Raw genomic sequence first — 53,262 nt, forward strand, 5'->3', positions numbered from 1 at the left:
AAGGACAAGGTTTTCGAGCAAAGCCTGAAGCGGCTCTACGGCATCACGCTCGACGACTACACCCGCATGGCAGCGGAGCAGGGGAACCTGTGCGCGCTCTGCGGGGAGGAGCCGGATACCGAGCGCCGGATGCATGTGGACCACGATCACGTCACGGGCAAGATCCGTGCCTTGCTGTGCCACCACTGCAACCTGCTGCTCGGCAACGCGAAGGACTCCACCGATCGCCTCCGGCTGGCTATCGCCTACCTGGAGCGGCACCAGCTCGACAACCACCCCGCCTACACTCTCGCCGCCGGACTCGCCGAGCGGCTCCAGCCCCAGGAGGGCCAGTGACCAGCACCGCCGTAGACCGCGCCGTCTCCATCCTTCGTAACGCTGGCCTGACTCCCCTGGCTGACGAAGAGGCGCGAGGGTTCAGGGCTAGCGGTTTCACCATCGAGCCCGGCCCGGAGGAAGACTCGGTCCGCGTCACCGGCATCGCCAAGTTCACGGGCCAGGACAAGTACGACCACTGGAACGAGGCTCGGATCGTGGCGCAGAAGGCGGTGGACGTTCTTGAGCGTCAAGGTGCTGGTTGGGGCGAGCTGGACGGTCGCGAGCCGAACTGGGTAGTCGACGTCTTCCTGCCTAGCGAGTAGGCAGTCGTTATGTGCTACGAGGAGGGCGCATGAAGGTCATCATCGACGGCACGTGGGAGCTCGATCTGACGGCGCCGCCCCGTGTCGGAGAGCTCATTGCCGGCGGGGAGAGGGTGGAGCGCGTCGCGGAAGTTGTCTGGCTCATGCCGGATGAGGTCGACGGCGAGGTCCGCGTCCACGTCCGGCTGGAGTCGAAGGGCGAGCAATGAGCTACCGCGCTCACTGGAGTCAGCGTTGGAGAGTCCCGCTAGGGTCCGCTACCCACGGTCGGGGCGGATCTACACGCTCGACCCCTGCGGCCATGCACTGAAGCGCTAGGAGGCGCCTGACCGCCTGCCCGTTGTCGGCGCCCCGTGTCACACTGATTCAGCGGACGCTCGTAGGCCACTGGGAAACCGTGGCGCCCGGCTTGTACCGGCCTCACTCCGGGCGACGCCTCAGCCCCCACCTTCGGGTGGGGGCTCTTCGCATTCCGCGCCTGGCCATCATCGGCCGCTGCCACACTGAAGCCCCCACCGTCGGAGGAGGAACCGTGCCGCTGCTCGACCGCCCCACCCTGTCCACGCTTGACGCTCGGGCTCTGCTCGTCGAGACGCAAGCGGACCCACTGCTGTACGCGGCAATGTCGTTGATGCTGCTTGCTGGGGCTCGCCCCCTGGAGGTCACCGAGGCTTCGGTCGCTGACTACCAGCCTGGCACGGAGCCCCGCCTGACACTTGGTAGGCGCCGGATCTGCATCGCACCTGCGGCCGGGCGGGCCGTCGATGCCTACCTGGCCACCCAGGATTACGAGCCGGCCGAGCCCCTACTGTTGGGCTTGCAGAAGGTCGGGGTGTTGCCACGCCTGCTGCGGCGCGCCGCAGAGCGGGTCAACGTAGAGGCGCGTGCGCACTCGCTGCGCAGGGCCGCCATCGGTGCGGCACTGGAAGACGGTGCGCCGCCAAGTCACATCGAGGCCTACTTCGGCATCAACAGGGCGCTGGATCCGAAGGCACTGACTGTCCCGCCCGAGGGTTACGACGCGGCGATGGCCCGCACTCTTGAGGCCGCATTTGCCGCCTGACCGCACTGACGCCCGCTCCCGCATCCGGCGGGGGCGGGCGTCCTACTTTCCGGAACTTCCCTTACCGTGCGCCTGTCGCAGCTGGAGCGGCACAGCTATCGGCGCCACACGTTGACCTTCTCCGTCGAGAGCATCGGCGCCCCGTCCGGTCCTTTGACGTGGGCGGGGATCCACGTCTTGCGGCGCAGCCCGCGGTCCGGACCGTGAGCCTGATCCCGCCAGTGGCCTGACACAACCCACCGATGCCGGTATCGCCGCCCCGAAATGTCCGTCCCCTCGGCCGCACTGCCGTTCGGCGCGTACTGCCGCCGGAGCGAGGTCACGGTGACCGCTGTATTGCCAAGGCCAGACCTTGTGAGGCTGCGCGCCTCCGAAGAGGCCGGCCGCACGGCCGCCTGCTCGACGAGCACGGGCTGCTGCATCAGCAGCCACGCGGCAGCGAGCGCGGCCACGATGGTGGTCGGCAGCTTCGTCTCGAGGCTCGCAAACGGCACTGGCTCAGCGGTCACCGAGAGACCGCCCCCGGAAATCGGAAGCAACGGCGGCACCTGCTCCTCCACCAGGACCAGCCCCTTCAACGGAGCCAGTTCGGCGTCGAGCCGCTTCCGGGACATGAGCAGCCAGACCAGCAGCTCACCGTCATACGGACCCCATACGCAGCCTTCCACCGGGATCTCGACACCGTGTGCGTCCATGGACCCGATACCGTCGGCCCACCACAGCAGGCCGCAGGGGGAAGGTCGATCTGCGGTAGCCCAGCGCGCGGCAGCCAGCTGGGCGCCGGCCGACACGGCTAGGGCTGCCATTTCGGGGGCCACCCAGTACATGTCGGCGGCCCGCAGGTGCGATGCGAGCGCGTCGAGCCCCACCTGGACTTCGCGGGGGGTTTGGGACCGTAGCGAGGCAGCCGGGTCCTCAAGGTGATCCAGTAACTGGCGGCGCATCCTGGGGAGGTGTGAGGGGCGGATGGTCACGCGCTCGCCCTGTCGGTACGCGCTCCCTGGCCGGGTCGATTCTTCGCCGCCTCCTCGACCTCGCGGGCCAGGTAGCGGTGCTGCAACCGGTTGGACTCCGGGTGCGGGCGGGTCTGTGCGGCCTCGACACCCCAGCGGGCCAGCGTCTTGCGAGCGGTGGCCGCTGCCGACTTGCCGCTGTAACCGAGCCGGGCCGCGACCTCGTTGATGTCGATGAGCTCGTGCTGCTCCAGGATTCCGTAGATGTCGACGGAGTCCACGATGGCCTTCAGGTCGAGGGACCCATCCGCGTCGGTGGGGTAGCCCTCGAAGTGGCAGTCCTCGTCGTAGTACGGGCCGATGAATTCCAGGCCGTTGACGTAGACGCCGGGCGGCAGTTCCTCCTGGATGGCGGTGAGGTAGGCGCTCTCGACCGCGTCGAGGTCGTAGTCGTCGTGGCAGTCACCGGCGGCCAGGCTGACTGTGGCGGCGGCGGAGACCTCGCGGCCCTCGACGTTGTACCAGCTGCCGTAGTTGGTCGTTGTCGTCATGACTGTTGCTCCTCGGGTCAGCTGGCGCGCTGGACGGTAGCGATGTAGGCGTTTCCGACCGGGTCCCAGGCGCTGTCGGTCTCCCAGTCGGCGGCGGCCATCAGAGCCTCGGCCTCGGCGATGGCTTCTTCGATGTCGCCCTCCTTGGCGTCGACGGTGGTGACCGCGTGGAACGCCGTGGGCTTGCTGCCGTCCGTGGACCAGGCTCCGGGCCTCTCGGGGTCTCCGATGAGCTGGTCCTCGAGGATCGTGATGTCGACGCAGGCGCTTTCCAGGGCTGTCGGATCGTTGACGATCCAGGCGGTGAAGTGCTGCATGAGGCTCCTTCGGTAGGTTCAGAGGGCGGCGATGGCGGTGCGGATGCCGGCGATGGCTGCGTCGAACACCTCGTCAGGGCTGGCTTCGCGAGACCGGCCGAAGCCGAAGCGGCAGTGGAACTTACCGTCGGCGAGGTCGAACCAGAGCTTGTCGATACTGTTCGCGAGCTTGACGCCCTGGCTGTTCGAGACGAGCTCGCCCTGCCAGTAAGCGCCGGAGATGTTGCCTGACTTGTAGTGGTGCAGTTCGAGGCCGGCGATCTCGGCGGCGTTGTTGAAGTAGATGCGGTCCATGTCGTTCTTCTGCCAGCGGCTGCCGCCGATCGCGGTGAGGGTCTCGACGGTGTAGGCGATGACCTTGCGGGCCTTGCGTGCGCCAATGGCGATGCGGCGGGCGAGGGAGGTGGCGTCGATGATCCAGCGCCCGGCCTGCTTCGTGGCTGCGACGGCTCCAATCCGGCACCAGGTGCGGATGGTGGCGACGGTGACGCGGGCCTTAGCGGCGGCCGTGGTGGTGTTCATCGGGTCTCCCTCCCTGCGATGAATCCACCTTGACATACGTATGTCGAAGTTGGCTAGCGATGTAACTCGAAAGAGCTACAAGCACGTTGACTCAGTCCAGGACGCCGAGCGCGGTGTCCGGCCGGCACTGGACGCAGGCCTCAACACCTTCGGCGAGGGCCCGGCGGGCGGTGTCCTGGTCGGCCGGCTTGCAGCGGGTCCGCGTGTCCCAGCAGCCACCAACGTGGACACGGACTGGCGGTCGACCCGCGCCGATGCCGTGCTCGATCAGCCAGTCCGGCGGCGGAGGAGGCGGCTGGCGGTGGGCCTCGGCCTCCTGGAGCCGCTCCTCCGTGGCGATCCAGTCGCGGGTCCGGGCCAGGTCCTGCAACTGCACCCGCTCGAGGAAGCGGAGCTGAGCGAGGCGGGAGGCGGCATTGTCGGACACAAGTTCGATTCTACGCCCCGACCCCACCCCCTTTGTCAGTGCCCGCCGCTAGCATGGACACATCACATTCGAGCGATTGCCTGCTGGGCGCAGACGCTGCTCGTACCGCCCCACCGGCCCTTCGGGGACAGCGACCGGCGGGGCGGGCCCACGTCTAGGGCTTCGGCTGCGGCTCGGAGTAGCGCGCAGCCTTCTTCACTGCGGCCTCGACGGCGTTCCGGGGCTCGCCGATCTCCTTCGCGTAGGCCGTCACCGCGGACTGCACCTCGCCGGCCCGGTCGCGCCACTCGGCCCAAGCCACATCGGTCGGGTTCTCGCGGACCTGGGCGTGCGCCTGGTCCGAGGCGCGCTGGAGGTCGATCAGTTCGACAGGGGGTTCGATAGCCACCGGTCGATCCTAGGCGGGGAGCCCCCTCTCGACGGCAGCGCCACCCCGCCATCGGAGTCGGCCAGGCTAGCGGCCCCCCGTTCCCCCTGACCGGCCCGCCATCCAGCGCCCGTACCAGGCCATCAGCTGATACGTCGACCGCATCCCCAGCCGGGTACGCGCCTCTTTCAGGTCCGCGGTCACCTGGCGCGGGCTAATGCCGATCCGGTGAGCGATGACCTCCTGGTCGTAGCCGGCGGCCATGTCGCCCAGGATCTTCAGCTGCCGCTCCGACAGTGCCTCCGTGTCCCACGCGAGGGACTCTTTCCACGTGTAGGACGACTCCCACAGGTACGTGTACACCTGGCGAGCCCAGGCCACGACGGCGCGGTCGGTGATGTGGCAGCCTGCGGCCGGGGGTGGCGTCGACTTCCTGTAGTCGTCGATGAAGAGGTCGCTCCCGTCCACGATTAACGTGCGAATGAAGGGGCGGCGGTGGATGCGGACTCCACCTCCCTCGGCGATGAACTCCTCGACGTACTCGCGGGTGGCCGGGTCGTTGAGTGCGGCCGGCCCGTACAGCAGCCGCACTGTCACTCCTCGGCGGAGGAGTGCAAGGCTGCGCTCCAGCCCGGTCTGGAGGGACTTCGGATCCCGCTTCGCTCGGGGGATGGGCTGCGCCGACAGGCATTCGACAGTGGCCCGGGAGGAGGCTTCCCCGATGCGGGTGTCCATCTGGGTCATTGTCTGCAGCAGCTCACTCGAGGGCTCCCCGCGCCTCGGCTCCGGCTCGTAGGCGGTCCGCAGCGCCTCCAGCTGGGGTAGGAGTCGCAACTGCTCAGCCAGCGTAGCCAGCTCCTTGTATCGCGCTTCGAGCAGCTTCTGCTGGACATCGCGAGGGTCGAGGGCAACGGGGCGGCCGTCCGCGTAGGGACTCTGGACGACGAGGCCGAGGCGCAGCAGCCGCTCGGGGGCCTCCAGGGCTTCCCCGGCTGCGACGGCCTTGTAGTCGTCGATGTCGCTGGAGGTGAGCGGCAGGATGGGTCTGTCCGCGTCGTCGTCGGCCGGCATGGCCCCCCTTTTCCAAAAAACGCAGTGCGGATACTGACATCCCATCGAGTCTGGACGCAGGCACATGCACATGGCAATGTTTCGAACCGGAACGGGCGAGCGGTCGCCTGTTCGAATCGGGAGGGGTTGAAGATGATCGCCAAGCGCCTAGCCCTGGCCGCAGCAGCACTGGTCGCCGCTGCTCTGTTTGCCGTACCCGCCGCAGCCGACGAAGTCCCCGCTCCGCCGGCCTCCGAGGCCGTCGTCACCGACATCGGCTGGGGCGTCGCGCCTGCCGAGCCGACCCCGACCCCGACGCCCACCCCCACATCGACGTCGAACGACATCGGCTGGGGATAGATCGCCTGATCTCATCCCGCTCGTCGTGCGGCGGTGCGGCGAGCGGGATGCCCATGCAACACAACGTGTGCATATATGCGCGCTACGTCTATCGCTCCGGCATATGACGCGGCAAGATGGAGACCCCGCCCGCTGGCCGAAAACGGGCGGCTGAAGAGTGGCGCTACGGCAGGAAGTCCTTGGCTGGCACGCGAAGAGCGTGCGCGATCATCAGCAACGCGCTGATGCGCGTGTCGTGAGTCCCGGCCTCGAGTCGCTGCAAAGTGGAGCGGTCGACGCCGGAGATCTCCACCAAGCGCTCCTGCGTCCAGCCTGCGTTCAGCCGGGCGCAGCGCACGCGGTCAGCGACAACCCTGCGGGCGTCGAGCACCCACTGGGGCAGTTCTTTCGGCACCCCAAAACGCTCGACCGTTCATGATCGTTTGTCAGCATCAAATGTGAAGCATTTTGTGATCTTGCTCTATCGGCCGACCGAAAGGCGGCGGATGTGAGGTGCAGGCTCGGCCGGCTGGGTCCCATCCCTGGCTGGGCCGAGGGTCACCCGGCTGCACTGGCACCCCAAGTACCGGCCGCCGGGTGACCCGCGGATGTCCGTCTAGGCGTGACGGGCATCCGCTCCGACGAGTGAATAGCACCGGTGCGCACCGGCGCGAGTTGCTCGTCGGCCGAATATGCCGAAGCCGGGCGCACCCGTACCCCCTCCAGGTACCCCGCCCGGCTTCGGTCTGCCTCTGCGCAGGAGGTGGGAGGAGTGGGAGACGACTGGGAGATGAGCACGGGGAGAACCGTCGAAGCGGATCGAGATTCATCTAGATGTATCCACTTCGCCTCCAGGTCAACCCGGGCTCATGTCTGGGTCTGGATGCGGATAGCGATTCGAAAATGGCGCCCCAGGATCACGTCCTGGGGCGCCATTTTCTGGGCCCACTTAGCGTTGAACCTGCAGGTCAGGAGCCCGACTCACCCGCGTGCGGGCTGAGCACGCCCATCCCGATGAGCGCGAACAGCGCGATGCCGAGCAGGATCCGGTAGATGACGAAGGGCATGAAGCTCTTGGTGGAGATGAACTTCATGAACCATGCGATGACCGCGTAGCCGACGAAGAAGGCGATCACCGTGGCGAAGACCGTCGGCCCCCAGGAGATGTGCCCGGGGTTCTCCACCACGTCCTTGATCTCGAACGCGCCGGAGGCCAGCACGGCCGGGATGGCCAGGAGGAAGGAGTACCGGGCCGCCGCCTCACGGGTGAAGCCGAGCAGCAGACCGCCGGAGATCGTGGCACCGGACCGGGAGACGCCCGGGATCAGCGCCATCGCCTGGCACAGCCCGAAGATCAGCCCGTCCTTGACCCCCAGTTCCCGGAGCGTCTTGCGCTGCTTGACCACGCGGTGCCGTCCGCCCTCCTCGTCGCGGGAGGCCAGCCAGTCGGCGAAGCCGAGGACGAGGCCCATCACGATCAGCGTGGTCGCGGTCAGCCGCAGGTCGCGGGCCGGGCCGGTGATCTGGTCCTTGAACAGGACGCCCAGGACACCGATCGGGATCGAGCCGACGATGACCAGCCAGCCCATCTTGGCGTCCTGTTCGGAACGCAGCGCCTTGGTGTACAGGGAGCGGAACCAGGTGGAGATGATCCGCGCGATGTCCTTGCGGAAGTAGATCAGCACGGCGGCCTCGGTGCCGATCTGGGTGATGGCCGTGAAGGCGGCACCCGGATCGTGCCAGCCGGCGAAAGCCGCGGTCAGCCGCAGGTGCGCGCTGGAGGAGATCGGGAGGAACTCCGTAAGCCCCTGGACGAGACCGAGGATTAGGGATTCGAACCAGCTCATGTCGGGGTGCGCTCGTCCTTGTGATCGTCGGGCAGTTCGGGTCCGATGCTAGGGCCCGTGGGGAGCCGCCGTGACCACTGGGGGGTGTGCGGGCGCGGGCCGGGACGCACCAGCGGGTGCCAGCCGGTGCCGCTTGCGCCAGGCGACCGCCGCCGCGACCGCTCCGGACAGGGCGATGAACCCGAACGAAACCAGGAACGCGGGCGATCCGGGGGAGGAGGCGCTGGCTCCGGCGATCACGTACGCGGCGGTGTTGGGGACCGTCCCGAGCGCCGTCGCGAGCAGGAAGGGGAGCCAGCCGCAACGGGAGACGGCCGCGAGGTAATTGGCCGCGGCGAAGGGCACCCCGGGAAAGATCCGGACCGCCAGCACGGAGCGGAAGCCGTGCCGGCTCAGCTGGCCGTCGGCCGCCTCCAGCCAGCGCCCGCGCAGGTACGGACGCAACGCCTCCTGCCCCATGATCCGGCCCAGGCCGAAGGCGAGCCCCGCGCCGACCACGGTGCCGCCGACGGCCGCCACCAGCCCGAACTGGGACCCGAAGACCGCCCCCGCGGCGAGGTTCAGCAGCGGCCGGGGCACGAAGGCGGCCGTGCACGCGCCGTACGCGCCCGCGAACAGCAGCACCCCCGTCCCCACCGGGAGCCCCGGCGGCCAGCCCTGCGACAGCAGCCGCTGCGGCTCGTAGAGCAGTACGCAGGCCCCGGCCGCGACCAGCAGCACGGCGAGCAGCGACAGCCGGGCCACCGGCGCGAGGAGGAGGGACACCCGGGGAGAGTAACCGACCCCCGTGACGCGGCGCCGTAATCCAGGCCTCATCCCGGCCCGCCGCGGCATCCCCGCGTGCGGCCCACGCCCGCGCCCCGCCCGTCGTCGCCACCGTAATTCGTTCGACGCGGCCCCGGCGGTCCGGCAGGATCCGGTGCATGTCCCGGTACGCCTTCCCCGCAGCGCCGTCCGCAGTCGCGGACGCGCCGAAGGCTGCCGTCCTCCTCTTCTCCGCGTCGGAGGCACTCACCGCCTCCGCGGCCTTCGAGGCATTCGCCTCCGCCGCGTTCGACGGCGCACGAAGCTGACCCTTCCCGGATCGTCCGGCGGACCCCGCAGGGGGAGGGTCGGCTGAATCCAGGGGTCCCGACCAGCTTCGAGCCACGGGAAAGAGATCATGGCCAAGACGGCCTTCACCCGCACCAAGCCGCACCTCAACATCGGCACCATGGGCCACGTCGACCACGGCAAGACCACCCTCACCGCCGCCATCACCAAGGTCCTCGCCGAGCGCGGCGGCGCCTCCTTCGTGCCGTTCGACCGCATCGACCGGGCCCCCGAGGAGGCCCGCCGCGGCATCACCATCAACCTCACGCACGTCGAGTACGAGACCGACACCCGGCACTACGCCCACGTCGACATGCCCGGCCACGCCGACTACGTCAAGAACATGGTCACGGGCGCGGCCCAGCTCGACGGGGCGATCCTCGTCGTCTCCGCCCTCGACGGGGTCATGCCCCAGACCGCCGAGCACGTCCTGCTCGCCCGCCAGGTCGGCGTGGACCACATCGTGGTGGCCCTCAACAAGGCCGACGCCGGTGACCCCGAGCTCACCGACCTGGTCGAGCTGGAGGTCCGCGACCTGCTCTCCGCGCACGGCTACGGCGGGGACACCGCGCCGGTCGTACGGGTCTCCGGGCTCCGCGCGCTGGAGGGCGACCCGCGATGGACCGGGGCGATCGAGGCGCTGCTGGACGCGGTCGACACGTACGTGCCGATGCCGGTGCGGTACACGGACGCGCCGTTCCTGCTGCCGGTCGAGAACGTCCTGACCATCACCGGCCGGGGCACCGTCGTGACCGGCGCCGTCGAGCGCGGCACGGTCCGGCCCGGCGACCGGGTCACCGTCCTCGGGGGCGACGGCGAGCCCGTCGAGACCGTGGTCACCGGGCTGGAGACCTTCGGCAAGCCGATGGAGTCCGCCGAGGCGGGGGACAACGTCGCGCTGCTGCTGCGCGGGGTGCCCCGCGACGGGGTGCGCCGCGGGCACGTGGTCGCGGCGCCCGGGAGCCTGGTGCCGAGCCGGCGCTTCACCGCGCGGGTGTACGTGCTCTCCGCCCGGGAGGGCGGGCGTACGACACCCGTCGCGACCGGCTACCGGCCGCAGTTCTACGTCCGCACCGCCGACGTGGTCGGCGACGTGGACCTGGGCGCGGCCGCCGTGGCCCGTCCCGGGGAGACGGTCGCGATGACCGTCGAGCTGGGCCGGGACGTGCCCCTGGAGGCGGGGCTCGGCTTCGCCATCCGCGAGGGCGGCCGCACGGTCGGTGCGGGTACGGTCACGGCCGTGCTCGGCTGACCCCGGGCCCCGCCGTGGTGGCGGCGGTCCGGCTGCGTCAGACTGCCGTCACCACCGGCGTGCGGGAACGAGGGAACAGGGGGCCGACATGGGCGGCGGAACGGCACTGGTGCTCGGCGGCGGGGGTCTGACCGGCGTCGGCTGGGAGTCCGGGATCCTGTACGGGCTCGCCCGGGCGGGCGTGGACCTCACCACCGCCGACCTGGTCGTCGGCACCTCGGCCGGGTCCGTGGTGGGCGCCCAGCTCACCGCGGGCCTCACCGCCCGGGAACTGTACGAGCGCCAGCTCGGCCACCCCGGCGGGGAACGCCCGGCCCGGCTGGGCGCCGGGGTCCTCGCCCGCTACGCCCTCGCGATGGCGCGCTCCCGGGACTCCGCCGCCTACCGGCGCCGGGTCGGCGCCTTCGCGCTGGCCGCCGACACCGGCGCGGAGGCGGAGCGGCGCGAGGTGCTGGCGGCCCGGCTCGCCTCGCACGAGTGGCCCGAGCGCCGGCTCGTCGTCACCGCCGTCGACGCGCTCAGCGGGGCCCCGGCCGACTTCGACCGGGAGAGCGGGGCCGGGCTCGTCGACGCCGTCGCCGCGAGCTGCGCCGTACCGGGCGTGTGGCCGCCGGTGACGGTCGGCGGGCGCCGCTTCATCGACGGCGGGGTCCGCTCGGCGACCAACGCCGACCTCGCGGCCGGGTACGCGCGGGTGGTGATCCTCGCCCCGATCTCGCTCGGTTCCTCCCTGGTCCCCTCACCCGCCTCCCAGGCGGCCCGGCTGCGGGCGGCCGGCGCCCGGGTGCTGCTCATCACCCCGTCCCCGCAGGCCCGCAAGGCCTTCGGGCGCAACGTCCTGGACCCCGCGCGGCGGGACCCGGCCGCCCGCGCCGGGCTCGCGCAGGCCGCCGCGCACACCGCCGACGCGGCGGCCGTCTGGTCGGCCTGACAATGGTGGGGTGAGCGACGAACAGGTCCCGGTGATCCGGGAAGTGGGCCAGGGCACCGCCAAGCTGATGCCGGACGTGGACCGGGAGCGGGCCTGGCTGCTCACCGTCGACGGGGCGCCCCAGTCCTACGTCGACCTCGACGAGCCCGAGCACCTGGAGTTCGAGTACGTACGCCGCCTCGCGCACGTGCTGGACTGCGCGGCGGAGCCGGGGGCCGCGCTGGACCTCCTGCACCTGGGCGGCGGCGCGCTCACCCTCCCGCGCTACGCCGCGGCCACCCGCCCGGGGTCCCGGCAGGGCGTCGTCGAGTTCGACGCGGCCCTGGTGGAGCTGGTGGAGCGGCACCTGCCGCTGGCCGCCGGTGCACGGGTGACGGTGCACGCCGCCGACGCGCGGGCCTGGCTGGAGGCCGCCCCGGAGGCGAGCGCCGACGTCCTGGTGGCCGACGTGTTCGGGGGCACACGGGTGCCGGCCCAGCTGACCTCGGTGGAGTACGCGAAGCGGGCGGCGCGGGTGCTGAGGTCCGGCGGGCTGTACGCGGCGAACCTGGCCGACGGGGCACCGTTCGGCTTCCTGAAGGCGCAGCTGGCCAACTTCGCCGCCGCCTTCGCGGAGCTGGCGCTGATCGCCGAGCCCGGGGTGCTGCGGGGGCGGCGCTTCGGCAACGCGGTGCTGCTGGCCTCTGACGCCCCGCTGCCGCTGGCCGCGCTGGCCCGGCGGTGCGCCGCCGACGCCTTCCCCGCCCGGGTGGAGTCGGGCGAGGGGCTGGCCCGGTTCATGCGCGGGGCGCGTCCGGTGGCCGACGCGGACGCGGTGTCCTCGCCGGCTCCCCCGGCGGGGGCGTTCAGCCTCGGGTGAGCCCGGCGGGGGTGGCGGCCTCCGCCGGGGCGGGGGCGGGGACCTTCGCGGCCGGGGGCCTGCGGGTGGTCCGGCGGACGTCCGGGACGAGCAGGACCAGGGCGGTGGCGGCGACCACCAGCCCCGCGCAGCCCCACAGCGCCGGGGCGCGGCCGAAGGCGGCCTCGGCCGGGCCGGCCAGCGCGGTGGCGACGGGGAGCATGGAGACGGAGCCGAACCAGTCGTAGGCGGAGACCCGGGAGAACTTCTCCTCGGGTATCTCCTGGTGCATCGTGGTCATCCAGTTGACGCCGAACACCTCGATGGCGGCGCCGCTGACGAACATCACCGCGCACAGCCCCCACACCGGCAGCGGCACCGCCAGCGCCGCCGAGGGCAGCGCGAGCGGGAACACGCACAGGGTGCCGACCAGCAGCAGGCGGCGCGGCTTCCACACCATCATCAGGACCGCTCCCGCGATGGTGCCGGCGCCGAAGAAGGCCAGGGCCACGCCCCAGGGCGCGGGTCCGCCCAGATGGTCGCGGGCGACGAGGGGCCCGTACACCGCCTCCGCGGCCCCGACGACGGCGACGACGACGGAGAACTGGAGCACGATGCTCCACAGCCAGGGCCGCGTCCGGAACTCCACCCAGCCCTCGCGCAGGTCGGCCAGCAGGCCGCCGCCGGGGGCCCGCTCGGAGGCCTGGCCGACGTCGAGGAAGGCGCGCAGGGCGCCCGCGACCGCGAAGGCCGCCGCGTCGACGGCCAGCACCCAGCCGGGGCCGATCGCGGCGATCAGCGCGCCGCCGAGGGCCGCTCCGCCGATGCCGGCGCCGTTCATCGCCATGCGGAAGAGCGCGAAGGCCCGGTTGGAGTGCTCGCCGGAGACGCTGGACAGGAGCATGCCCTCGGCGGCCGGGTTGAAGAAGGCCGTACCCGTGCCGCACAGGGCGGTGAGCAGCATCATCTGCCACAGCCGGGGGTCACCGGCGAGGACGAGCACGGCGAAGGCGGCCTGCGAGACGCAGTTGAGGGCGTTGGCCGCGACCATCACGTGGTGGCGCGGCAGCCGGTCGGCGAGGGCTCCGCCGACGAGGAGGAAGAGGACGAGGGGCAGCGTACGGGCGGCGGCGACGAGGCCGACGTCCGCGCCGCTCCCGCCGGCTTCGAGCACCGCGAAGGAGGCGGCGATGAGCGCCCCGTGGCTGCCCAGGTTGGTGACGACCGCGGCGCCCGTCAGGAGGCTGTAGTTGCGTCCGGCCCAGGCGGGCCGGCGGCGGGGGGTGCGGAGTGCGGGGCGCGGGTTCACCCCGGGACTATCCCCCGTCCCGGGCCGGGAATCCAAACGAAATAACGGTGAACGGATCATCGGCCCGGGGATCGTGCGGGAGCGGCGGGTCCGCGGGGGATCAGCCCTCGCTGAGCCGGACCGAGCTCAGGATCTTCTCGTAGGTCGCCTGGTCGACCTCGCCGGGGACCCCGGCGGCGCTGTAGAGGACCCAGCTGGCGAAGTCACCCTTGGCGTTCTTGAAGCTGAAGGCGATGCTCTTGCCGTCCGAGGAGCACTTGTTCTCCTTGGGGACGTTGCTCACGGTCGCCGTCGCCACGTGCCCCTTGAGGCCGGAGGAGGTGGTGTACTCCTTGGTCTCGGAGATCTTGACGTTCTCCTTCGGCAGCTTCTGCGAGTACCCGGCGAACACCCAGGTGCCGGCCTCGTTGCGGGCGGCGTCGGAGGTGTCCTTGGCGCCCTGGCCGCCCTTGGTGCCGGTACCCGCCAGGGAGGTGGTCTCCTCGCGTCCGTCCTTGTTGGAGTCCACCTTGCACCAGTCCTCCTTGAGGTAGGCGGGCGCGGAGAACGTGACGAGCGGGGAGCCGTCCTTCTTGGAGTCGTCCTCGAAGCCGGCGATCACACCGGCGCCCAGCACGTTCCACTCCGGCGGGACGTCGAAGGCGGTCCCGTGCTTCGGGTTGATGACCACCTTCCAGCCCGGGATCACCGGCTTGATGTCGCCGCCTGCACGCGGGTTGGGGCCGCTCGGGGCGGGGGGCGCGACCGGGGCGACGGGCGCGGAGGAGGAGGCCGGCGGCTTGTCGTCGGCCAGGTTCGTGCCCTCGTCCTCCCGGGTCAGTACGAACGCCGCGGTGGCGGCCGCCGTCACCACGACCGCGGAGGCCGCGACGATGGCCACGGTCCGGGTGGAGAAGGGGCTGCCGCCCGAGGGGCGCGCCGGCTGCTGCGGAGGGGTGTTGCCCCACGGCTGGACCGGGGGAGGGGTCTGGTAGCCCGCCTGCGGGTATCCGTAGCCGGGCTGCTGCTCACCGAATCCCGGCTGCGGCTGCTGCTGGTACGGGTTCGGCTGTCCCGGCTGCTGCTGGTACGGGTTCTGGTGTGCGCCCTGGGGGTTCTGCTCTCCCCCGGGCTGCTGCTGTCCTGGCCACATGGCCGGTAACCATAGTGGGAGCCGCCGACAGGGGCCACGTCCGCCCCCCGTCCGGCTATGGCCAACCACACCTACCCGTGGGTAACATCGGCTCCATGAGCGCTGAACAGATGAACGTGGGCGAACTGCTCGCCCAGACGGTCCCGATGGCCCGCACCCTGAACCTCGAGTTCCTGGAGACCACTCCGGAGCGCGCCGTCGTCCGGCTGCCGGACCAGCCCGACTTCCACAACCACGTCGGCGGCCCGCACGCCGGCGCCATGTTCACCCTCGCCGAGTCCGCGAGCGGCGCCATCGTCCTGGCCGCCTTCGGCGAGCAGCTCTCGCGCGCCGTGCCGCTGGCCGTCAAGGCCGAGATCGGCTACAAGAAGCTCGCCAAGGGCGTGGTCACGGCGACCGCCACCCTCGGCCGTCCGGCCGCCGACGTCGTCGCCGAACTCGACGCGGGTGGCCGCCCCGAGTTCCCCGTCACCATCGCCATCCAGCGCGAGGACGAGGCCGTCACCGGCGAGATGACCGTCGTCTGGACCCTGCGCCCGAACGCGTAACGTCACCCGGCCGCCCCTCCCGGGGCGGAAATCCGGCGGCGCGCGAGCGCGTCACGCGGCGAACGGGGCGCGGGAGCGGCACAGTGGGGGCGGGAGCGGTCCGGCGCGGGCCGCTCCCGCCGTGCGTCCGGGGCCGGCGCGGGAGGCGGCAGGGAGAGCACGGGGAGCGGGAGGCCGTACCAGGGCGCGGGAACGGGCTGCCCGGACCGCGATGGCGTGAGGTGTCCGCCGGCCGTACGCCCGGAGAACTCCCGCCATGGACGAAGGCCGCCCCGCGGAGCGGATAGGCTGCCCGTTCGGCGTGTCTCGGGGGCCCGCCGGTGACGACGAGGGAGGACGTACCGGTGCACATCCAGGAATGGCTGGAGGAAATTCCGGCGATCAGTGTCTATCTCCTGGTGGGGCTGGTCATCGGGCTGGAGAGCCTGGGCATCCCGCTCCCGGGCGAGATCATCCTCGTCAGCTCCGCGCTGCTGGCCTCGCAGCACGGGGAGATCGACCCGGTGGTCCTCGGCCTGTGCGCGATCGCGGGCGCGATCATCGGCGACTCCATCGGGTACGCGATCGGCCGCCGCGGCGGCAAGCCGCTGCTGGAGAAGCTCGGCAGGCGGTTCCCCAAGCACTTCGGGCCCGATCAGGTGGCCATGGCCGAGCGCTCCTTCGACCGCTGGGGCATGTGGGCCGTCTTCTTCGGGCGCTTCGTCGCCCTGCTGCGGATCTTCGCCGGGCCGCTGGCGGGCGTCCTGCAGATGCCGTACTGGCGCTTCCTCGTCGCCAACGTCCTGGGCGGCATCCTCTGGGCCGGCGGCACCACCGCCGTCATCTACTCGGTCGGCGTCGTCGCCGAGCCGTGGCTCAAGCGCTTCTCCTGGCTGGCGCTGGTCCTGGCCGTGCTGATCGGCCTCACCGTCACCCTGGTCCTGCGCGGCCGGATGAAGAAGGCGGCGGCCGAGGCGCGCGAGTCGGCGCCGGCGCCGGAGCCCGCCACCGCCCCGGTGGGCGCCTCGGACTGAACCCGAGGCCCCCGGCCGGGCGGGGGGTCAGGCGCCGGGGGTCACCGAGGCGCGGTGCTGCTCCGCCAGCCGCGTGTACATCGCGGAGTTCACCCTGATCCCCTCGCGCTCCTCCTCGGTCAGCTCCCGCCGCACCTTGGCCGGGACGCCCGCGACCAGCGAACCGGGCGGGACGACCATGCCCTGCGGAACCAGCGCCTGCGCGGCCACCAGCGAACCCGCGCCGATCACGGCGCCGTTGAGCACGGTCGCGCCCATCCCGATCAGGCAGTCGTCCTCCACCGTGCAGCCGTGCACGACCGCGTTGTGCCCGATGGAGACGCGCTCGCCGATGGACACCGGGAACCCGGGGTCCACGTGGATCGTGCAGTTGTCCTGCACATTGCTGTCGGCTCCCAGCGTGATCGGGCCGCAGTCGCCGCGGAGCACCGCCGAGTACCAGACGCTCGCACCGGCGGCCAGCGTGACGTCGCCGACGACGACGGAGGTCGGAGCGGTGAAGGCCGTCGGGTCCACCGACGGCTTCCGGTCGCCGACGCCCGCGATGAGAGCCCCCTGGTGCGCCGGGCCCGCCTGGTTCGGCTGATCGTTCATGGTCACTTCCCTCTGCTTCCGGATGCCGCGCCAACTGCACCGTAGGGCACGGGACGCCGCGGCCCCGCGATGGGGTGAAGATCACAGGAGCCGGGCCCGGACGTCCGGCGCGGGGCGCACTACCGTGGCCGGGTGCCGAAGAACCAGAACACGTTCTCATCCCTGGCGGCCCTGCGCCGCCGGATCGCCAGCCGTGCCGTGCACGCCGGCTGGCGCTGGATGCAGCAGGCCGGGGCGGTCACCGCACAGCACCCAGGCCGGCTGCGCTTCGGGGCGATCGGCGAGGGAACCCGGCTCGCCTTCCCCCAGGGCACCGTCTTCGGAGAGCGCTGGATCCGGCTCGGCGCGCACTGCATCATCGCCGAGCAGGTCACCCTGACGGCCGGGATGATGCCGGACCTCGACCTCGGCGCGGACCCGGTGCTCGTGCTGGGCAACGGCGTCGTCCTCGGCCGGGGCAGCCACGTCATCGCCGACGCCCGGATCTCCATCGGCGACGACACCTTCTGCGGGCCCGGGGTGTACATCACCTCCACCAACCACAGCTATGACGACCCGCACGAGCCCGTCGGACGGCAGTGGCCCCGCAGCGCCCCCGTGGAGATAGGGCCCGGCTGCTGGCTGGGCACGGGGGCGGTGATCCTGCCCGGCGCGAAGCTGGGCCGGAACGTCGTGGTGGCCGCGGGGGCCGTCGTACGGGGCGAGGTGCCCGACCACGCCGTGGTGGCGGGGGCCCCGGCCAGGGTCGTGCGGCGGTGGGAGCCGGAGACGGGCTGGCAGCCGCCGCTGCGCACGCCGGCGCCTGTGCCGATACCCGACGGGATGACCCCCGAGCAGCTGCGCGGGCTGGCGCTGCTGGCGGAGGCCGAGCGGTCCCCGTAGGCGGTGCCCGGCACGCGCGGGCACGGACGACCGGGCCGGAGGTGGCGGGCGCGGCCCGGGAACGACGCAGCACCCGGCGGGCGGGGTGACCGCTGCACCGGGTGCTGTGCGCCTCAGCGCGGGAGGATCATCCCCAGTCGGAGTCCGGCGGCTGGATCAGCGAGTCGGCAGACGAGACGGTGGCGTCGTTCTGCTGTTCCGCTTCTCCCATGGCTGCGATTCCCCAATTGGTGCCGGCCGGCGCGTCGGCCGCGACACCACTGAGTCCGATGACCGCGAGGATCGCGAGCAGCGCGGCGGAGACGGTTGACCGGATGTTGATCGATATCAAGGCGTTCCTCCCTTGGCCGGCCCGGCCCCCGCGGACGATGCGGGCAGCGGGACCATATCTGCGCCACGGGCCCTGTGGCACGCGATCAAGGCTCTACCGGGTGGGGGTCGCAATCAACCTTCGGGATACTGCGTCCACCCGCAGTTCAGCAAGAGGAAGAGGGATTTGATGACGGATCAGGAAATATCCACCGCCGCCCCGGACACCTCCCCTCTGACCGAGGCGGAACTGCGGACCTACCGCAGGGCGTTGCGGGGGGAGACGCTGCCCGATGACGAGCCCGGCCTCGCCCCGCTCCTCGCGCGCGAGGTCCTCTTAGCGAACACCCACCAACCCGGCACGTACGTCCCCGCTCCCTCCCGCTACCTGGAGACCCAGCTCACCGCTGCCGTCCTCAGGGCCCTCACCGGCGCCACCGAGGCCCTGGCCGGCATCCCCGCCCACGTACGGGAGCTCGAGGCCGAGCAGCAGCGGTACCACCACAGCCCCAGCCCCGTCGGCACGCTCCTGCTGCGCACCGTCCCGGAGGTGAACGCGGAGACCATCCGCACCATCCAGGCCGCCGAGTACGAGATCCTCACCGCGCAGCCCGGCCACCGGAAGCCGAAGGTCCTCAAGGGCGCGCTGCCGCGGGACCTGCAGGCCGCCCAGCGCGGGGTGACCGTACGGACGATCTACCGCACCAGCGGGCGGACCAACCCGACGCAGCGGGAATGGGTCGCCACCATGACGCGCGCCGGCGCGCAGGTGCGCACCCTGGGGGAGGACTTCCTGCGGTTGATCATCGTGGACCGGGCGCACGCCTTCTTCGAGGTCTACGGCGAGGACGGCACCGTCCAGCAGGAGGCGGCCTGGTACACCCAGGACCGAGGGGTGTGCGCCCTGCTGGCCGCGCACTTCCGGCAGCAGTGGGACCGGGCCGACCCGTGGGTGCCCGGCGAAGGGGCGGGCGCACCGGGGACGGACGACGACACCAAGACCTCGAAGCTCCAGCGGACCATCCTGCGGGGCATCGTGGCCGGCCGCAGCCACCGGCAGATCGGCGAGAACCTGGGTCTCAGCGAGCGCACCGTGACGGCCCACGTCTCGAAGATGCGCGAAGCGCTGGGCCTGCAGACGGTGCCGCAGCTGACGTTCTGGTGGGCGACGTCGCCGGAGCGGCTGCTGCCGTGAGGGTGGGTCCGGGACCCGGCCGGGCCGGCGGCCGCCCGTCCCCGGCCGGGGGAGTGCTCCGGGGCGCGACGTCAGCCCGCGGCGAGCAGGACCGTACCCGCGAGGGCCAGTCCCGCGCCGGCGGCCTGGACGCTGCGCAGCCGTTCCTTGAGCACGACGAAGGCGGCGAACGCGGTCACCACCGGGTACAGCGAGGAGATCACGGCGGCCACGGTGACCGGGCCGGTCTGGGCGGCCAGGGAGTAGGTGCCGTTGGCCGCGACGTCCGCGAGGCCGACGAAGGCCAGCGCCGGCGCCATGCTCCACAGCACGCGCGGACCGGTGCCCTCCGGCAGGGCCGGGACGCCGCGCCGGGTCTGCGCGAACAGGGCGGCGCCGGCGACGGCGACGTTGGTGACGCGCTGGACGAACAGGGCGAGGAACAGCCCGGTCACGGTGGTGGAGGCCTCCGAGATCAGGGCCATGACGGCGCCGAAGCCGAAGGCGGCGACGAGCGTCAGCACCACCGCCCGCCGCTGGACGGGGGCGCCGCGCAGCTCGGGCCCGCCGGCCAGGACGATGCCGACGACGGCCACCGCGATCCCCGCGAACTGGCCGGGGCCGGGCCGCTCGCCCAGGGCCAGCCCCACTCCGACCGGTACGACGACCCCGACGGAGCCGAGCGGGGAGACCACGCCCATCGGGCCGAGGGCCAGGGCCTTGTAGAAGGCGAGCATCGCCGCCGGTCCGACCAGACCCGCGGCCACCGCGAACCACAGCTGCGGCCCCGCCGCGCTCCAGGCGCCGGTGCCGAGGACGAGCGCGCCGAGCACGACGACCGCGGTGAGCTGCGAGACCACCAGCACGGTGAGCGCCGGTATCCGACGCGTCAGCAGCCCTCCGCCGAAGTCGGCGAGTCCCCACAGCACGGCTGTGGCCAGGGCGAAGAGGGCAGTCATGGGCGGGGACCTCGCAGTACAGTGCGGTGGACGGTGGAGTGCAGCATCGAATACACCGCAGGTTAGTTCAGTCTATTGGACTGTGTCATCCAAAATATTGGACGGAATGGTGTCTGACCTCGAAGAGCTCACCCAGGCGCTCGCCCGGAACCTCAAGCGGTGGCGCGGCGAACGGGGCTTCACCCTGGACGCGCTGGCCGCCCGCGCGGGAGTCAGCCGCGGCATGATCATCCAGATCGAGCAGGCCCGCACGAACCCCAGCGTCGGCACCACGGTCAAACTGGCCGACGCCCTCGGGGTCAGCATCACCACCCTCCTGGACCACGACCGCGGGCCCCGGGCCCGCGTCGTGCCGCCGGGGGAAGGGGTGCGCATGTGGTCGAGCGCGGAGGGCAGCGAGGCGCGCATGCTGCTCGGCGACGACCGCCGCGGGCCGGTGGAGATGTGGACCTACCGCCTGGAGCCCGGAGACGGCACGGCCTCCGACCCCCACCCGGCCGGAACCTTCGAGATGCTGCACGTCACGGCCGGGGAGCTGACCCTGGACCTCGGCGAGGACCGGTACGTGGTCCCGGCGGGCGGCGCCGTCTCCTTCGAGGCGGACCTCCCGCACGCCTACCGCAACGAGGGCACCGCCCCGATGGTGATGACCATGGCGGTCTCGATCCCGCCCGTCCCGGGGACCGGTGCCCGCCGCGCCCAGTGAGTCAGAGGGCGGGGATCTCGATGGCCGGACAGCGGTCCATGACCATGTCCAGCCCGGCCTCACGGGTGCGTGCGAAGGCGGCCTCGTCGACCACGTTCAGCTGGAACCAGACGGCCTCGGCGCCGGCGGCGACCGCGTCGTCGGCGACCCGGCCGGCCAGCGCGCTGTTCACGAAGACGTCCACCACGTCGACCTTGAACGGGATCGCCTCCAGCGACCGGTACCCCTGCTCGCCGTGCACCGTCTCCGCCTTCGGATGCACCGGCACCACCCGCTTCCCGAACCGCCGCAGCACCTTCGCCACCCCGTAGGCGGCCCGGTCCTCGTTGTTCGACAGGCCCACTACGGCCCAGGTGTCACCGAGCTCGGTGAGGATCTTCCGGATGGTCGCCTGGTCGCCGTACACGCGCGCCGCCTCCTGCTGGGGTCGTTCCACCGGACCGTTCGGCAGGATCAACGGCGGGGACACCTGTCCGATTCCCCGTAGGGTGGAGCGGTGAAGGCAGACCAGTACGTGACGGTGGCCCGTGAGGGGACGCACGAGGCGGAGATCAACCGCTCGCGGTTCCTGTGCTCGATCGCGCCCGCCGCGACCGAGCGGGAGGCGCAGGACTTCATCGCGCGCGTCCGCAAGGAGCACCCCGCCGCCACGCACAACTGCTACGCCTACGTCATCGGCGCCGACGCCTCCGTCCAGAAGGCCAGCGACGACGGGGAGCCCGGCGGCACCGCCGGCGTGCCCATGCTGCAGATGCTGACCCGGCGCGACATCCGGTACGCGGTCGCCGTGGTCACCCGGTACTACGGCGGCGTGAAGCTCGGGGCCGGCGGGCTCATCCGCGCCTACGGCGGGGTCGTCGGCGAGGCGCTCGACGTCCTCGGCACCGTCACCCGCCACCGGTACCGGCTGGCCACCGTCACCGTCGACCACCAGCGGGCCGGCAAGACCCAGAACGACCTGCGGTCCACCGGCCGCGCCGTGCTGGACGTGCGCTACGGCGAGGCCGTCTCCATCGAGATCGGCCTCCCGGAGGCGGAGGTCGAGGCCTTCCGGGCCTGGCTCGCCGACGCCACCGCCGGGACCGCCGGCTTCGAACTCGGCGGCGAGGCCTACGGCGACGGCTGACCCCGGCGGGCCGCGCACGGCCGCAGCGGCCCGCCGGAGGAACCGACGGGCCGCTGCGGGAGCGGGGTTCACTGGCCGGCGGCGGCCACCGTCTCGAGGCCGGTGATGCCGCGGAAGAAGACGGATCCGCCGTGGCTGCGGCCACATGTGGGGAGGGGTGCGGAGTCTCCTCGATGAGGCGTGACCTGTGCCGGGGGCGGCCGAAGCCGTCGATTCCGCCCCAACACCCTTTCCCCGCAAGAGCGGTGGAGCGGTGACCTGTCAACCCTCTTACAGGCCCGGCCGAAACGTCCCCTCCCCGCGACGCGGAGGGTGCGTCCCGCTCAGGTCGTACGTCAGCGGGGTGAACCCTCCGCCGCGCGGGGGAGGCGCTCCGCCGTAGTGGGCGATGCGTGCCCGCCATGTCCACGGCCAGCATGGAGGCCATGACGACAGCACCCGCTCCGCTCACCGCCGCCCCCGCGCCCGTCTGGGCCCGCCGCGCCGCCCACGCCATCGCCCTGTGCGCCGTCCCCTCCGGTCTGTGGCGCATCGCCATGGCATCCGGCGTCTACGTCGGCTACAGCGACCAGGTCCTGCGCGACGTCTTCGGCATCCCGGGCTGGGGCATCGCGTACGTGGTCGGCCTTTCCGTCATCGCGGAGCTGGCCGCCCTGTTGCCACTGCTCCTCGTCAGCGACCGGTGGCGGCCACAGCGCCCCCGGATCCTCGCCGCACTGGCCTGGACCGCCTCGGCCGTCCTGGTCCTGGTGGCAGTGTGGCAGCTCGTCGTCGCCTTCACCGTCGAGAGCCAGACGTACATGTCAAGCGGTACGGCACAGACCGTCTGGGCCCTCACCTTCGCCCCGCTGTGCGCCATCCCGGCCCTGATGACGGCCGTGACCTGGTCTTACGCCAAGCGGCACCGGGCGGGGACCCAGGGCCGGCCGTGATCCGCCGGACGGCCCCCAGCGGCGGCGTGGCGCCGCCGGAGGTATCCCGGTGGCGAGGACATGTCACGATCCGGGCCGCCGCTGACCTCCACGGTCACCCGGCCCCGGACGCCGGTGGCAGACTGAGGTCTGTCATGGACCGGGCGCCGACGGGCCCGGGGACGGTGGGCGCGGACCACGGCGACCGTGCTGGTCCGGTGCTGGGTTCGGAGACGGAGGAGCGGTAAACGTGCAGGTCGGAGCGGTATCTTGAAGTTTCTGCACACCTCCGACTGGCACCTCGGCCGGTCCTTCCACCGTGTGAACATGCTCGGAGCCCAGGCCGCCTTCGTCGATCACCTCGTCGAAGCCGTCCGGGAGCACCGGGTCGACGCCGTCCTCGTCGCCGGGGACGTCTACGACCGGGCCGTACCCCCGCTGGCCGCCGTCGAGCTCTACGACCGGGCCCTGCACCGGCTCGCCGACCTCGGCGTTCCGACGGTGATGATCTCCGGGAACCACGACTCCGCCCGCCGCCTCGGTGTCGGCGCCGGGCTCATCGGCCGGGCCGGGATCCACCTCAAGACGGACCCCGCCGGCTGCGCCGACCCGGTGGTGCTGGCCGACGTACACGGTGACGTGGCCTTCTACGGGCTGCCCTACCTGGAACCGGCACTGGTCAAGGACACCTTCGCCGCCGAGAAGGTCAGCCACGAGGCGGTGCTGGGCGCGGCCATGGACCGGATCCGGGCCGACCTGGCCGGCCGCGCCCCCGGCACCCGCTCCGTGGTCCTCGCCCACGCCTTCGTCACCGGCGGGCAGGCCAGCGACAGCGAGCGCGACATCGCCGTCGGCGGGGTCGAGGCCGTACCCGCCTCCGTCTTCGACGGGGTCGACTACGCGGCCCTCGGCCACCTCCACGGCTGCCAGACGATCAACGAACGGGTCCGCTACTCCGGTTCCCCCCTCGCCTACTCCTTCTCCGAGGCCGCCCACCGCAAGACCATGTGGCTCGTCGACCTCGGCCCGGGCGGGGAGATCACCGCCGAGCGCGTCGACACCCCCGTCCCCCGCCCGCTCGCCCGGCTGCGGGGAAGGCTCGAGGACCTCCTCGACGACCCCGCGCACACCCCGTACGAGGACTCCTGGATCGAGGCCACCCTCACGGACCCCACCCGGCCCGAGGACCCCATGACCCGGCTCGCCGCCCGCTTCCCGCACACCCTCAGCCTCGCCTTCGACCCCGAGGGCCGCCAGGAGGAGGGCACCGCCTCCTACGCCCAGCGCCTCAAGGGCCGCAGCGATCAGGAGATCGCCGAGGACTTCGTCGCCCACGTACGCGGCGGCGGCACCGCCGACGAGGCCGAGCGGGCCGTGCTGCGCGACGCCTTCGAGGACGTACGCGCCGAGGACGGCCGTCAGGAGGCCGGCCGATGAGGCTCCACCGGCTCGGGATCACCGCCTTCGGCCCCTTCGCCGAACCCCAGACCATCGACTTCGACGCCCTCTCCGGCGCCGGCATCTTCCTGCTGCACGGCCCCACCGGCGCCGGCAAGACCTCCGTCCTCGACGCCGTCTGCTACGCCCTCTACGGATCCGTCCCCGGCTCCCGCCAGGCCCCCGGCACCACCCTGCGCAGCGACCACGCCGCCCCCGGCACGCCCACCGAGGTCACCCTCGAACTCACCGTCGGCGGACGCCGGCTGGAGATCACCCGGCGTCCCGAACAGGACCGCCCCAAGAAACGCGGCACCGGCACCACCAGGGACAAGGCCCAGTCCTGGCTCCGCGAGCACACCGGGGACGGCTGGACCGCCCTGAGCCGCTCCCACCAGGAGATCGGCGAGGAGATCGAGCAGCTCCTCGGCATGAGCCGCGAACAGTTCTGCCAGGTGGTCCTGCTGCCGCAGGGGGAGTTCGCCCAGTTCCTGCGGGCCGGGGCCGAAGCCCGCGGCCGGCTCCTCGGGCGGCTCTTCGACACCCGCCGCTTCGCCGCCGTCGAGACCTTGCTCGCCGAACGCCGCCGCGCCGCCGAGGCCAGGGTGCGGGCCGGCGACGAGAAGGTGCTCGCCGCCGCCCAGCGGCTCGCGCAGGCCGCCGGCGACAGCGCCGACCTGCGCGCCTGGCCGCTGCCCCGCCACCAGCCCGGCGACCCCGGCCTCGCCGAGGCCGTCCGGGCCTGGGCGGCCGTCGCCCGGTGCTCCGCCCGCGAGCGGCTCACCGTCGCCGAGTACGCGCTCGCCGCCGTCGAGGGACGGCACGCCGCCGCCCGGCGCGACGCCGAGGAGGCGCGGGAACTCGACCGGCTCCAGCGCCGCCACGCCGAAACCGCCCGCCGGGCGGCCCTGCTGGCGCAGGCGGCACCGGAGCGCGAGCGGGTACGGGCCCTGCTCGACCGGGCCCGCCGGGGCGCCCTCGTGGCCCCCGCCCTGGAACTGCGCGGAGCCGCGGCCGCCGCCCATCTCACCGCCGCGCACGCGGAAACCCTCGCCCGGGCCGAACTCCCCCCGGGCCTCGCCGAAGCCGGCACCGAACAGCTCGCCGCAGTCGAGCAGCGCCTGCGCGAGGACCTCGGCGCGGCCGGCGCCGCCCAGCGGGCCGAACAGCGCAGCGCCGAGATCGGCCGGGAGCGCGCCACGCTGGAGCGGGAGTCCCGGGACGCCGACGAGCGGTACCAGGAGTCCGCCGAGTGGCTCGCCCGCTGGGAGACCACCCGGGCCGCCCTCCAGGAGCGCGTCGACTCCGCGCAGCAGGCCCTCACCCTCGCCGAGCAGCTCGCGGGCCGGCTGGAGCCCGCCCGGATGCAGCTGACCGCCGCCCGGCGCCGCGACGCCCTCGCCGCCGACGCCGAAGCCGCCGCGGGCGAACTGCTGCGGGCGCGCGAGGAGTCGTCTGCCGCCCGGGAGACCTGGCTGGAGCTGAAGGAGGCCCGGCTGCGGGGCATCGCCGCCGAACTCGCCGGGGCCCTGACCCCCGGGGAACCCTGCACGGTGTGCGGGTCCGCCGAGCACCCCGCGCCCGCCCGCCCCGCGCCCGGGCACGTGGACCGCGCCGCCGAGGACGCCGCCCACGCCCGCTTCGAGCAGGCCGAGGAGCGCAGGGCCGCCGTCGAGCGCCGGCTCGCCGCCGTCCGGGAGGCGCAGGCCGAGGCGGCCTCCGCCGCAGGGGACGCCACCACCGCCGAACTCCTCGGCCTCACCGCCGATCTGAGCGCCCGTCACGCCGCCGCCCACGCGGACGCGGCCGCACTGCACACCGCCCGCGAGCGGCTCGCCCGCGCCGAGCGGGAGCACGCCGCGCGCAGCGCCGAACGGCTCGAAGCCGAACGCCGTGCCGCCGCCCGGGCCTCCCGGCGCGAGGCCCTCGACGAGGAGCAGGCCTCCCTCGAAGCCGAACTGGTCCTCGTCCGGGCCGACTCGCCCAGCGTCGCCGCCCGTGCCCGCACCCTCGAGGACCGGATCCGGATGGTGACCACGGCCGCCGCCGCGCTGCGCCGTGCCGAGGCCACCGCCGCCCGGCTGAAGGAGGCCGACGACCAGCTCGCCGACGCCGCTTTCAAGGCCGGGTTCGACACCACCGAGCAGGCGGCCGACGCCGTGCTCCCGGAGTACGAACGCACCGCGCTCCAGCACCGCCTGGACGCCTGGCAGGCCGAGGAGGCGATGCTGGCCGACCGGCGGGCCGAGCGGGACACCGCCGCGGCGGCCGCCCTGCCCCCCGCCGATCCGGCCGCCGCCGCGGCCGCCGAGGAGCGGGCCGCGGCCCGGCTGCGCGGCGCCGGCTCGGCCGTCGACGCGGCCCGGGTGCGCTGCGCCGAGCTGGACCGGCTCTCGCGCCAGGCGGAGCAGGAGCTGCGCGCCCTGGGCCCGCTGCGCGAGGCGTACGAGCGGGTGGCCCGCCTTGCCGGGCTCACCGCGGGCACCTCCGCGGACAACGAGCGCAAGATGCGCCTGGAGGCGTACGTCCTGGCCGCGCGGCTGGAGCAGGTCGCCGCCGCCGCGACCGTACGGCTCCTGCGCATGTCCGGCGGCCGCTACACCCTCGTGCACTCCGACGCGCGGGCGAGCGGACGCGGGCGTTCCGGCCTCGGGCTGCACGTCCTGGACGCCTGGACCGGCAGCGAGCGCGACACCGCCACCCTGTCGGGCGGTGAGACCTTCTTCGCCTCCCTCGCCCTGGCCCTGGGACTGGCCGACGTGGTCACCGATGAGGCGGGCGGCATGCGGCTGGACACCCTCTTCATCGACGAGGGCTTCGGCAGCCTCGACGACCAGTCCCTGGACGAGGTGCTCGACGTACTGGACTCGCTGCGCGAGCGGGACCGCAGCGTCGGCATCGTCAGCCACGTCGGCGACCTGCGCACCCGGGTCCAGGCCCAGCTGGAGATCGTCAAACAGCGCGGCGGCTCCGTGGTGCGCCACCGCACGGCGGGCGTCACGGACTGAGCGGCCGCCGGGCGAGCGGGGACGAGTACACGATGCTGGTGGTCACCGGGCCGAGCCCGGCGATCCGGCCCGTGACCTCCTCCAAGTGGCCCATCGAACGGGCCGCCACCTTGAGGACGAAGCAGTCGTCCCCGGTCACGTGGTGCGCCTCCAGGATCTCGGAGGTCGCCTCCAGGAAGTCGTGGAACGGCTTGTAGTTGCCGTGGGGATAGCGCAGCCGCACCAGCGCCAGGATGGTCTTGCCCAGCTTCTCGTGGTCGACCACGGCCGTGTAGCCGATGATGATCCCGGCCTCCTCCAGCCGGCGGATCCGCTCGGTGACGGCGCTCGCCGACATCGACACGGCGCGGGCGAGCTCCGTGAAACTGGCGCGGCCGTCCCGCTGGAGGGCCGCGAGGATCCGCCAGTCGGTGGCGTCGGGGGAATGACCGGTCACGGCGCAGGTCTACCAGGGGAATCCCCGGAGGAACAGGGGAAAGGCCGGGGAAAACCACTTCACGCCTTGATCAACGGTTCGTAGATTTTGAGCCATGACGACGACGCAGCCCCAGACCGGCGCCCCCGCCCCCGCGAACCCCGTGCTCCGGGTCCCCCCGGCCAGCCCGGCCGCCGCCGCCGCGTACTTCGCGGCGAGCCTGGCCTTCCACGCGGACGTCTCGGACGTCGCCGCCGCCTTCAGGGCCCACCGTGAGCAGGGCGCCGACCTCGGCTTCCAGCTGATCGACTCCCGCTCCACCCCCTCCTGGGACCAGGCCCACGTGCCCGGCGCGATCCACCTGCCCACCGCGCTGATTCCCGAGCAGGCGGAGAAGCTGCTCGACAAGGACGTCCCCGTGGTCACCTACTGCTGGGGCCCGGGCTGCAACGGCGGCACCCGCTCCGCCCTCGCCCTGGCCGAACTCGGCTTCCAGGTCAAGGAGATGCTCGGCGGCATCGAGTACTGGATCCGTGAGGGCTTCGAGGTCGAGACCTGGCAGGGCTCGCAGCAGCGCGCCGAGGCCGACCCGCTGACGGCTCCCACCGACTCGGACGACTGCGGCTGCTGAGCCGCCCCGACGGCGACGGGCCGCCCGCTCCCCGGAGGGAGCGGGCGGCCCGTCGCCGTGCGCGAACCGGAGCCTCAGAGCCGCGACAGCTCGTCCACCAGGTCGTCCAGGCCCAGCGAACCCTGCGACAGCGCCGCCATGTGCCACTTCTTCAGGTCGAAGGAGTCACCGTGCGCGGCCCGGGCGTTGTCCCGGCCCAGCAGCCAGGCGCGCTCACCCAGCTTGTAGCCGATGGCCTGCCCCGGCATCGACAGGTAGCGGGTCAGCTCGCTCTCGACGAAGTCCGCCGGGCGGCCGCTGTGCAGGCCGAAGAACTCCTGCGCCAGGCCCACCGTCCAGCGCTCGCCCGGGTGGAACGGCGAATCCGCCGGGATCTCCAGCCCGAGGTGCATGCCGATGTCCACGATCACCCGCGCGGCACGCATCATCTGGCAGTCCAGGTAACCCAGGCGCTGCTCGGCGTCCTTGAGGTAGCCCAGCTCGTCCATCAGCCGCTCCGCGTACAGCGCCCACCCCTCGGCGTTGGCGCTGACGAGCCCGACGCTCGCCTGGTAGCGGGAGAGCTGGTCCGCGACGTGCGTCCACTGCGCGAGCTGGAGGTGGTGCCCCGGAACGCCCTCGTGGTACCAGGTGGAGACCAGGTCGTACACGGGGAAGCGGGTCTGGCCCATGGTCGGCAGCCAGGTGCGGCCCGGACGGGAGAAGTCCTCGGAGGGATTGGTGTAGTAAGGGGCCGCGGCACCGCCCGGCGGGGCGATCATCGACTCGACCCGCTTGACCCGCTCGGCGAGTTCGAAGTGGGTGCCGTCGAGGTTCTCGATGGCCTCGTCCATCAGGCCCTGGAGCCAGTCACGGACCTCCTCGACCCCCTCGATGTGGGTGCCGTGCTCGTCCAGGTGCCGCAGGGCGTCCCACGGGTCGACGCAGCCCGGAAGGATCTTGGCGGCCTCGGTCTTCATCTCGGCGAGCAGCCGGTGGTACTCGGCCCAGCCGTAGGCGTACGCCTCGTCCAGGTCCAGGTCAGTGCCGTTGAAGTAGCGCGACCAGCGGGCGTAGCGCTCGCGGCCCACCGGGTCCGGGACGTCCGCGACGGCCGGTACGTACACGTCGCGCATCCAGTCGCGCAGCTCGGCCACGGCGGCCGTCGCACCGGCCGCCGCCCCGTCCAGCTCCGCGCGCAGGGACTCGGGGCCGGCGGCGGCGAACTCCCCGAAGAAGTCCCGGGAACCGTCGCCGTCCTGGCCGGCCCAGGTGGTGAGCTGCTCGACGAAGGTGGCGGCGGGACGCGGGCTGCCGTACAGCCCGCGCTCCAGGCCGAGGGCGAGGCTCTCGCGGTAGCCGGCGAAGCAGGCCGGTACGGCTCGCAGCCGCTCGGCGATCGCGGCCCAGTCCTCCTCGGTGTCGGCCGGGGTGAGGGTGAAGACCTCACGGACGGCGTGCGCGGGGGAATGGATGTTGCTCACGGCGCGCAGGTCCTCGTCGGCCTCGTACACCGCGAGTTCGGCGCGCAGCCGCTCGCGCAGCAGCCGCGCGCAGCGACGCTCCGCGTCGGTGCCGGCGCCGGGCAGCCGCTCGGCGGCGTCCAGCCGGTCGAGGGTGGTGCGCAGCAGTTCGGCGACCGCGGCGCGGCCTGCGGGGGAGTAGTCCGGCAGCTTGCCCGAGCTGGCGGCAACGCCGAGGTAGGTGCCCTGGATCGGGTCGAGGGTGATGAGGTCGTCGACGTAGGCGTCGGCGACCTGGCGGGGCAGACGCGCTGCGCTGTCGGTGTGGAGGGTCTCTGGCATGCGGACATCTTCGTATGCGCGGGGCCCCCGCGTCATCACCATAGCCGCCCAGCCTCCTGACGGACGGCTGGGCGGCCGGGCGGCCGGGGACCTACGGCCTCCGGTCAGGGCCCGGGGCCGTGCCGCGTTCGGTTCGGGGCCGCTCGCGCGGGACTTCGTACGGCAGGCGGGAGACGACCGGGGTCGCGTCCAGCCGGGCGGTGATCACCAGGGTGCCCTCCTCGATCTGGTAGTCGAGGGGCAGTCCGAGGCCGCGCATCGCCGCGACCATCCCCGTGTTGGAGGCCTGGGTGACGGCGTACACGCTGTCGCACCCGGCCTCGACGGCCATCGCGACGAGGCGGCGCAGCAGCTGCGAACCGATGCCCCGGCGCTGCCAGTCGTCCTCGATGAGCAGGGCCACCTCGGTCTCGTCGCCGTCCCACAGCAGGTGGCCGAGGGCGACGAGCCTGCCGGAGGCGGTGGTCGCGGCGAGGGTGCGGCCGAAGCGGGGGCTCAGCAGGTGCCCGAGGTAGCGGTCGGCGTCGGCGACGGGACCGTGGTAGCGCAGGCCGAGGGTGCGCTCGCTGCACCGCTCGTGCATGGCGCGCGCGGCCTCCAGGTCGGAGCCGTCCGCGCGGCGCACGGTGATCTCGTTGCCCTCGGGCAGGGTCAGCACGTCCTGGCTCCGGGGGATCCGGGGCCCGAGGCGGGCGTCGAGCTCGACGAGGGCGCGGGCACGGGCGAACTCGGTCGGGGTGAAGGGCAGATGGGGCCGTTCCACGGTGATGGCGCCGCCCGAGGGGTCGCGCAGCCGCATCACCGTGGACTCCAGGACGCCTTCGACGGGGGCGTCGGCGCCGGTGTTGGGGCGGCCCGAGAGGGTGGTGGCGGGGATCGACTGGATGGTGCAGCGGCCGAGCAGCTGGCGCAGTGCGAGGGGGAGTTCGGCGGCGTCCAGGGCGGTGCGGGTGGCCAGGCCCAGGACCCGGGTGGGGGCGTCCACCAGGTCGTGGGCGTCGGCGCGCTCGATCCAGGTGCTGCGGCCTCCGGCCTGGGAGACGGCCCGGCTCAGGCCGGCGGAGGGCAGCTCGCGCGGGGAGCGCAGCAGGAACTCGTCGACCGTGCCGCCTTCGGGGAGGGGGTGCGTCTGCAGGGACAGGATGTCGACGCCTTCGCGGGCGAGGGCGGTGCACAGCGCGGCCAGGCTGCCGGGCTCGTCGCGCACCGTGGTCCGCATCCGCCACAGTGCCGGGGAGGCGGATGCCGCCGGCACGGGGGCGGGCGCACCGGGGGCGGCCTTGTGCTCCGGGGGCGGCGCATGACTGTGCCGGCGCGCCCACCAGGTGTGGAAGGCCGCCGTGACCAGGAGGGCGACGGCCGAGGCGATGAGCAGGACCGGGCCGTCGGGGCCGTGCACGACGAGGTTCGCGATGCCGTCGGCGACCGCGACGGCGCAGAAGAGGGCGGCGAGTTCGACGAGGTCCCGGCGCCAGTGGTGACGGTGGGGGCGCTGGGCGTGGTAGGCGGGGTTACGGTCAGTCATGCGACCACTGTGACCCAGGGGTGTTGCGTGATCACGAACGGTCTGTGACCGACTGGTTAAGCGTCGCTCTGGCCGGTTTCGCCGGGTTTTCCAGCGGATTTCGGACGGCGGGCCGGCCCGCCGCCCGTCACGCCTGCCCCACGCGGCCCGGCTGGAGGGACTTCGTGAAGAGCACGCCGCCTCCTTCGCGCCGCAACCGGACGGTGAGCTCCCCGCTCCCGCCGTCGATCTCGACCTCGCCGTAGTACGGCGGGTTCTCGGCCGGGGACATGTTGGCGACCGGCGCCGACTGGACGAACTCCGTCCGCGGCCCGAAGGTGGCGTCGAGCCGGCCGGCCGGGAAGCCGCCCGCGCCGACCGGCCCGGACACGAACTCCCAGAACGGCGCGAAGTCGGAGAAGGCCGCGCGCTCGGGCGCGTAGTGGTGGGCGGCGGTGTAGTGGACGTCGGCGGTGAGCCAGAGGGTGCCCGTGATGTGCTGGTGCTTGATGTGCCGCAGCAGTTCCGCGATCTGGAGCTCGCGCCCCAGCGGCACCCCCGGATCGCCCTGCGCCACCGCCTCGAAGTTCACCGCCCCGTCCGGGACGACGATGCCCAGCGGCATGTCGGCGGCGATCACCTTCCAGGTGGCGCGGGAGCGCGACAGTTCCCGCTTCAGCCAGGCCAGCTGCTCGGCGCCGAGGATGCCGACCGGGTCGTCGGTCCGGCGGCCGGGCGAGTTGGCGTCGCGGTGGGTGCGCATGTCCAGCACGAACACGTCCAGCAGCGGACCGTGCCGCAGCACCCGGTACATCCGCCCCTCGGCCCGCCCGCCCCGCAGGTCCGTGACCGGGAAGTACTCGCCGAAGGCGCGGCGGGCGCGGGCGGCGAGGGTGTCGACGTCCTTGACGGTGTAGCGCGGGTCGTCGAGGAGCTGCCCCGGGTACCAGTTGTTGCGCACCTCGTGGTCGTCCCACTGGGCGAGGACGGGGACCTGGGCGTAGAAGTCGCGCAGGTTGCCGTCGAGCAGGTTGTAGCGGAAGTTCCCCCGGAACTCGTCCAGGGTCTGCGCCACCCGGGACTTCTCCTCGGTGGTGACGTTCTGCCAGACGCGGCCGTCGGGCAGCGGCACAGCGGCCTTGATGGGCCCGTCGGCGTAGATGGTGTCCCCGCTGAAGAGGAAGAAGTCGGGGTCCCGCAGGCGCATTTCGCCGAAGACGCGGTACCCGCCCAGTTCCGGGTTGATGCCCCAGCCCTGGCCCGCCAGGTCTCCGGACCACAGGAAGCGCACGTCGTGGCGGCGGGAGACGGGCGCGGTGCGGAAGGCGCCGCGCACCGGCTCGCCGGAGCGGCGCGGGTCGTCGGGGTCGGTGAGCACGACCCGGTAGTGGATCTGCCGGCCGGGCGGCAGGTCGCGGAGGGTGACGGTGCCGGTGTGGTCGGTGGCCGGGCCGAGGTAGGGGCCGTCGTGGCGGCGGACGCCGTAGCGGAACGACTCGCTCGGGGAGGTGTCCACGTACATCCGGGCGGGACGGTCGGAGCGGGTCCAGACGGTGGCCGAGTGCGGGGTGACCTCTCCCGACTGGGTCCCCCAGAGCGCGGCCGGGCGGCCGGCGCGGACGAAGCCGGCGGCGCGGCGGGCGGAAGCCATGGCCGGTGGGGCCGGCGCGGCGGACAGGGCGAGACCGAGCGGGACGGCGAGGGAACCGCCGAGCAGGGTCCGTCGGGTGTGCGGCATCGGTGCCATGGGTGCGTCTCCAGGGCCGGCGGGGGCGGGCCGGACCAGTGTGCCTTCGCACACGGGACCGACCGCGTCCCCCACGCGAACCGTGGATGAACAACCGTCAGCCGGTCATGACCGGTGCCCGGCCGCCGCCCGCGCGGTGTCCAGGATGACGCGCGCCACCAGCGCCGGATCGTCGTTCATCGGCACGTGGCCGCAGCCGGGGAGCCGGATCAGCCGGGCCCCGGGGACGGTGTGCTTGGCGCGGACGCCCTGGCGGCGGAGCAGCAGCCGGTCGAGGGTGCCCCAGGCGATCGTGACGGGCAGTCCGGGAACGTCGTCCGTGAACCGTACGGAGCCGCCCGCGGCGAGGGTCCGCTCGAAGCCCGTGGCCCGCCGCAGGGCGAGGGTCTCGGCGACCACCGCCTCCGGGGCGCGCCGCGCGGGGCGGGCGTAAATGGTGCCGGTGAGCGCGGCGCGGCCGGGGCCGCTGCGCGAGAGCCGCTCCAGGACCGGCAGGGGCAGCGCCCTGGCCCCGGCGCGCATGGCGCGCAGCGCGCCGAAGGCGTAGCGCCGCTCGGACTCCGTCCAGAACCCGGCGGGGGACAGGGCGGTGACCGAGCGGGCCCGACCCGTGCGCCCCATCTCCAGGGCGAGCAGTCCGCCGAGGGAGTTGCCCGCGACGTGCGGGCGCTCGACGCCGAGCGCCGCGCAGAGCGCCCCGAGGGCCGCGGTGATGGTGCCGAGGTCGTACGGGACGCCCGGGGGCAGCGGCTCGGAGTCGCCGAAGCCGGGCAGGTCGACCGCGATGACCTCGTGATCGGCGGCCAGGATGCCGGTCACCGGCTGCCAGGCCCGGAGGTGGTGGCCGATGCCGTGCAGGAGGAGGAGCGGTTCGCCGGCGCCCTTGCGCTCGTGGGCGACGGTGGCGGTGCGGGGGCCCAGCGGCGAATCGATCGTGAAGGAGACCGTGGCGGTCATGCTGCTCCTCGTCGGGGGACGCGTATGAGACAGGCCGTCAGTAATGACGGGTCCATCACTACCGCCCGGTAGCCCCGGGCACAAGCCCGTACGGAATCCCCGCGACGAGGTGGTGCGGGGCGCGAACATCCTGTGAACGGCTTGCTACATATGCCCGGTCTGCCCGGCAAAGCGGCCAGGATTGGTCTTGACCAAGGGGGTGCGCCGTCCTATCGTCGCGGATAGTGCAGGAACCTTTAATAAACAAGGGCGCGGAACTGCGGCGCGGAAACGCCGCTGGAGCACGGCGATGCCGAGCACGGTGACAGCGGCGGATTGCAGGAGGAGTCAGGGTGGGGACGACGCAGCTCGAAACGGTGCCGGAGCCGAAGTACTGGCACCTGAAGACCGTGCTCAGCGACGCGCTGGACCAGGACTTCGCGGTCGGCGAGGTCCTGCCGAACGAGCGTGAGCTCGCCGCGCGCTTCGGAGTGGCCCGCGCCACCCTGCGACAGGCCCTGGAGCAGCTCGAACTCGAAGGCCGCCTCCAGCGCCGCCGCGGGGTCGGGACCACCGTCGCCCCGCCGCGCGTGGGCGTCGCCGTCGGCGGCGCGCGGCACGGCTGGCCCGGCGAGGGCACCGAGGGCTGGGAGGCCGTGGACGCGGTCGAGGCCGTCCCCGCCGCCGCCGTCCTGAAGCTGCTCGGAACCGCGGCCGGCGAGGCCGTGCACACCGTGCGCCGGACCCGCGTCACGCAGGGCCAGGCCGTCGCCGCCGAGCTGCTGTACGTGCCCGCGGCCTCCGTGCCCGGGCTCTCCGCCATCGACGCGCCGGCCGGTCCCGCCCGGGCGCGGGCCGTCATGAGGGAGCTCCAGCGCCTCTCCCTGGAGGGGCAGGACCGCTCGGTCGAGCTGGGCTCGGCCCGGGCCGACGACGCCAAGGAGCTGGACCGGCTGCCCGGCGCGCCCGTGCTCCTCGTGACCACCCGCTACTTCACCGCCGCGGGCACCGCCGCCGTCTCTGTGGCCACCTACCGGGCCGACACCTGCCGCCTCACCTTCGGCGACTCCGGCGTGGAGATCACGGAGACCCGCGCCGCCTCCTGACAGCGCCGCACGCGCGAACCACCGCCGCACCGCGCGGAAGACCCCGGGAGCCCACGGCCCCCGGGGTTCTCCGTGTCCGGGCGCCGCCACGAGGCGGGCCTCGGACCGGGAGTCACCGGCGGGTGGTGACCGTCTTCTCCACCGCGAACAGCTCTTCCTCGACGTGGTCCAGGGCGAGGCGCAGGGCCCCCGTGGCCACGGCCGCTTCGCCGAGCAGGGACAGGGCCACCCGCGGCGGGCGCAGGCAGTAGCGCTCCAGTTCCCGGCGCAAAGGGTCCAGGACCCCGTCCAGGCCGGCCGCCCAGCCGCCCACGACCACGAGCTCCGGGTCCATCGCCAGCACCAGCGCCGCCACGTCGTGGACGAGCCGCTGGAGGAACCGGTCCACCGCGGCCACCGCGCGCTCGTCGCCCCGCTTGGCCATCGCGAACACCTCCGCGACCGCAGGCTCGTCCAGCGGATGGAGGGGTTCGCCCGTCGTCGACAGCAGCCGCTCCGGGGTGGCTTCACGGCCCAGCAGGTGCAGAGCGCCGATCTCGCCCGCCGCGCCGCCGAAGCCCCGGTGCAGCCTGCCGCCGATCAGCGAGCCGGCGCCCGGGCTGAGCCCGGCCATCACGAACACCATGTCGCCGGTGTCGCGCGCCGCGCCCTTCCAGTGCTCGGCGACGGCCGCCGCGTTGGCGTCGTTCTCCACCTGGACCGGGCAGCGGAACGAACGCCGCAGCCGCTCGCCGAGCGGCAGTCCCGTCCAGCCCGGCAGGGCCGTGCCCAGGCGGACCGTTCCGTCGGCCTCGACGATGCCGGGGCTGCCGACCCCGACCGCCCGCAGGGAGTCACGGGGAATCCCGGCCCGGCGCAGCAGATCGGCGACCGCCGCCCTGACGCGCTCCAGACGCTCGTCGGCCGAAGCCGTCTCGGAGACTTCCTTGGTGCCCGCCCCGATGACCCGGCCGTCGAGCCCCGACAGCAGTACCGCGATCCGGTGCGAGCCGATCTCGATGCCCAGCAGGTGCCCCGCCTCGGCGCGGAAGCGGAATCGCCTCGCCGGCCGGCCCTGCCGGCGCGCGCCTTCCTCGGCGACCGCCTCGACCACCAGGCCGGTGCCGATCAGCCCCTCCACGACCCCCTCGACGGTCGGCCGGGACAGCCCGGTCACCCGCGTGAGGTCGGTGAGGGTGGGCGATCCGGCCGACCGCAGCGCGCGAAGCACCACGGCCGAATTGATGCGCCGGAGCAGAGAGGGATCCCCGCCGGTCAGCTGCCCCAACGTGTGTCCTCCCAGCTAGCGACCCTGTCAGGCGGATCGTACTGCGCCCCCGCCGCGGCGGCGAGAAGCGGCCCCCCTCTGCCGGAACCAGCGCTTTCCCTCAGGCTGGCGAGACGAATCCGGACTCGTACGCCGTGATCACCGCCTGCGTCCGGTCGCGCGCCCCCAGCTTGCCGAGGATCGCGCTGACATGGGACTTGACGGTCTCCGTGCCGACGATCAGCTCGCGGGCGATCTCCACATTGGTCAGCCCCCGCGCCATGAGCCGCAGCACGGACTCCTCGCGCTCTGTCAGCGCGGCCCGCTTGAGGACCGTGCGGGCCTCCTGGTTGCCGTACTCGGCCGCGAGGGCCCGCACCGCCGCGGGGAAGAGCAGGGTCTCGCCCTCGGCGACGAGCCGCACCGCGTGGACGATCTCCGAGGGGCGGGCCCGCTTGAGCAGGAAGCCGTCGGCTCCGGCGCGCAGCGCCTGATAGACGTACTCGTCGTTCTCGAAGGTCGTGACCACGAGGATCTTCGGCGGCGAGTCCACCGACCGCAGGACCGCCTTGGTCGCCTCGATCCCGTCGAGCAGCGGCATCCGTACGTCCATCGCCACCACGTCCGGCCGCAACCGGCGTACGAGGGGGATGACGGACGCACCATCCGCGGCCTCACCCACCACCGCGATGTCGGGCTGGGCCTCCAGAATGGCACGCAGACCCGCGCGCACGAAGGGCTCGTCGTCGACGAGCAGTACGGTAACCGGCATCCGGTCAGGGTATTAGCTCCAGCGGGAGCCGCGCGCGCACCCGCCAACCACCCTCGTGGGGACCGGTTTCCGCTGTGCCGCCGAGCAGCGCGGCCCGCTCGCGCATCCCCCGCAGCCCGCTGCCCCCACCCGTCATGACGGCCGGGCGCCCCGACAGCGGGTTCGTCACCTCCAGGTCCAGCAGTCCCGCGGTCATGCCGACCCGCACCCGGATGGGAACGGGACCGCAGTGGCGCAGCACATTGGTGAGCGCCTCCTGCAGGATCCGGTACCCCTCACGGGTGACCGGGCCGGGCAACTTCTCCAGCGGGCCCGACAGTTGCGCGTCGACCGCCGCCCCCGAGGCGCGCGCCGACTCCAGCAGCCGGTCCGCCTCCACGAGGGTCGGCCGCTGCGACGGCGGCTGCGCGGACTCCCGCAGCACCAGCAGGACCCGCTCCAGATCCTCCAGAGCGGCCCGGCCGGTTTCCTCGATCGCGCTCAGGGCGCGGTCGGTGAACTCCGGGTTCCCGGCCGCCCGTGCCGCACCCGCCTGGACCACCGCCACCGTCAGGGCGTGACCGATGGAGTCGTGCAGTTCGCGCGCGATCCTGGTCCGCTCCAGCAGCCGTTCCGTACGCGCCTCCAGTGCGGTCAGCCGCTCGGAGGCGGACGGCCCCAGCAGGAGCCGGGCGATCGCGGTGATCAGCTCGCCCAGCAGGACCACGACGGTGATCAGCAGGACCAGTGGCACCGGGGCGAGCAGGGCCGCGGCCCAGCGCGCCGGGACGAACGGCAGCATGGGGTCGGCCGGGGGGTGCCCGAGCGCGACCGCGGACAGCTCCACGGACACGACCGGGAGGCAGACACTGGCGAACATGGCGGCCCCCGACACCACCAGCCGTATCTCCAGCCACAGCAGGGTGCGCCACCGGTCCGCCCAGCGCGCCGACGGAGCGGCGCTGATCAGGCTCTCGTCAGCGGCCCGGTCCTGGGGAGTGAGCAGGAACTGCGCCTGGAGCCCTTCGGCCAGCCGTACCCAGGGCACGAACGCGAACGGTATGACGATCAGCAGGGGCATCCACGGACTGCGCGGGTTGATGAACATCCAGAGGGCAAGCAGCAGCAGCGGGACGCACAAGTGCAGCCAGCGCGAGTACGTCACCGGCCGGAACGGGGCACGGAGAAGTCGGATCATGCCCTCATCGTGGCAGGCGGAGAACCGGTGCCGTCTCCCCCACGTGGGGGAGACGGCACCCTCGCATGGGGGAGGGAGCGGCCGGGGCCGGACGGCGAGTCTTGAGCCATGAAGCGCATCGAGATCCGCGAACTGACCAAGGACCACGGCACCCACCGGGTCGTGGACCACCTCACCTTCGACGTCCTGCCGGGCAGGGTCACCGGATTCCTGGGACCCAACGGGGCCGGCAAGTCCACGACCATGCGCCTGGTCCTGGGCCTGGACCGGGCGACCGCCGGCACCGCCACGATCGCCGGGAGCCGGTTCACCGATCTGCGGAGCCCGCTGCGGGAGGTCGGCGCCCTGCTCGATCCACAGGCGGCCCACGCGGGACGGCGGGCCCGGGACCACCTCCTCGCCCTCGCCGTCAGCAACGGCATCCCCGCCGCCCGGGTGGACGTGGTCCTCGAGCAGGCCGGCATCGCGGCGGTCGCCCGGCGCCGGATCGGCACCTTCTCACTCGGCATGCGCCAGCGCCTGGGCATAGCCGCCGCCCTGCTGGGAGACCCCGGCGTCCTGCTGCTGGACGAGCCGACCAACGGCCTCGACCCCGAGGGGATCATCTGGATCCGTGAGCTGATGCGCGGCCTCGCCGCCGAGGGGCGCACGGTCTTCGTCTCCAGTCACCTGATGGCCGAGTCCGCCGCGTTCGTCGACCACCTCGTCGTGCTCGGGCAGGGCCGGCTGCTCGCCGACAGCTCGCTGGAGGAGTTCATCGACGCCCGCAGCACGCCGAGGGTGCGGCTGCGGACCCCGGAACCGGACCGGCTGGCCGCTGCCCTGGCCCGCGAGGGCCTGCTCATGACCGCCGCCGAGGAAGGGCGCTGGACCGTCGACGGCATACGGGCCGAGCGGGTCGGGGCCTTCGCCGCCCGGGAGGGCATCGCCGTACTGGAACTCGCCGACGAACGGGCCTCACTGGAGCAGGCCTACCTCGAACTGACCGCGAGCCGCACCCCCTTCTCCGCCACCGCCGCGTGAACCCGATGGGAGCCACTGCCATGACCGCCGCCCTGCCCACCGTCCCCGTCCTGCACTCGGAATGGATCAAGATACGTTCCGCCCGCGCGGTCGTCGGGTCGCTGACGGCCGTCTTCGCGGCCACCGCCGGCATCACGGTGCTCACCGCCGCCGCGATCGGGAAGTCCGAGCCCGGAGCCCTGGGGGAGGACCGGCTGCTCGCGGCCTTCTTCGGAATCAACTTCGGTCAGATAGCGGCCATAGCCTTCGGTGCGACCGCCTTCGCCGGGGAGTTCCGCAACGGCGCCCTGCGGGTCTCGCTCACCGCGGTGCCCAACAGGACCAGGCTGTACCTGTCCAAGGCCGCCGCCGTGGCCGGACTCGCCTTCCTGGTGGGGCAGGTCACCGGCCTCGTCACCTTCGTGGCCGGGCAGGCCTTCATGGGGGAGTACGCCCTGTCCCTCGGCGACGCCGGGACGGTGCGCGCCGTCTTCGGCAGCGGGGTCTACCTCACCCTGATTGCCCTGCTGGCGGCCGGTCTCACCGCCCTGGTACGCAGCGGCACCCTCGTGATGAGCCTGCTCATACCCTTCCTGCTCATCGTGCCCTTCGTGGTGGGTCAAGTGGTGGGCGGGGCCATGCAGTTCATGCCGGACCGGGCCGGCCAGGCGGTGATGCGGACGCACGCCGAGGGCGCGCTCGGGCCCTGGAGCGGGCTCGCGGTGGCCGCGTTGTGGGCGCTCGCGGCCCTGGCGGCGGGCTGGGTGGCCGTACGGCATCGCGACGCGTGACGCCGGGCCAGTTGTCAGTGGCCCGCCGGATACTGACGGCATGACCACGGCAGACCATCTCGACACGATCGACCGGCTCCGGACGCGGGAATTCCCGTCCGAGCCGGCCGTGCGAGGCGAACGGAGCACCGGCCCCGGTTACCACCTGGTCCAGCTCAGCCGCACGCGGGATTTCTGGGACGACGACGGCTCCGGCTGGGAGGAGGCCGAGGAACAGATCAGCGCCGAGTACGGGGCGCTCGCCCAGGCCCTGAGCGACCGGTGGGGACAGCCACAGGTCTTCGCCCTGGCGTCGACGCTCGACCGGGTGTTCGACGGGGAGGAGATACCGGACCCGTGGCTGGAGCTGTGCAACATCACCGACCACGTGCACCTGTGGCGGGTTGAGGACCGGTGGCTGGTGGTGTGCGTGGCCCAGTGGGACAAGGAGTTCCCGTTCCTGCTGATGGCCGGGGTCACCGTGGTGGACCCGCCGTAGCGGAGGGGGCGGATCAGGAGCCGTCGGGGTCCTGGGCGGCCACGCGCAGGCGGGCGTACTCCTCGGCCATGGACTCCGCGGTCCAGTGGGCGTTCAGGCCGCTGGGGTTGGGCAGGGCCCAGATGCGGGTGGCGCCGATGGTGCGGTCCTGGGGGCCTATCCGGGCGTTCCTTTCACCGAACGCCGTGCGGTAGGCGGTGACGCCGACCACGGCCAGCCACTGGGGGCGCAGCCGCTCCACCTTCGCGGTCAGGATCCTGCCGCCCTCGCTGAACTCCTCCGTGGTCAGCTCGTCGGCGCGGGCGGTGGCCCGGGCGACGACGTTGGTGATGCCCAGGCGGTAGGACAGCAGCTCCTCCTGCTCCTCGGGGGCCAGCCTTCGCGGGGTGAAGCCCGACAGGTGCAGGACCGGCCAGAAACGATTGCCGGGGCGGGCGAAGTGGTGGCCCGTCGCGGCGGAGAGGAGACCCGGATTGATTCCGCAGAAGAGCACGCGCAGACCGCCCGCGACCACGTCCGGGAGGACGCGGCCGCGGGCGGCTTCGAGCTCGTCGGGGGTCAGAGGATCGACCCCGGAGCGTAACCGGCAGCCTCCGGGTGCTCCTTGGCGATGGCCTCGATGCGGGAGACCACGGCGGCGACCTGGTCACCCGCGGCGCCCGTGAAGGAGAGCTTGTCCGCCATGAGGGCGTCGAGCTGCGCACGGTCCAGCGGCATCCGCTCGTCGGCCGCCAGCTTGTCCAGCAGCTCGTTGCGCTCGGCGCCCTGCTCGCGCATGGCCAGGGCGGAGGCGACGGCGTGCTCCTTGATGACCTCGTGCGCCGCCTCCCGGCCCACACCGGCCCGCACCGCGCCCATCAGCACCTTGGTGGTGGCGAGGAACGGCAGGTAGCGGTCCAGCTCGCGGGCCACGACGGCCGGGAAGGCGCCGAACTCGTCGAGGACCGTCAGGAAGGTCTCCAGCAGGCCGTCGAAGGCGAAGAACGCGTCGGGCAGGGCGACCCGGCGGACGACGGAGCAGGAGACGTCGCCCTCGTTCCACTGGTCACCGGCCAGCTCGGCCGTCATCGAGGCGTAACCGCGCAGGATGACCATCAGGCCGTTCACGCGCTCGCAGGAGCGGGTGTTCATCTTGTGCGGCATCGCGGAGGAGCCGACCTGGCCGGGCTTGAAGCCCTCGGTGACCAGCTCGTGGCCGGCCATCAGGCGGATCGTCTTCGCGATCGACGAGGGGGCGGCGGCCAGCTGGACCAGGGCGGAGACCACGTCGTAGTCGAGCGAGCGCGGGTAGACCTGGCCGACCGAGGTGAAGGCCTGGGCGAAGCCGAGGTGGGCGGCGATGCGCTGCTCCAGGTCCGCCAGCTTGGCGGCGTCGCCGCCCAGCAGGTCGAGCATGTCCTGGGCGGTGCCGACCGGGCCCTTGATCCCGCGCAGCGGGTAGCGCCGGAGGAGGTCCTCCAGGCGGTCGTAGGCGACCAGCAGCTCGTCGGCGGCGGTCGCGAAGCGCTTGCCCAGGGTGGTCGCCTGCGCGGCCACGTTGTGGGAGCGGCCGGCCATGACCAGCTCGGCGTGCTCGCCGGCGAGCTTGCCGAGGCGGGCCAGGACGGCGACGGTGCGGTCGCGGACCAGCTCGAGCGAGAGCCGGATCTGGAGCTGCTCGACGTTCTCGGTGAGGTCGCGGGAGGTCATGCCCTTGTGCACGTGCTCGTGGCCGGCGAGGGCGTTGAACTCCTCGATCCGGGCCTTCACGTCGTGCCGGGTGACCTTCTCGCGCTCGGCGATGGAGGCGAGGTCGACCGTCTCCAGGACACGCTCGTAGTCGGCGAGGGCGGCGTCGGGGACCTCGATGCCGAGGTCCTTCTGGGCGCGCAGCACGGCGAGCCACAGCCGCCGCTCCAGCGTGACCTTGTACTCGGGGGACCACAGGACGGCGAGCTCCGCGGAGGCGTAGCGGCCGGCCAGGACATTGGGGATGCGGGGCTTGGCAGTCACGTGTAGGGATTCTACTTGGGCCGTGGCTGTGCGTTTGCGCAGGTAGGGACAGGCCCGGCGATTGTGGCTTGCTACGAGGGAGGCAGGGTCCCGTACGGCAGCAGGTCCGGGCGCTTGGCGGGGCGGCCGTCCCCGGAGGAACGGCCCGTCAGCCGGCGGCCGATCCAGGGGAACAGGTGCCGCCGGGCGAAACGCAGGTCCTCGGCCCGGCGCACGGGCCAGCCCGGGGGAGCCGCTGGGGGCAGGGGCGCCCGCCAGTCCTCCTCGGCGGGCAGCCCCAGGGTCTGCCAGACGGCCTCCGCCACCCTGCGGTGGCCCTCCGGCGTCAGGTGCAGCCGGTCGACGTCCCACAGGCGCGGGTCCCCGAGTACGGGGGCCCCGTACAGGTCCACCAGCAGGGCCCCGTGCCGTGCGGCGAGCTCTTCGAGGATGCCGAAGAGCTCCTCCATGCGCGGCCGGAAGCGTGCCATCACCGGGCCGTTGCGGCCGGGCGAGCGCATCAGCACCAGCTGCCCGCAGGACGGCACCAGGAGTTCCACGGCGCTCTCCAGATGGGCCCGCACCCGCCCCATGTCCACCTTGGGGCGCAGCGTGTCGTTGAGCCCGCCCACCAGGGCCACCACGTCCGCGCCCATCGCGGCCGCGGCCGGCGCCTGCTCCTCGGTGATCTGGCCGATCAGCTTTCCGCGCACCGCCAGGTTCGCGTAGCGGAAGCCCGGCTCGCGGGCGGCGAGCCGGGCGGCCAGCAGGTCGGCCCAGCCCCGGTAGGAGCCGTCCGGAAGCAGGTCGGACATCCCCTCGGTGAAGGAGTCGCCGACCGCGACGAAACTGGTGTATGACGCATTCATCTCCATGGCGGAGCGATGCTACCGCGCGGTAGGGATTCCCGACTAGGCGGAGGCGGGCCGCCCGAAGAGCTCCCGCAGCACGTCCTCCATCGTCACCAGCCCCGCCAGGGCGCCGTCCGTCCCGAGGACCGCCGCCAGGTGCGTACGGCTGCGCCGCATGGCGGTCAGCACGTCGTCCAGCGGGGTCTCCGCCCGCACCTGCGCGATGGGGCGCAGCGCGGACAGCGGGAACGGAACGTCCCGTTCCACCACGTCCAGCGCGTCCTTGACGTGCAGGTATCCCAGGATCCGCTGGCGGGCGTCGACCACCGGGAAGCGGGAGTACCCCGACTCGGCGGACAGGGCTTCCAGAGCGGCCGCGGAGATGCCCTGCCGGGCCGTGACGACGCGGTGCGCGGGCAGCACCACATCGGCGACGGGGCGGCGGCCCAGTTCGAGGGCGTCGTGCAGCCGCTCGCTCGCCCGGTCGTCGATGAGCCCCGCGTCACTGGAGTCCTTGACCATCCGGGCCAGCTCGTCGTCCGAGAACGTCGCCGTCACCTCGTCCTTCACCTCCACGCGCAGCAGCCGCAGCAGGGCGTTGGCGAAGGCGTTCACCGCGAAGATCACCGGCTTCAGCGCCCGGGTCAAGGCCACCAGCGGGGGCCCCAGCGCCAGCGCGGTGCGCACCGGCTCGGCCAGGGCCACGTTCTTCGGCACCATCTCGCCGAACAGCATGTGCAGGTACGTGGCCAGCCCCAGCGCCACCACGAAGGAGATCCCGTGCGCCACCCCGGCCGGCACGCCGACGGCGTCGAGCAGCGGGCTCAGCAGGTGCTCGATGGCCGGCTCGGCCACCACGCCCAGCACCAGGGTGCACAGGGTGATGCCGAGCTGGGCCGCCGCCATCAGGGCCGAGACGTGCTCCAGCCCCCACAGCACCGCGCGGGCCCGCCGGTCGCCCTGCTCGGCGTACGGTTCGATCTGGCTGCGCCGGACCGAGATCAGCGCGAACTCCGCGCCGACGAAGAAGGCGTTGACGACCAGCGTCGCGAGGCCGATCAGCAGCTGGACCGCGGTCATCGGGTCTCCTCCGGGCTCTCGTCGCCGACGGGACCGGCCGGCGCGTGCAGCAGCACGCGCGCGGCCCGGCGACCGCCGGCGTCGACCACGTCCAGGCGCCAGCCGTCCAGCTCCAGGGTGTCGCCGACGGCCGGGATCCGGCCCAGTTCGGTCGCTATCAGCCCGGCCAGGGTCTCGTACGGCCCCTCCGGCACCCGCAGCCCGATCCGCTGGAGCTGATCGGTGCGCGCGGCGCCGTCGGCCGAGTACAGGGTGCGTCCCGTCCCGTCCGTGCCGGCCGGGGCCAGGTCGGGGGTCTCGTGGGGGTCGTGCTCGTCGCGCACCTCGCCGACGACCTCCTCGACGATGTCCTCGAGCGTGGCCACTCCGGCCGTGCCCCCGTACTCGTCGATCACCACGGCCATCGTCTGCTTGCCGGACAGCCGGTCCAGCAGCCTGTCCACGGTCAGCGACTCCGGTACGAGGAGCGGCTCGCGCAGCAGCTCCGACACCGGATGGCGGTGCCGCTCCGCGGCGGGCAGGGCCAGTACGTCCTTGATGTGGACGACGCCGACCACGGTGTCGAGGCTGCCCCGGTAGACGGGGAAGCGCGACAGCCCGGTGGCCATGGTCGCGTTGGCCACGTCCTCCGCCGTGGTGCGCACGTCGAGGGCCGTGACCTGGACGCGCGGGGTCATCACGTTCTCCGCGGTCAGGTCGGCGAGGTTCAGCGTCCGCACGAACAGCTCGGCGGTGTCCTTCTCCAGCGCGCCCGCCTTGGCGGAGTGCCGGGCCAGGGCCACCAGCTCCTGCGGACTGCGGGCGGAGGCCAGCTCCTCGGCGGGCTCCATGCCGAGCCGCCGGACCATGTGGTTGGCGGTGGTGTTCAAGTGGCTGATCAGCGGCTTGAACGCTCGCGAGAAGACGCGCTGCATGGTCGCCACGCGCTTGGCGATCGCCAGCGGCGAGGAGATCGCCCAGTTCTTGGGGACCAGTTCGCCGACGACCATCAGCACGACCGTCGACAGGCCGGTGGCCAGGACCAGTGCGGTGGAGGACGCGGCGGCGGCCGACAGGCCCATGTCCTCGAACGGTCCCTTGAGCAGGGCGGCGATCGAGGGCTCGGAGATCATGCCGATGACCAGGCCGGTCACGGTGATGCCGAGCTGGGCGCCGGAGAGCTGGAAGGTGAGGCTGCGGACCGCGGCCAGGGCGCTGTCGGCCCCGCGCTCGCCCCGCTCGACGGCCCGTTCCAGCTCGCTGCGCTCGATGGTCGTCAGCGAGAACTCGGCCGCGACGAAGGCTCCGCAGGCAAGGCAGAGCAGCAGGGCAGCGACGAGCAGGAGTACCTCGGTCATCGGTCGTTCACCTCCGTCCCATGATCGGTCAGGAGGGGAGGCGCCGCGCGATGTCGCGCACCGGGATGTCGGGGACTCGGAGGCTCGCCCATGGGCGGAGGCTCACACCTTTCGTCTTCGATCGAGGAAACCGTTCGTCACATGGTAAAGGAAAGGCAAAGGTGATGGCTCGTCCTCCGGGGCGGGTGGGCGCGGGTGATGGGATCGCGGGATGAACGATCTTCACATCGCCCCCGCGGCGGCCGGGGACCTGCCCGGCGTGCTGGACTTCTGGAAGGGCGCCGCCAAGGGCACGAGCATCAGCGACGACCTGGCCGGAGTCCAGCGGCTGTACGAACGGGACCCCGAGGCCCTGCTGCTCGCCCGGCGCGGCGGCGAACTCGTCGGCACCGTGATAGCCGGCTTCGACGGCTGGCGCTGTCACCTGTACCGGCTCGCCGTGGACCCCGGCCACCGCCGGCAGGGGATCGGCTCCGCGCTGCTGGCCGCCGCCGAGGAGCGGTTCGCGGCCCTGGGCGGCAGGCGCGCCGACGCGATGGTGCTCGACGGGAACGGGCAGGCGCACGGGGCCTGGCGGGCGGCCGGCTACGGGCCCGAGGACATCTGGACCCGCTGGGTCAAGCCGCTCACCGTCTGACCCGCGCTCTGCCCGGCGTCCGTCTCGCGGGCCGGCCCTTCGTCCGCCCCGGGACGCTAGTCGTCCAGCCGGCGGGCCGAGCCGATGACGCAGTACGAGGTGGGCAGGGCCGGGCCGCGTTCGGGCAGGCGGAAGGAGCGGTGCGAGACGATCCGGAAGCCGGCGGCCTCCACCGCGGCGAGCGGGTCGCGGGCCGTGTGGCAGCCGCCGAACAGGCGGGGCCACACCGTCCGGTCGAGCGCCCGCTGGACGGCGGCCATGCCCGGCCCGGGAGCCAGCCCGTGCTCCAGGAACCGCAGCTCGGCGCCCGGGCGGAGCACCCGGTGCAGTTCGGCGAGGGCGCGCGGCAGGTTGCGTACGGTGCACAGCACCAGGGAGGCGACCGCGGCGTCGAAGGCCTCGCTCTTGACCGGGAGCGCCTCGGCGACACCCGGTACGAGGTCCACGGGGACCTCGGCGCGCAGCGCGGCCGCCGCGGCGAGCCGGCGCAGCGTGCGCTCCGGTTCGATGGCGACGACCTCGGAGACGGCGGAGGGGTAGTGCGCGAAGTTCAGGCCGTTGCCGGCGCCGATCTCGATGACCCGGCCGGACACCCCCTCCAGGAGCTCGCGGCGCAGGGCACCGATCCCGGCGCGGGTCTCGGCGGCGGTGCTGGCGCGGGCGTAGAACCGGGCGAAGAACGGGTGGTGGACCGGATCGGGGGCGGCGGTGGGCATGGCGGGCCTCCGGGCGCGGATCGGCGGCGGACGGACGACACGCCTGGGCGTGCCCTCCCGGGCTGTTCCCCGCCGGGGACCGTCCCGAAACCGGTGCCGTCCGTGCGGTGCGGGCCATAATCGGCACCCCGGACCCGCGCGTGAAGCGGCACACACTTGAGGAGAGCGGAACCTTGATATCCCGTACGTCCCCCGCCCGGGGCACGTCCCCCGCCAGGGGCACGACCGCCGCCCTGCTCACCGCCGCGGCGGTGTTCCTGCTGGCCGGCTGCGACTCCGCCCCCACCGCCGCCCCCGCTCCCCGGGCCGAGGCGCCCGCGGCCGACCCCCAGGCCGCCTTCCTCGCGGAAGTGGCCGCGCGCTGCGCCACCGCCACGGCCTCGCCCACCGCCACGGCGCCCGCGGGCGAGGCCGTCCCGCCGGACCCGGAGTCGCGCAAGTACGCCGAGAACCACGCGTACCGGCAGCAGACGCGGCTGACCCCCGCCGCCCGCTGCCGTGGGGAGGCCCACGCGGCCCGGATCAGGGCGGAGCTGGCCGCCGCGCCCGCGGCGAACCCCGCCGAACTGACCGCGCTGCTGCGCGGCCTGGGCTACCCCGTCGCCGGCGGTGACGTGTACGAGGGCAACGCCGCCGAAGGCCCCGGCTTCGCGCTGATGGTGCCCGGCACCGGCCCCTGCGTATCGGGGCGGTCAGGCGCCCCCGCCCGCGTCGAGGTCCACGGGGTGTACGTGGAGGGCGGCTGCCGGGAACCGGCGGGGGGTCACTGACCCCCCGCCGTCAGCGCCGCGTCAGGCGGGCCACTCGGCGAGGAAGGACCCCGCCGTCCAGGTCCCGTCCAGCGGCGCCGCCAGCCAGCCCGGCGCGGCCGCGCGGAAGGCGGCGGGCGCCAGCCCTCCGGCGCCCTCCGGTACGGCCCCCAGCAGCGGGAGCCCGGACTTGGGGAGGTCGGCGAGGTTGCACCGCGAGGCCAGGTCGGGTGCGGAGGGCCAGCTGCCGACGACCACCCCGAGCGGGCTGATCGCCCGGGCCGCCAGCGCCTGTGCCGTGAGGTCGGTGGAGTTCAGCGTGCCGAGCCCCGCGGCGGCCACGACCAGCACCGGCGCCGCCATCAGCCGCGCCGCGTCCGCCAGGGTGTGGCCGTCCTCGTCGAAGCGGACGAGCAGCCCGCCGGCGCCCTCCACCAGCACCAGGTCGTGCTCGGCGGCCAGCCGTGCGGCGGCCTCCGCGATCTCGGCCGGGGTCAGGGTGGGCAGGCCGGAGCGCCGCGCGGCGGTGTCCGGGGCCAGGGGTTCGGGGTAGCGGGCCAGTTCCAGCGCGGTCACGGCGGGGCCGGCGAGGCGTACGACCTCGGCCGCGTCCCCCGGCTCGTCCGGGCCGACCCCGGTCTGGGCGGGCTTGAGCACGGCCACCGAGCGGCCGGCGGCCAGGGCGGCGGCCGCGATCGCCGCGGTGACCACCGTCTTGCCGATCTCCGTCCCGGTACCGGACACGACGACTACGGACATCTCAGCCTTCCTGCGCCGCTGCGACGGCCGCGCGGCAGATCCGGGCCACGTCGGCGTCGCCGGTGACGAACGGGGGCATGGTGTAGATCAGGTCGCGGAACGGGCGCAGCCAGACGCCCTCCCGGACCGAGGCCCGGGTGGCGGCCCACACGTCGACCGGGTGGTCGAGCTGGATCACGCCGATCGCGCCGAGCACCCGCACGTCCCGGACCCCGGGCAGTGCGGAGGCAGCCGCGAGGCCCTCGCGCAGGCCCGCCTCGATCCGCTTGACCTCTCCCGCCCAGTCCTGCCCGAGCAGCAGGTCGACGGAGGCGAGCGCCACCGCTGTGGCGAGCGGGTTGCCCATGAAGGTCGGCCCGTGCGCCAGGACCGGGACCTCGCCCTGCGAGATCCCGTCGGCGATCCGCCCGGTGCACAGCGTGGCCGCCAGGGTGAGGTAGCCGCCGGTCAGGGACTTGCCGAGGCACATCACGTCAGGGGTGATGCCCGCGTGGTCGGCGGCGAAGAGCGCGCCGGTGCGGCCGAAGCCCGTCGCGATCTCGTCCAGGATCAGCAGCACCCCGTACTCGTCGCACAGCTCGCGCAGCACCCGCAGGTATCCCGGGTGGTGGAAGCGCATGCCGCCCGCGCCCTGGACCACCGGCTCCACGATCACCGCGGCCAGCTCGTCGGCGTGCGCGGCGATCAGGGAGCGCAGGTGGGCGGTGTACGCCGGGTCCACGGGGGTGTCGAAGTCCCCGGGCGGGGCGTCGGCGAACACCTGCCGGGGCAGGTGGCCCTGCCACAGTTCGTGCATGCCGCCGTCGGGGTCGCACACGGCCATCGGCTGCCAGGTGTCGCCGTGGTAGCCGCCGCGCCAGGTCAGCAGCCGGGTCTTGCCGGTGCGGCCCAGCGAGCGCCAGTACTGGAGGCACATCTTGACGGCCACCTCGACGGACACCGAGCCCGAGTCGCTGAGGAAGACGTGCTCCAGACCGGCGGGGGTGATCTCCACCAGCCGGGCGGCCAGCCGGACGGCGGGCTCGTGGGTGAGCCCGCCGAACATCACGTGCGACATCCGGCCCAGCTGGGCGGTCGCGGCCTCGTTCAGCACCGGGTGGTTGTAGCCGTGGATCGCCGACCACCACGAGGACATGCCGTCGACCAGCTCCTCCTGCCCCTGGGCGGGGGAGGCGAGCCGGAGCCGGACCCCCGAGGCGGAGGAGACCACCAGGGTCTCCTGCCGCCCCGGCATCGGTCCGTACGGGTGCCAGACGTGCTGCCGGTCCAGGGCGAGCAGGTCCGCCGTGGCCGAGCCGGGGTCGAGCGGGTCGTGCAGGGGGAACCGGTCACGCATTGGGGGCGATGTCCGTCCCCGCGCCCCGGCGGCGTACCGCCACCAGGTCCGAACGGACCTCTCCCGCCTCCGCCTGGACGGGCACCGGCGTCTCCCCGGCGTGTCCGGAGCAGCCGCCGCAGGCGGAACCGCAGCCGGAGGCCTCGGTGTCGGCCGGTCCGCAGCCGCCGGAGCCCGCCGCCGATCCGCACACGCCGCCCGCCCGGGCGGCGGCCTCCGCCGCGTCGGCGCGGTGCGCGGGAAGGGTGGTCGTGCCGGCACCCTCCACCTCGAAGCCGGCGTCCGCGATCATGTCGAGGTCGGCCTGGCCCGCCTGGCCCTCACTGGTCAGGTAGTCGCCGAGGAAGATCGAGTTCGCCACGTGCAGCGCGAGCGGCTGCATCGAGCGCAGGTGCACCTCGCGGCCGCCCGCGATGCGGACCTCCACGTCGGGGCAGACGAAGCGGACCATCGCGAGGATCCGCAGGCAGCGCTGCGGGGTGAGGTTCCACTCCTTGGCGAGCGGGGTGCCCTCGAAGGGGATCAGGAAGTTGACCGGCACCGAGTCGGAGTCCAGCTCGCGCAGCGCGTAGACCACGTCGACCAGGTCCTCGTCGCTCTCGCCCATGCCCGCGATCAGACCCGAGCACGCGGACAGGCCCGCCGCGTGCGCCTTCCGCACCGTGTCGACCCGGTCGGCGTAGGTGTGGGTCTTGGTGATGCCGCCGTACGTGGCCTCGGACGTGTTGAGGTTGTGGTTGTAGGCATCCGCACCCGCGTCGCGGAGCTTCTCGGCCTGGCCGTCGGAGAGCAGCCCCAGACAGGCGCAGACCTCGACGCCCTCGTTCTGCTCCTTGATGGCGGCGATCGTCTCGCCGACGCGGGCCACGTCGCGGTCGGTCGGACCGCGTCCGCTGGCCACGAGGCAGACCCGCTTGGCGCCGCCGGCGACGCCCGCCGCGGCCGCCTGGGAGGCCTCGTCGGGCTTCAGCCAGGTGTACTTGAGGATCTCGGCCTTCGACCCCAGGCGCTGGGAGCAGTACGAGCAGTCCTCGGGGCAGAGCCCCGACTTCAGGTTGACCAGGTAGTTCAGCTTGACGCGGCGCCCGAACCACTGGCGGCGCACCTTGCCGGCAGCGGCCACCACGTCGAGCAGTTCGTCGTCGGAGGTCGCCAGAACGGCCAGCGCCTCTTCGCGGGTCGGCAGCTCGCGCCGCAGTCCCTTTTCCACCAGGGTGTTCAGCAGGTCCATGCGCCCGATCCTGTCCCACGCGACCACTCCCGGCCAAGGAGAGATCGGACAACATGGCCGGAAGGGAGTGTGTGGATCGCCACACCAGCCCCTCCGGTCACGGCGGATAGGGTCGAGCCGATCTGTCGACTGCCGACAAAACGCGAGACACATCGCGAGACGCGACGCGAGGACCGCCGATGACCCAGCACACCCCGCAACCCGAGGACGTCTTCGCCTGGATCGACGGCGCGGAGCGCGTCCGCGAGCAGGCGGGGCTGGTACGGACCCTGCGGCCGAGGCCCGCCTCCTCGCCCCTGCTGGACCTGGCGAGCAACGACTACCTGGGCCTGTCCCGGCACCCCGAGACCGTACGCGGGGCCTGCGAGGCGGCCGAGCGCTGGGGGGCCGGTGCGACCGGCTCGCGCCTGGTCACCGGCACGACCGAGCTGCACGCCGAACTGGAGCGGGAACTCGCCGCGTTCGCGGGCTTCGAGTCCGCCCTGGTGCTTTCGTCCGGATACGCCGCGAATCTGGCCGCGGTGACCGCGCTCAGCGGCCGGGGCACGCTGGTCGTCTCCGACGCCGGCAACCACGCCTCGATCGTCGACGGCTGCCGGCTCTCGCGGGCCGAGGTGGCGGTCACCCCGCACGGCGACGCCGAGACGGCCCGCAAGACCCTTACCGGCCACGAGGGCCGCGCCCTGCTGGTGAGCGACTCGGTGTTCTCCGTCGACGGGGACGCCGCCCCGCTCGCCGCCTACTACGCGGCCTGCCGGGCGGAGGGCGCGGCCCTGGTCGTGGACGACGCGCACGGACTGGGCGTGCTGGGCGAAGGCGGCCGCGGCGCGCTGCACGCCGCCGGGCTCGCGGGAGCGCCGGGGGTGGTCGCCACGATGACCCTCTCGAAGTCGCTCGGCAGCCAGGGCGGCGCGGTACTCGGGCCGGCCAAGGTCATCCGGCACCTGGTCAACACGGCCCGCGCCTTCATCTTCGACACCGGGCTGGCCCCGGCCGCCGCCGGCGCGGCGCTGGCGGGCCTGCGGCTGCTGCGCCGGGAGCCGGAGCGCGCGGCCCGGGTCCGGGAGGTGGCCGCCGAGCTGTACGGGCGGCTCACCGCGTCCGGCCTGACCGCGGCCCGGCCGGACGCGGCCGTGGTGTCGGTTCGGGCCCCGTCGGCTTCGGCGGCACTGCGCTGGGCCGCCGACTGCCGCGAGGCAGGTCTGTCCGTGGGGTGCTTCCGTCCGCCGTCGGTGCCGGACGGCATCTCCCGGCTGCGGCTGACGGCTCGGGCGGATCTCACGGGGGAGGAGATCAGCCGGGCCGTCGGCACGGTCCTCGCGACCGCTCCGGCCGGAGCCACGGAACGCTAGGGCGTCACGTCACGCGTGCCCGTCCGCCCGTACGGAGGCGAGGAAGCCGTCCCAGGCCGGCCCGGTGAAGAGCACGGCCGGGCCGTCCGTCCGCTTGGAGTCGCGGACGGCCAGCAGACCGCCGGTCAGGGCGGCCGCTTCCACGCAGTTGTTCATTCCGGTGCTGCGGCTGCTCCGCCGCCACCGCGCGCTGTTCAGAAGTCCGCTGGTTGATAAGGGGGTTGCGGACACGAGGGTGCCTCCTTACGCGTCGTCAGCGATTGAGCTGATGAGATCCGACGAGTCACGGGGCGGTAGGGCGTGCGCCTGGATGGTGCGGAACGCGGCGCTGTACGCCTCAAGGTCTTCCTTCCGCT

The 53,262-nt window shown here is 73.2% G+C and carries 61 protein-coding genes (2 of these 61 cut by a window edge); 26 read left to right on the forward strand and 35 right to left on the reverse strand.

The features are described from left to right. The 4 genes from ACZ51S_RS00760 to ACZ51S_RS00775 form a co-directional block, all read left to right on the forward strand. Positions 1-336, forward strand: the 3' portion of a protein-coding gene (locus ACZ51S_RS00760; RefSeq protein WP_468959152.1) for an endonuclease domain-containing protein. It extends 144 nt beyond the left edge of the window; only the last 336 of its 480 coding nucleotides appear in the window; its start codon lies off the left edge, out of view; it ends in the stop codon at positions 334-336. Further along, positions 333-641 carry a hypothetical protein gene (locus ACZ51S_RS00765; protein ID WP_468959154.1) on the forward strand — a complete coding sequence of 103 codons (309 nt, stop codon included), beginning with the start codon at positions 333-335 and terminating at the stop codon, positions 639-641. The genes ACZ51S_RS00760 and ACZ51S_RS00765 overlap by 4 nt, the downstream gene beginning before the upstream one ends. A gap of 29 nt (positions 642-670) precedes the next feature. After that, positions 671-850 (forward strand): hypothetical protein, encoded by a 180-nt coding sequence (locus tag ACZ51S_RS00770; protein WP_468959156.1) that lies wholly within the window; start codon positions 671-673, stop codon positions 848-850. Between the two features lie 323 nt (positions 851-1,173). Continuing rightward, positions 1,174-1,704 carry a hypothetical protein gene (locus tag ACZ51S_RS00775; RefSeq protein WP_468959158.1) on the forward strand — a complete coding sequence of 177 codons (531 nt, stop codon included), beginning with the start codon at positions 1,174-1,176 and terminating at the stop codon, positions 1,702-1,704. A 95-nt stretch (positions 1,705-1,799) separates the two neighbouring features. Here ACZ51S_RS00775 and ACZ51S_RS00780 read toward each other — a convergent pair whose 3' ends face one another. The 7 genes from ACZ51S_RS00780 to ACZ51S_RS00810 all read right to left on the reverse strand — a co-directional run bounded on the left by ACZ51S_RS00780 (position 1,800) and on the right by ACZ51S_RS00810 (position 5,912). Continuing rightward, entirely contained in the window at positions 1,800-2,573 is a 774-nt protein-coding gene (locus ACZ51S_RS00780) for a hypothetical protein (RefSeq protein ID WP_468959161.1), read from the reverse strand. 101 nt (positions 2,574-2,674) lie between these two features. Continuing rightward, positions 2,675-3,208: a hypothetical protein gene (locus ACZ51S_RS00785; RefSeq protein WP_468959162.1), complete on the reverse strand. Its 534-nt coding sequence runs from the start codon at positions 3,206-3,208 to the stop codon at positions 2,675-2,677. A 17-nt stretch (positions 3,209-3,225) separates the two neighbouring features. Beyond that, entirely contained in the window at positions 3,226-3,525 is a 300-nt protein-coding gene (locus tag ACZ51S_RS00790) for a hypothetical protein (protein WP_468959164.1), read from the reverse strand. A gap of 18 nt (positions 3,526-3,543) precedes the next feature. After that, positions 3,544-4,047: a hypothetical protein gene (locus tag ACZ51S_RS00795; protein ID WP_468959166.1), complete on the reverse strand. Its 504-nt coding sequence runs from the start codon at positions 4,045-4,047 to the stop codon at positions 3,544-3,546. A gap of 91 nt (positions 4,048-4,138) precedes the next feature. Beyond that, entirely contained in the window at positions 4,139-4,474 is a 336-nt protein-coding gene (locus ACZ51S_RS00800) for a DUF6233 domain-containing protein (RefSeq protein WP_468959167.1), read from the reverse strand. Positions 4,475-4,628: 154 nt separating this feature from the next. Next, the gene (locus ACZ51S_RS00805) at positions 4,629-4,862 is read right to left on the reverse strand and encodes a hypothetical protein (RefSeq protein ID WP_468959169.1); all 234 of its coding nucleotides are present in this window, start codon (positions 4,860-4,862) and stop codon (positions 4,629-4,631) included. 66 nt (positions 4,863-4,928) lie between these two features. Then, complete coding sequence (locus ACZ51S_RS00810) at positions 4,929-5,912, reverse strand: LuxR C-terminal-related transcriptional regulator (RefSeq protein WP_468959170.1); 984 nt, start codon at positions 5,910-5,912, stop codon at positions 4,929-4,931. Positions 5,913-6,044: 132 nt separating this feature from the next. Here ACZ51S_RS00810 and ACZ51S_RS00815 point away from each other — a divergent pair, with 132 nt between their 5' ends. Continuing rightward, positions 6,045-6,251, forward strand: coding sequence for a hypothetical protein (locus ACZ51S_RS00815; protein WP_468959172.1), 207 nt, complete (start codon positions 6,045-6,047; stop codon positions 6,249-6,251). Between the two features lie 163 nt (positions 6,252-6,414). On the opposite strand, the gene ACZ51S_RS00820 is transcribed toward ACZ51S_RS00815, so the two are convergent. From ACZ51S_RS00820 to ACZ51S_RS00830, 3 genes are all read right to left on the reverse strand, one after another. Next, positions 6,415-6,645 carry a helix-turn-helix domain-containing protein gene (locus ACZ51S_RS00820; RefSeq protein ID WP_468959174.1) on the reverse strand — a complete coding sequence of 77 codons (231 nt, stop codon included), beginning with the start codon at positions 6,643-6,645 and terminating at the stop codon, positions 6,415-6,417. A gap of 553 nt (positions 6,646-7,198) precedes the next feature. Beyond that, the gene (locus ACZ51S_RS00825) at positions 7,199-8,077 is read right to left on the reverse strand and encodes an undecaprenyl-diphosphate phosphatase (RefSeq protein WP_388937233.1); all 879 of its coding nucleotides are present in this window, start codon (positions 8,075-8,077) and stop codon (positions 7,199-7,201) included. Positions 8,078-8,125: 48 nt separating this feature from the next. Further along, positions 8,126-8,893 carry a TVP38/TMEM64 family protein gene (locus tag ACZ51S_RS00830; protein ID WP_468478756.1) on the reverse strand — a complete coding sequence of 256 codons (768 nt, stop codon included), beginning with the start codon at positions 8,891-8,893 and terminating at the stop codon, positions 8,126-8,128. A gap of 107 nt (positions 8,894-9,000) precedes the next feature. Between ACZ51S_RS00830 and ACZ51S_RS00835 the strand changes: the two genes are divergently transcribed. The 4 genes from ACZ51S_RS00835 (at position 9,001) to ACZ51S_RS00850 (ending at position 12,211) form a co-directional block, all read left to right on the forward strand. Continuing rightward, positions 9,001-9,150: a hypothetical protein gene (locus tag ACZ51S_RS00835; RefSeq protein WP_468478755.1), complete on the forward strand. Its 150-nt coding sequence runs from the start codon at positions 9,001-9,003 to the stop codon at positions 9,148-9,150. Positions 9,151-9,239: 89 nt separating this feature from the next. Then, the gene (tuf, locus tag ACZ51S_RS00840) at positions 9,240-10,421 is read left to right on the forward strand and encodes an elongation factor Tu (protein WP_468478754.1); all 1,182 of its coding nucleotides are present in this window, start codon (positions 9,240-9,242) and stop codon (positions 10,419-10,421) included. 88 nt (positions 10,422-10,509) lie between these two features. Further along, positions 10,510-11,352, forward strand: coding sequence for a patatin-like phospholipase family protein (locus ACZ51S_RS00845; RefSeq protein ID WP_388937222.1), 843 nt, complete (start codon positions 10,510-10,512; stop codon positions 11,350-11,352). 67 nt (positions 11,353-11,419) lie between these two features. Beyond that, complete coding sequence (locus tag ACZ51S_RS00850; RefSeq protein ID WP_468478788.1) at positions 11,420-12,211, forward strand: spermidine synthase; 792 nt, start codon at positions 11,420-11,422, stop codon at positions 12,209-12,211. On the opposite strand, the gene ACZ51S_RS00855 is transcribed toward ACZ51S_RS00850, so the two are convergent. Beyond that, positions 12,198-13,499 carry an MFS transporter gene (locus tag ACZ51S_RS00855; RefSeq protein WP_468478753.1) on the reverse strand — a complete coding sequence of 434 codons (1,302 nt, stop codon included), beginning with the start codon at positions 13,497-13,499 and terminating at the stop codon, positions 12,198-12,200. The genes ACZ51S_RS00850 and ACZ51S_RS00855 overlap by 14 nt on opposite strands. A 100-nt stretch (positions 13,500-13,599) precedes the next feature. After that, positions 13,600-14,631 carry a DUF8017 domain-containing protein gene (locus tag ACZ51S_RS00860; RefSeq protein ID WP_468478752.1) on the reverse strand — a complete coding sequence of 344 codons (1,032 nt, stop codon included), beginning with the start codon at positions 14,629-14,631 and terminating at the stop codon, positions 13,600-13,602. A gap of 110 nt (positions 14,632-14,741) precedes the next feature. Here ACZ51S_RS00860 and ACZ51S_RS00865 point away from each other — a divergent pair, with 110 nt between their 5' ends. Both ACZ51S_RS00865 and ACZ51S_RS00870 read left to right on the forward strand, forming a co-directional pair. Then, positions 14,742-15,179, forward strand: coding sequence for a DUF4442 domain-containing protein (locus tag ACZ51S_RS00865; protein WP_388937504.1), 438 nt, complete (start codon positions 14,742-14,744; stop codon positions 15,177-15,179). A gap of 344 nt (positions 15,180-15,523) precedes the next feature. Then, positions 15,524-16,192, forward strand: coding sequence for a DedA family protein (locus ACZ51S_RS00870; protein ID WP_468478787.1), 669 nt, complete (start codon positions 15,524-15,526; stop codon positions 16,190-16,192). Positions 16,193-16,219: 27 nt separating this feature from the next. Here the strand turns inward: ACZ51S_RS00870 and ACZ51S_RS00875 are convergent, their stop codons facing one another. Continuing rightward, on the reverse strand, positions 16,220-16,786 hold the full coding sequence (locus ACZ51S_RS00875) for a gamma carbonic anhydrase family protein (RefSeq protein ID WP_468959177.1): 567 nt from the start codon (positions 16,784-16,786) through the stop codon (positions 16,220-16,222). A 132-nt stretch (positions 16,787-16,918) separates the two neighbouring features. Between ACZ51S_RS00875 and ACZ51S_RS00880 the strand changes: the two genes are divergently transcribed. After that, positions 16,919-17,668: an acyltransferase gene (locus ACZ51S_RS00880; RefSeq protein WP_468478750.1), complete on the forward strand. Its 750-nt coding sequence runs from the start codon at positions 16,919-16,921 to the stop codon at positions 17,666-17,668. A gap of 127 nt (positions 17,669-17,795) precedes the next feature. Here the strand turns inward: ACZ51S_RS00880 and ACZ51S_RS00885 are convergent, their stop codons facing one another. Beyond that, positions 17,796-17,999 carry a hypothetical protein gene (locus ACZ51S_RS00885; RefSeq protein ID WP_388937211.1) on the reverse strand — a complete coding sequence of 68 codons (204 nt, stop codon included), beginning with the start codon at positions 17,997-17,999 and terminating at the stop codon, positions 17,796-17,798. Positions 18,000-18,167: 168 nt separating this feature from the next. On the opposite strand from ACZ51S_RS00885, the gene ACZ51S_RS00890 reads away from it, so the two are divergent. Continuing rightward, positions 18,168-19,172, forward strand: a complete 1,005-nt coding sequence (locus tag ACZ51S_RS00890) for a LuxR C-terminal-related transcriptional regulator (protein ID WP_468801684.1) — start codon at positions 18,168-18,170, stop codon at positions 19,170-19,172. A gap of 71 nt (positions 19,173-19,243) precedes the next feature. Here the strand turns inward: ACZ51S_RS00890 and ACZ51S_RS00895 are convergent, their stop codons facing one another. Continuing rightward, entirely contained in the window at positions 19,244-20,110 is an 867-nt protein-coding gene (locus tag ACZ51S_RS00895; RefSeq protein ID WP_468478748.1) for an EamA family transporter, read from the reverse strand. A gap of 109 nt (positions 20,111-20,219) precedes the next feature. Here ACZ51S_RS00895 and ACZ51S_RS00900 point away from each other — a divergent pair, with 109 nt between their 5' ends. Then, a complete protein-coding gene (locus ACZ51S_RS00900; RefSeq protein WP_388937501.1) occupies positions 20,220-20,816 on the forward strand; it encodes a helix-turn-helix domain-containing protein in 597 nt (198 codons plus the stop codon). A gap of 1 nt (position 20,817) precedes the next feature. On the opposite strand, the gene ACZ51S_RS00905 is transcribed toward ACZ51S_RS00900, so the two are convergent. Continuing rightward, positions 20,818-21,222, reverse strand: a complete 405-nt coding sequence (locus ACZ51S_RS00905; RefSeq protein ID WP_468959661.1) for a CoA-binding protein — start codon at positions 21,220-21,222, stop codon at positions 20,818-20,820. Positions 21,223-21,312: 90 nt separating this feature from the next. Between ACZ51S_RS00905 and ACZ51S_RS00910 the strand changes: the two genes are divergently transcribed. The 4 genes from ACZ51S_RS00910 to ACZ51S_RS00925 all read left to right on the forward strand — a co-directional run bounded on the left by ACZ51S_RS00910 (position 21,313) and on the right by ACZ51S_RS00925 (position 27,298). After that, positions 21,313-21,942, forward strand: coding sequence for a YigZ family protein (locus ACZ51S_RS00910; RefSeq protein WP_468478747.1), 630 nt, complete (start codon positions 21,313-21,315; stop codon positions 21,940-21,942). Positions 21,943-22,358: 416 nt separating this feature from the next. Beyond that, entirely contained in the window at positions 22,359-22,874 is a 516-nt protein-coding gene (locus ACZ51S_RS00915) for a hypothetical protein (protein ID WP_468959663.1), read from the forward strand. Between the two features lie 249 nt (positions 22,875-23,123). After that, complete coding sequence (locus ACZ51S_RS00920; RefSeq protein WP_468959180.1) at positions 23,124-24,290, forward strand: exonuclease SbcCD subunit D; 1,167 nt, start codon at positions 23,124-23,126, stop codon at positions 24,288-24,290. Continuing rightward, positions 24,287-27,298, forward strand: coding sequence for an AAA family ATPase (locus tag ACZ51S_RS00925; RefSeq protein WP_468885388.1), 3,012 nt, complete (start codon positions 24,287-24,289; stop codon positions 27,296-27,298). Before ACZ51S_RS00920 ends, ACZ51S_RS00925 begins: the two co-directional genes overlap by 4 nt. Here ACZ51S_RS00925 and ACZ51S_RS00930 read toward each other — a convergent pair. Then, positions 27,288-27,734: an Lrp/AsnC family transcriptional regulator gene (locus ACZ51S_RS00930; RefSeq protein WP_468478744.1), complete on the reverse strand. Its 447-nt coding sequence runs from the start codon at positions 27,732-27,734 to the stop codon at positions 27,288-27,290. The two genes, ACZ51S_RS00925 and ACZ51S_RS00930, sit on opposite strands and share 11 nt — an antisense overlap. A 94-nt stretch (positions 27,735-27,828) precedes the next feature. On the opposite strand from ACZ51S_RS00930, the gene ACZ51S_RS00935 reads away from it, so the two are divergent. Further along, positions 27,829-28,344, forward strand: coding sequence for a rhodanese-like domain-containing protein (locus ACZ51S_RS00935; protein ID WP_468478743.1), 516 nt, complete (start codon positions 27,829-27,831; stop codon positions 28,342-28,344). A gap of 74 nt (positions 28,345-28,418) precedes the next feature. On the opposite strand, the gene ACZ51S_RS00940 is transcribed toward ACZ51S_RS00935, so the two are convergent. The 4 genes from ACZ51S_RS00940 to ACZ51S_RS00955 all read right to left on the reverse strand — a co-directional run bounded on the left by ACZ51S_RS00940 (position 28,419) and on the right by ACZ51S_RS00955 (position 34,336). Beyond that, positions 28,419-30,128: a DUF885 domain-containing protein gene (locus tag ACZ51S_RS00940; protein ID WP_468959182.1), complete on the reverse strand. Its 1,710-nt coding sequence runs from the start codon at positions 30,126-30,128 to the stop codon at positions 28,419-28,421. Positions 30,129-30,219: 91 nt separating this feature from the next. Next, the gene (locus tag ACZ51S_RS00945) at positions 30,220-31,653 is read right to left on the reverse strand and encodes a GNAT family N-acetyltransferase (protein WP_468801687.1); all 1,434 of its coding nucleotides are present in this window, start codon (positions 31,651-31,653) and stop codon (positions 30,220-30,222) included. 127 nt (positions 31,654-31,780) lie between these two features. After that, positions 31,781-33,370: an alkaline phosphatase D family protein gene (locus ACZ51S_RS00950; protein ID WP_468801947.1), complete on the reverse strand. Its 1,590-nt coding sequence runs from the start codon at positions 33,368-33,370 to the stop codon at positions 31,781-31,783. A 114-nt stretch (positions 33,371-33,484) separates the two neighbouring features. After that, positions 33,485-34,336, reverse strand: a complete 852-nt coding sequence (locus tag ACZ51S_RS00955) for an alpha/beta fold hydrolase (protein ID WP_468478740.1) — start codon at positions 34,334-34,336, stop codon at positions 33,485-33,487. Between the two features lie 332 nt (positions 34,337-34,668). Between ACZ51S_RS00955 and ACZ51S_RS00960 the strand changes: the two genes are divergently transcribed. Continuing rightward, a complete protein-coding gene (locus tag ACZ51S_RS00960; protein ID WP_468478739.1) occupies positions 34,669-35,421 on the forward strand; it encodes a GntR family transcriptional regulator in 753 nt (250 codons plus the stop codon). Positions 35,422-35,533: 112 nt separating this feature from the next. Here ACZ51S_RS00960 and ACZ51S_RS00965 read toward each other — a convergent pair whose 3' ends face one another. The 3 genes from ACZ51S_RS00965 to ACZ51S_RS00975 form a co-directional block, all read right to left on the reverse strand. Then, entirely contained in the window at positions 35,534-36,688 is a 1,155-nt protein-coding gene (locus tag ACZ51S_RS00965) for an ROK family transcriptional regulator (protein ID WP_468478738.1), read from the reverse strand. A 100-nt stretch (positions 36,689-36,788) separates the two neighbouring features. After that, the gene (locus ACZ51S_RS00970; protein ID WP_388937176.1) at positions 36,789-37,439 is read right to left on the reverse strand and encodes a response regulator; all 651 of its coding nucleotides are present in this window, start codon (positions 37,437-37,439) and stop codon (positions 36,789-36,791) included. A 4-nt stretch (positions 37,440-37,443) separates the two neighbouring features. Further along, positions 37,444-38,616, reverse strand: a complete 1,173-nt coding sequence (locus ACZ51S_RS00975) for a sensor histidine kinase (protein ID WP_468478737.1) — start codon at positions 38,614-38,616, stop codon at positions 37,444-37,446. Between the two features lie 108 nt (positions 38,617-38,724). On the opposite strand from ACZ51S_RS00975, the gene ACZ51S_RS00980 reads away from it, so the two are divergent. From ACZ51S_RS00980 to ACZ51S_RS00990, 3 genes are read left to right on the forward strand one after another with little or no spacing between them, the layout of a single operon-like run. Next, on the forward strand, positions 38,725-39,639 hold the full coding sequence (locus ACZ51S_RS00980; RefSeq protein ID WP_468478736.1) for an ATP-binding cassette domain-containing protein: 915 nt from the start codon (positions 38,725-38,727) through the stop codon (positions 39,637-39,639). Between the two features lie 20 nt (positions 39,640-39,659). Further along, positions 39,660-40,409: an ABC transporter permease gene (locus ACZ51S_RS00985; protein WP_468478735.1), complete on the forward strand. Its 750-nt coding sequence runs from the start codon at positions 39,660-39,662 to the stop codon at positions 40,407-40,409. A 40-nt stretch (positions 40,410-40,449) separates the two neighbouring features. Beyond that, the gene (locus tag ACZ51S_RS00990) at positions 40,450-40,887 is read left to right on the forward strand and encodes a hypothetical protein (RefSeq protein WP_468478734.1); all 438 of its coding nucleotides are present in this window, start codon (positions 40,450-40,452) and stop codon (positions 40,885-40,887) included. Between the two features lie 13 nt (positions 40,888-40,900). On the opposite strand, the gene mug is transcribed toward ACZ51S_RS00990, so the two are convergent. The 5 genes from mug to ACZ51S_RS01015 form a co-directional block, all read right to left on the reverse strand. Further along, positions 40,901-41,449, reverse strand: a complete 549-nt coding sequence (gene mug / locus ACZ51S_RS00995) for a G/U mismatch-specific DNA glycosylase (protein WP_468801948.1) — start codon at positions 41,447-41,449, stop codon at positions 40,901-40,903. Then, positions 41,446-42,879 (reverse strand): adenylosuccinate lyase, encoded by a 1,434-nt coding sequence (gene purB, locus ACZ51S_RS01000; protein ID WP_468801689.1) that lies wholly within the window; start codon positions 42,877-42,879, stop codon positions 41,446-41,448. Before purB ends, mug begins: the two co-directional genes overlap by 4 nt. A 71-nt stretch (positions 42,880-42,950) precedes the next feature. Next, the gene (locus ACZ51S_RS01005) at positions 42,951-43,733 is read right to left on the reverse strand and encodes an SGNH/GDSL hydrolase family protein (protein WP_468801690.1); all 783 of its coding nucleotides are present in this window, start codon (positions 43,731-43,733) and stop codon (positions 42,951-42,953) included. A gap of 36 nt (positions 43,734-43,769) precedes the next feature. Then, positions 43,770-44,789, reverse strand: a complete 1,020-nt coding sequence (locus ACZ51S_RS01010; RefSeq protein ID WP_468479348.1) for a hemolysin family protein — start codon at positions 44,787-44,789, stop codon at positions 43,770-43,772. Beyond that, on the reverse strand, positions 44,786-46,126 hold the full coding sequence (locus ACZ51S_RS01015; protein ID WP_468479347.1) for a hemolysin family protein: 1,341 nt from the start codon (positions 46,124-46,126) through the stop codon (positions 44,786-44,788). The genes ACZ51S_RS01010 and ACZ51S_RS01015 overlap by 4 nt, the downstream gene beginning before the upstream one ends. A 211-nt stretch (positions 46,127-46,337) precedes the next feature. Between ACZ51S_RS01015 and ACZ51S_RS01020 the strand changes: the two genes are divergently transcribed. Next, on the forward strand, positions 46,338-46,763 hold the full coding sequence (locus ACZ51S_RS01020; protein WP_468801692.1) for a GNAT family N-acetyltransferase: 426 nt from the start codon (positions 46,338-46,340) through the stop codon (positions 46,761-46,763). A gap of 56 nt (positions 46,764-46,819) precedes the next feature. On the opposite strand, the gene ACZ51S_RS01025 is transcribed toward ACZ51S_RS01020, so the two are convergent. Continuing rightward, the gene (locus tag ACZ51S_RS01025) at positions 46,820-47,479 is read right to left on the reverse strand and encodes a class I SAM-dependent methyltransferase (RefSeq protein ID WP_388937149.1); all 660 of its coding nucleotides are present in this window, start codon (positions 47,477-47,479) and stop codon (positions 46,820-46,822) included. 173 nt (positions 47,480-47,652) lie between these two features. Between ACZ51S_RS01025 and ACZ51S_RS01030 the strand changes: the two genes are divergently transcribed. Next, positions 47,653-48,249, forward strand: coding sequence for a hypothetical protein (locus ACZ51S_RS01030; RefSeq protein ID WP_468801693.1), 597 nt, complete (start codon positions 47,653-47,655; stop codon positions 48,247-48,249). A 21-nt stretch (positions 48,250-48,270) separates the two neighbouring features. Here ACZ51S_RS01030 and bioD read toward each other — a convergent pair whose 3' ends face one another. The 3 genes from bioD to bioB are packed head-to-tail and all read right to left on the reverse strand — an operon-like array spanning position 48,271 to position 51,554. Next, positions 48,271-48,987: a dethiobiotin synthase gene (bioD, locus tag ACZ51S_RS01035; RefSeq protein ID WP_468479345.1), complete on the reverse strand. Its 717-nt coding sequence runs from the start codon at positions 48,985-48,987 to the stop codon at positions 48,271-48,273. A 1-nt stretch (position 48,988) separates the two neighbouring features. After that, on the reverse strand, positions 48,989-50,323 hold the full coding sequence (locus ACZ51S_RS01040) for an adenosylmethionine--8-amino-7-oxononanoate transaminase (RefSeq protein WP_468479344.1): 1,335 nt from the start codon (positions 50,321-50,323) through the stop codon (positions 48,989-48,991). Continuing rightward, complete coding sequence (gene bioB, locus ACZ51S_RS01045) at positions 50,316-51,554, reverse strand: biotin synthase BioB (protein ID WP_468885373.1); 1,239 nt, start codon at positions 51,552-51,554, stop codon at positions 50,316-50,318. The genes ACZ51S_RS01040 and bioB overlap by 8 nt, the downstream gene beginning before the upstream one ends. A 179-nt stretch (positions 51,555-51,733) precedes the next feature. Between bioB and ACZ51S_RS01050 the strand changes: the two genes are divergently transcribed. Continuing rightward, positions 51,734-52,906 carry an 8-amino-7-oxononanoate synthase gene (locus tag ACZ51S_RS01050; protein WP_468801695.1) on the forward strand — a complete coding sequence of 391 codons (1,173 nt, stop codon included), beginning with the start codon at positions 51,734-51,736 and terminating at the stop codon, positions 52,904-52,906. A gap of 9 nt (positions 52,907-52,915) precedes the next feature. On the opposite strand, the gene ACZ51S_RS01055 is transcribed toward ACZ51S_RS01050, so the two are convergent. Further along, the gene (locus ACZ51S_RS01055; protein WP_388937133.1) at positions 52,916-53,137 is read right to left on the reverse strand and encodes a DUF397 domain-containing protein; all 222 of its coding nucleotides are present in this window, start codon (positions 53,135-53,137) and stop codon (positions 52,916-52,918) included. A gap of 12 nt (positions 53,138-53,149) precedes the next feature. Continuing rightward, positions 53,150-53,262: the 3' end of a helix-turn-helix domain-containing protein gene (locus tag ACZ51S_RS01060; protein ID WP_468479341.1), read on the reverse strand. Its footprint extends 772 nt past the window's final position; only the last 113 of its 885 coding nucleotides appear in the window; its start codon lies beyond the right edge, outside the window; its stop codon occupies positions 53,150-53,152.

It is taken from the genome of Streptomyces sp. NPDC034043, assembly GCF_055575675.1.

Excerpts from the sequence above, each read along its gene's own strand:
- ACZ51S_RS00890 (WP_468801684.1), top strand. The coding sequence starts at position 18,168 with ATGACGGATCAGGAAATATCCACCGCCGCCCCGGACACCTCCCCTCTG.
- ACZ51S_RS00875 (WP_468959177.1), bottom strand. The coding sequence starts at position 16,786 with ATGAACGATCAGCCGAACCAGGCGGGCCCGGCGCACCAGGGGGCTCTC.
- ACZ51S_RS01010 (WP_468479348.1), bottom strand. The coding sequence starts at position 44,789 with ATGACCGCGGTCCAGCTGCTGATCGGCCTCGCGACGCTGGTCGTCAAC.
- tuf (WP_468478754.1), top strand. The coding sequence starts at position 9,240 with ATGGCCAAGACGGCCTTCACCCGCACCAAGCCGCACCTCAACATCGGC.
- ACZ51S_RS01015 (WP_468479347.1), bottom strand. The coding sequence starts at position 46,126 with ATGACCGAGGTACTCCTGCTCGTCGCTGCCCTGCTGCTCTGCCTTGCC.
- ACZ51S_RS00940 (WP_468959182.1), bottom strand. The coding sequence starts at position 30,128 with ATGCCAGAGACCCTCCACACCGACAGCGCAGCGCGTCTGCCCCGCCAG.
- ACZ51S_RS01050 (WP_468801695.1), top strand. The coding sequence starts at position 51,734 with ATGACCCAGCACACCCCGCAACCCGAGGACGTCTTCGCCTGGATCGAC.
- ACZ51S_RS01020 (WP_468801692.1), top strand. The coding sequence starts at position 46,338 with ATGAACGATCTTCACATCGCCCCCGCGGCGGCCGGGGACCTGCCCGGC.
- ACZ51S_RS00990 (WP_468478734.1), top strand. The coding sequence starts at position 40,450 with ATGACCACGGCAGACCATCTCGACACGATCGACCGGCTCCGGACGCGG.
- ACZ51S_RS00865 (WP_388937504.1), top strand. The coding sequence starts at position 14,742 with ATGAACGTGGGCGAACTGCTCGCCCAGACGGTCCCGATGGCCCGCACC.
- ACZ51S_RS00795 (WP_468959166.1), bottom strand. The coding sequence starts at position 4,047 with ATGAACACCACCACGGCCGCCGCTAAGGCCCGCGTCACCGTCGCCACC.
- ACZ51S_RS00970 (WP_388937176.1), bottom strand. The coding sequence starts at position 37,439 with ATGCCGGTTACCGTACTGCTCGTCGACGACGAGCCCTTCGTGCGCGCG.
- ACZ51S_RS00825 (WP_388937233.1), bottom strand. The coding sequence starts at position 8,077 with ATGAGCTGGTTCGAATCCCTAATCCTCGGTCTCGTCCAGGGGCTTACG.
- ACZ51S_RS00950 (WP_468801947.1), bottom strand. The coding sequence starts at position 33,370 with ATGCCGCACACCCGACGGACCCTGCTCGGCGGTTCCCTCGCCGTCCCG.
- ACZ51S_RS00770 (WP_468959156.1), top strand. The coding sequence starts at position 671 with ATGAAGGTCATCATCGACGGCACGTGGGAGCTCGATCTGACGGCGCCG.
- ACZ51S_RS00815 (WP_468959172.1), top strand. The coding sequence starts at position 6,045 with ATGATCGCCAAGCGCCTAGCCCTGGCCGCAGCAGCACTGGTCGCCGCT.
- ACZ51S_RS00845 (WP_388937222.1), top strand. The coding sequence starts at position 10,510 with ATGGGCGGCGGAACGGCACTGGTGCTCGGCGGCGGGGGTCTGACCGGC.
- ACZ51S_RS00955 (WP_468478740.1), bottom strand. The coding sequence starts at position 34,336 with ATGACCGCCACGGTCTCCTTCACGATCGATTCGCCGCTGGGCCCCCGC.
- ACZ51S_RS00810 (WP_468959170.1), bottom strand. The coding sequence starts at position 5,912 with ATGCCGGCCGACGACGACGCGGACAGACCCATCCTGCCGCTCACCTCC.
- ACZ51S_RS00895 (WP_468478748.1), bottom strand. The coding sequence starts at position 20,110 with ATGACTGCCCTCTTCGCCCTGGCCACAGCCGTGCTGTGGGGACTCGCC.
- ACZ51S_RS01005 (WP_468801690.1), bottom strand. The coding sequence starts at position 43,733 with ATGGAGATGAATGCGTCATACACCAGTTTCGTCGCGGTCGGCGACTCC.
- ACZ51S_RS00830 (WP_468478756.1), bottom strand. The coding sequence starts at position 8,893 with ATGAGGCCTGGATTACGGCGCCGCGTCACGGGGGTCGGTTACTCTCCC.
- ACZ51S_RS00975 (WP_468478737.1), bottom strand. The coding sequence starts at position 38,616 with ATGATCCGACTTCTCCGTGCCCCGTTCCGGCCGGTGACGTACTCGCGC.
- ACZ51S_RS00860 (WP_468478752.1), bottom strand. The coding sequence starts at position 14,631 with ATGTGGCCAGGACAGCAGCAGCCCGGGGGAGAGCAGAACCCCCAGGGC.
- bioD (WP_468479345.1), bottom strand. The coding sequence starts at position 48,987 with ATGTCCGTAGTCGTCGTGTCCGGTACCGGGACGGAGATCGGCAAGACG.
- ACZ51S_RS00785 (WP_468959162.1), bottom strand. The coding sequence starts at position 3,208 with ATGACGACAACGACCAACTACGGCAGCTGGTACAACGTCGAGGGCCGC.
- ACZ51S_RS00835 (WP_468478755.1), top strand. The coding sequence starts at position 9,001 with ATGTCCCGGTACGCCTTCCCCGCAGCGCCGTCCGCAGTCGCGGACGCG.
- ACZ51S_RS00980 (WP_468478736.1), top strand. The coding sequence starts at position 38,725 with ATGAAGCGCATCGAGATCCGCGAACTGACCAAGGACCACGGCACCCAC.
- ACZ51S_RS00850 (WP_468478788.1), top strand. The coding sequence starts at position 11,420 with ATGCCGGACGTGGACCGGGAGCGGGCCTGGCTGCTCACCGTCGACGGG.
- ACZ51S_RS00790 (WP_468959164.1), bottom strand. The coding sequence starts at position 3,525 with ATGCAGCACTTCACCGCCTGGATCGTCAACGATCCGACAGCCCTGGAA.
- bioB (WP_468885373.1), bottom strand. The coding sequence starts at position 51,554 with ATGGACCTGCTGAACACCCTGGTGGAAAAGGGACTGCGGCGCGAGCTG.
- ACZ51S_RS01025 (WP_388937149.1), bottom strand. The coding sequence starts at position 47,479 with ATGCCCACCGCCGCCCCCGATCCGGTCCACCACCCGTTCTTCGCCCGG.
- ACZ51S_RS00935 (WP_468478743.1), top strand. The coding sequence starts at position 27,829 with ATGACGACGACGCAGCCCCAGACCGGCGCCCCCGCCCCCGCGAACCCC.
- ACZ51S_RS00985 (WP_468478735.1), top strand. The coding sequence starts at position 39,660 with ATGACCGCCGCCCTGCCCACCGTCCCCGTCCTGCACTCGGAATGGATC.
- ACZ51S_RS00945 (WP_468801687.1), bottom strand. The coding sequence starts at position 31,653 with ATGACTGACCGTAACCCCGCCTACCACGCCCAGCGCCCCCACCGTCAC.
- ACZ51S_RS00925 (WP_468885388.1), top strand. The coding sequence starts at position 24,287 with ATGAGGCTCCACCGGCTCGGGATCACCGCCTTCGGCCCCTTCGCCGAA.
- ACZ51S_RS00915 (WP_468959663.1), top strand. The coding sequence starts at position 22,359 with ATGGAGGCCATGACGACAGCACCCGCTCCGCTCACCGCCGCCCCCGCG.
- ACZ51S_RS01040 (WP_468479344.1), bottom strand. The coding sequence starts at position 50,323 with ATGCGTGACCGGTTCCCCCTGCACGACCCGCTCGACCCCGGCTCGGCC.